This is a genomic window from Streptomyces sp. NPDC007189 (assembly GCF_040703635.1).
GTDB lineage: Bacteria > Actinomycetota > Actinomycetes > Streptomycetales > Streptomycetaceae > Streptomyces.
On sequence record NZ_JBEYEY010000001.1, the window covers coordinates 1 to 56,394 of the forward strand.

Consider the following 56,394-nt stretch of genomic DNA (forward strand, 5'->3'; position numbering starts at 1 on the left):
GCTTCAGTACCGCCACGACGTCCTCGACGGCTGCCTCACCGGCACCGGTCTCCGACGCCAGCCACCATGACGACATCACGCATTCAAGGTCAATAGTCGTACCCGAACCCCAGATCATGACGGCCACGAATAGGTCACGCAGCGCGTCGGGTTCGTCACCGACGTGCTCACGGAGACGGGCCAGGTCGCCTCGGCTGATGAGACGGTCACCGCTCGGCCCGTGCGCAGTTCTGACGCCGATATCAAGTACGTGCGCCGCTCCGTGCGACGTCAACCGCCAGCGCCACGTTTCTGGACGGAAGCGCACGGGCTTCTGTTGGCATTCGCCGTAGCGGACGACGAGCTTCTGAAGCTGCTTCATTGGGCTCCCCCTGGCCATGACAATGGCGTGCCGTGGGCCACAGCGTATGTGAGGACATGCCAAGAGGACACGCCTCTCGGCGGTGACAGACGTACCAGCCCGTAGGCAGCACGATCAGGACCCCATGGCGAGGTGAGGGTAGTAACCTCCGTCTACTAACTCTCCGCACTCTGAGGGGTGCGGGCTGTGAAGACAGTATCGGTCTGTGGGGACGGACCGGGTTGGGGGTCTAGTGATCACGTATCGGTTCAATCCGCCGCCAGGCTGGCCGGCGCCGCCTCCTGGGTGGATGCCGCCTCCCGGCTGGCATCCCGACCCCTCCTGGCCACCGCCGCCGCCAGGTTGGCAGCTTTGGATTCCTGACGCCCCAAGTAGCGTCAGTACTGTGGACGTCGACGCCGGCACCGCAGAGTTGTCAGGTCAAGCCACCAGTGCCCTCGCGGCACCAACCCCACCATCAGGCCCTACGCACGACAACCCGGTAGTCGATGCAGGGCCGCAACACCCTCGCGGTCTGCCGTCCCCACGGCACGCCGCGCTGGTTTGTTCGGCAGGCGTCGTCGCGACGAAAGCCAAGAGATCGAACAGTTGCGCGCGTGGATAACCAGCACGCAGGGCATGAACGCCGTCCAGGTCCTCGATGCCCTGCGTGCGGCGCGTGAGGAAGCCGCGGCTGTGCGGGAAGCTGCAGAAGGTGAGGCGGAGCAGATCCGCCAAAGGGCCCGGGACGAGGTGAAGACGGAGAAGGCGGAGGCGAAAAAGGTCGCCGAAGAAGCTGACCGCGTCCGGAAGGAGGTGGAGAGGGTAAGGCAGGAAACCTACAAGGCCGGCAGCCGACTTGCCGAACTCAAGGCCCAAGTCGTGACCACTGACGAAACGGCGATGCTCCAGCAGGTCGGGATCTACGCCTACCGGCACCAACTGCAGGATGCCATTGCCTACCGGACTCAATTGGATTCGCTGAAAGCCGAGATCAAGAGGCTTGTGCGTACCGACCAAGCGGTCCTCGCAGTGCAGCACTGGACGGTCAACGGGTCGGCCAGCGCCGGACGGAAGATGGTCCGGGACTTCTGGAAACTCATGCTCAGGGCATACAACGCCGAGGCGGAGTACGCGGTGCGCTCCATGCGCCCCCACCGTCTGAACTCGCTCATTGACCGCCTCTACAAGAGTCGGGAGACCATCGCGAAGCTCGGTGCGACGATGAACATCCGCATCTCCGATGCCTACCACAATGCCCGTGTGCGTGAACCGGAGCTGACTGCGGACTTCCTGCAGAAGAAGGAAGAGGAGAAGGAAGCTCAGCGAGAGATCCGGGCGCGGGAGAAGGAAGAAGCCGCCGCCCAACGGGAGTTGGAGCGGGAGCGAGAGAAGCTTCAGAAGGAGTTGGGCCACTACCAAGTAGCTTTGGAGCGACTTCGGGATCGTGGGGACGCCGACGCCGTGGCGGAGATGGAAGCCAAACTTACGGAAATCGAAGAGGCCCTCAGCTCCGTCGAGGCCCGTGCCGCGAATGTCCGCGCAGGTTACGTGTACGTGATCTCCAACATTGGCGCCTTCGGTGAGCGGATGGTCAAGATCGGGATGACGCGGCGGCTGGAGCCACTGGAGCGTGTCTACGAGCTGAGCGGTGCATCAGTGCCGTTCCGGTTCGACGTCCATGCCCTGATTTTCAGCAAGGACGCGGTGGGTCTGGAGTCACAACTGCACCAGGAATTCGCAGAGCACCGAGTCAACCGTGTCAACGCCCGAAAGGAGTTCTTCCGCGTCACCCCGGCCCAGGTGCGCGATGCCCTCCAACGGTACGCCGGCCAGCATCTTGTCGAGTTCACGGAAGAGCCTCAGGCCCTGGAATGGCGCGCCAGCCAAGCGAGCTGATCCGGGATACCGCTCCGCTGCAGTCAGGGGGCGCGGCGGTGAGCCATCGCCGGCCGCGCCCACAGCGCCTTCCGCAACCACTGCCCCTCTGTCTTCCTCCCGGTGCACGTAGCTGTGATCTTCATGGTTGCCGGGATGTCCGCCACTGCCGGTGATACGGCCAGGCGTAGTGGTGTCGTCCGGTCGAGCGTCCATTAGTCGTTGTCGTCCTGCTTGGTGCGGTCCCGCTCCGCTCCGCTCGGCGTGGATGACGGCGCCGTTGCTGCAGCAAGCAGCCCCGTGGGTCGCGCGGCGTCTGGTTTGCGGTGCTCGCAGCCCGACACCCAGGGGCTAGCGCGCGGACGGATCGAAACGGAACCGCCTGCCTGCCGTCGGCAGTGAAAGGGCTGCCAAGACTGCGTGGTCCTGGTAGCGATTCGGCAGTCTTGCTTTGGAACGATCTCGCTGCCCGACCGTTCCTTGGATATGACCTAGGTGGTGCACTTCGTGAGACTGACCCGTGTAACCCTCGCCGTGGCCGGTGGCGCCCTCGTCCCGGTGCTGCTGCTCGCCACTCCGTCCTACGCCGGCGCCACGACGACCTCCGGCGGTGCCACGACGTCCTCGGCCACCGCCAGTACGTCCTCGGCGGCCACCACCGCGTCGCAGACCGGCTCGCCCTACGACGAGATGGATGTGGACGACCTGCGCATCGCGATACTCCGCATCCTCGCCGATCCCGACAGCGGCAGGCGCGTGACCCTGGAGGGCAACGGCCTGCTCGAGAGCGGCACCGCGGAGGAGATGCGGGCCTGGCTCGAGAGCGGGTACCGGCTCGCTCAGGCCGAGGACGACCGCGTCGCCATCTTCAGGATCCTCGCCGATCCCGGCAGCAGCGACGCCCTGCGTGCGGCGGCGGGCGCGGCGCTGGACGACGGCACTCCGGAAACGCTGCGTTACTTCCTCGAGGTCGGCCAGTACGAGGTGGACGGCTAGTCGGCTCCCGGTCCTCACGCCGTCCGTTTGCGGGACGCCGTTTTCTTCGTCGCCGTCTTCTCCGCCGACGTCTTCTTCGCCGTCGCCGTACTCTTCGCCGCCGTACTCTTCGTCGCCGTACTCTTCGTCGCCCTGCTCTTCGTCGTCGTGCTCTTCGAAGCCGCCGTCTTCTTCGTGCCCTGAGCCGTCTTGGACGTCGACTTCCGGGCCGGTTCCGGCTTCTTCTCGGTGGTCGTCTTCTTGGCCGTGGAGGTTGATTTCTTGCCGCCGGCCGCTTTCGGCGCCGCCCTGCGAGGCAGGGGTCTGACCTCGGCCTCCGTTGCGGTGGGGGGCTCGCCGCGGGACTCTCGTGCCGCGCGGACGCTGCTTTCCAGGGCGGCCATGAGGTCCAGGACCTTTCCCCCGGCGGCCGGCTCGGGGGCCTCCGGTGGGGCCTCACCGGAGGCCTTCGCGGCGATGACCTCCTCCAGGGCCTCGCGGTACTCGTCGTGGAGGTCATCGAGGTCGACCTCGCCGAGGGTGTCCATCAGGGCGTCCGCGAGGTCGAGTTCCTTGTCGCGGACGGTGACGGAGGTGTCGGGGGCCACGCCCTCGGGCGCGCGGACCTCGTCCGGCCACAGCAGGCCGTGCATGGCGATCGCGTCGCCGACCACGCGGAGCATGCCGAGGCGTTCGCGGCCGCGCAGGGCGTACTTGGCGATGGCGACCTTGTTGCTGCGCTTGAGGGCCTCGCGGAGCAGGACGTACGGCTTGGCGGCGGGGGCTCCGCCGGCGGCGAGGTAGTACGCCGCGCCCATCTGGAGCGGGTCGATCCGTTCGGCCGGCACGAAGGCCACGATCTCGATGGTGCGGGCGGTCGGGATGGGGAGGTGGGAGAGGTCGTCGTCGGTGATCGGGATGATCGTGCCGTCCGCGTCCTCATAGCCCTTGCCGATCTCCGACTGGCTGACCTCGCGGTCCTCCAGTTCGCACACCTTGCGGTAGCGGATGCGGCCGTTGTCCTCGGTGTGGATCTGGCGGAAGGAGATCGCGTGGCTCTCCGTGGCGTTCACCAGCTTGATCGGGATGCTGACGAGCCCGAAGGAGATGGCGCCGTTCCATATCGATCGCACGAGCCGCACCCTTCCTACGCCGATGGCCGATCGTGGAGATCAAGCGGTTACGGCGATTTCGCTGGTTTGCACAAGATTGTCTGCGATTGTCATCGTATGACGCCTATCACAGAGGTGGAGGGGCGGCGGGTCGCGCTCAGCAACCTGGAGAAGGTGCTGTATCCGGAGACCGGCTTCACCAAGGCGGAGCTGGTGCACTACTACGCGACCAGCGCCGGTGCGCTGCTGCCGCATCTGCGCGACCGGGCCGTGTCCTTCCTGCGCTATCCGGACGGCCCGGACGGGCAGCTGTTCTTCACCAAGAACGTCCCGCCGGGTACCCCCGACTGGGTCACGACCGCCGAGGTGCCGCGGTCGTCGGCCGACAGCCCCGCCCGGATGGTCGTCGTACAGGACCTGCCGAGCCTGGTCTGGGCGGCGAATCTCGTCACCGAGTTCCACACCCACCAGTGGCTCGTGCAGTCGCCGGACCTCGCCGACCGGCTGGTCTTCGACCTCGACCCGGGCCCGCCAGCGACCCTCCTCCACTGCTGCGAGGTCGCCCTGTGGCTGCGGGACCGGCTCGCGGCGGACGGGATCGAGGCGTACCCGAAGACGGCCGGGTCGAAGGGGCTGCATCTGCTGGCCTCGGTGCGGGGGGCGTCCTCCGAGCGGACCAGCGAGTACGCGAAGGCGCTGGCCGTGGAGGCCGAGCGGGCGATGCCGCGGCTGGTGGTGCACCGGATGACGAAGAGCCTGAGACCGGGGAAGGTGTTCGTCGACTGGAGCCAGAACGCGGCCCGCAAGACCACGGCCACGCCCTATACGCTGCGCGCCCGCCGGGTTCCGCTGGTGTCCGCGCCGGTGACCTGGGAGGAGGTCGCGCAGTGCCGCAGCCCGGGGCAGCTGGAGTTCCAGGCCGGCGACATCGCGCCCCGGCTCCAGGACCTCGGGGACCTGATGGCGCCGCTGCTGGACGCGGACTCGACCGCGCCGCTGCCCTGACGAGCGCCGGTCCACACCGGTCGCCTTCCACGCCCGACAAGGGTCCTCGCCGACCGTGGCCTCGGACAGCGGACTCCGCCGCCCTTCAGCCCCGACGAGGGCCCCCGACCACACCGGTCACCTTCCACGCCCCACGAGGGACCTCACCGACCGCCGCACGGACAACGGACTCCACCGCGCCACTGCCCCGACGAGCACCGCCCCGCACCGGCGCCTCCCACGCCCGACAAGGGACCCCCCGACCGACGCTCGGACAACGGACTCCACCGCCCCTCAGCCCCGACGAGCACCGATCCCCACCGGTCACCTCCCACGCCCGACAAGGGACCCCCCGACCGACGCTCGGACAACGGACTCCACCGCCCCTCAGCCCCGACGAGCACCGCCCCGCACCGGCCGCCTCCCACGCCCCACGAGGGACCCCCCGACCGACGCTCAGACAACGGACTCCACCGCCCCTCAGCCCCGACGAGCGCCGATCCCCACCGGTCACCTCCCACGCCCGACAAGGGACCCCCCGACCGACGCTCGGACAACGGACTCCACCGCCCCTCAGCCCCGACGAGCACCGCCCCGCACCGACGCCTCCCACGCCCCACGAGGGACCCCCCGACCGACGCTCAGACAACGGACTCCACCGCCCCTCAGCCCGGACGAGCGCCGATCCTCACCAGTCGCCTTCCACACCCCACGAGGCACCCCCCGACCGACGCTCGGACACGGACCCCACCGCCCCTCAGCCCCGACGAGCACCGCTCCTCACCAGTCGCCTCCCACGCCCCACGAGGCCCCCCGACCGCCGCCTCGGACAGCGGAGTCGCTACACCCTCCCCCAAGTCCTCCGGTCCCGTGCCATCGCGTGCAGTGCCTCGACGTCCGCCGGCTTCAGGACCCCTCCCAGTCGGCCCAGGCCGGGCAGCTCGGTGTCCTGGAGGATGCGTACCGTTCTCGGCTGGACCGTGATCGTCAGGTCGGCCGGGCCGGCCAGGGCCAGGAGCGGGTGGACCTCGGCGGTCAGGGCGTAGGAGGCCCGGTCGGCGGCGGCGCGCAGCCGGCGCAGCAGGGGCTCGGGCTCGCGGCGGCCCACGGTGACCATCGGGTCGGCGACCCGCACCCGCGCCTTGCGGGCGTACAGGGCGTGCACGGCGAACAGGCCGCCGGGGCCGAGCAGGAGGTGGTGGATGCGGTCGCCGCCGGGCAGGGCTATGGAGTGCAGGGTGTGCCAGCCGGCGCCCTCCAGGCCGTCCAGGGCGGTACCGACGGTTTCCTCGGCGGTCAGGGCGCGCCGGCGCGGGTCGGGGCGCAGCCGGTGGGCGGGGTCGCGGTCGAGGGCGACGAGGAGGGCCTCGCCGGGGCGGTTGGGCGCCAGGTCGTCGTCGGGGTGCAGGGTGAGCCGGGCGAGTTCCGCGGGGGTCGGGACCGGCGGCGGGCCCACGGTGACCGGGCCGGTCAGGAACGGTTTCAGGGCCTGCAGTACGGCGTCCCTGCTGTCCTCGCCGAGCAGGTTGACCCGGCCGGTCTCACGGTCGTACCAGGCGACGTTGGATCCGTCCGGGCGGCAGACGTACAGCCGTTCCCGGCCGTGCCGATTGGCCGGCACCACGCGCAGTGCGCTCATGCGCCATCACCCCTCGACCATGGGAACAGGCGGGGTGCTCCTGGGGCAAGACCGGTTACCGTGGAGGGCGGCCCCGCGAGGGGGAGTTGGGGAGGCGCCGTTGCGGATCCGCGGAAAGCAGCCCGACGTACCGGCTCCGGAGAGCCCGTGGAACGAGATCGTGCCCGGCCTGTGGATGGGCGGGCACGAGTTCCGGGGCCGCTCGGGAGGGCCGGAGCTCGCCGTCGTCCATGACGAGTTCGATGTGGTGCAGACGCTGTTGCGGCTGCCGGGGTACGGCCCCGATCCGGGCGTCGAGCACCATGTGTGGCCGATCCCGGACGGCCCGCTGGACGGGACCCAGCTGGCCGGGGTGATCCGGCTGGCGCGCGCGGCGAACGAGGCGCTGGACGCCGGCCGCCGGGTGCTCGTGCGCTGCTATCACGGGTACAACCGTTCCGGTCTGGTCGTCGCGCACGCCCTGCTGCAGCGCGGGCAGGGCTCGCCCGACGAGGTGATCCAGCTGATCCGGTCCCGCCGCTCGGCGTGGGCGCTGCACAACGAGCTGTTCGTGGAGTACCTGCGCGCGGGCCTGTCGACCGTGCGGCTGCTGGAGGAACTGGCCGAGTAGCCTCTCCTCCGGCCTCATGCCGGCGGACGCGCAAGCGTCACGTGCACACGCGCCCGGGCGTCACCCCGACGGCCCCGACGGCCGCACAGGCGTCACCCTCACGGGTGCGGAAAGTACGTACATCGGAACTTACCCGTCTACGCGTAAGGTGTACCGGCCCCGACCGGCCCCGACACCCCAGGAGCACCGTGCCAGCCCGCCGTCCCGCGCGCACCGCCGCCACCGCGGCCGCCGTCGTGCTGCTCGCGGCGACCGCGGTGGCCTGCGGGGACGCCGGGGGGCTGCGGAGCGCGGGCGCGACGCCGCCCGCGGTCAGCCCCGCCAAGCTGTGGCCCGGCCTACGCCCGGCGTCCAGCCCCGCCTACCCCTACGACGTGGCGACCCGGGAGGTCGTCAAGGGCGTCGCGGTCCCCGGCGACGACATCCGCGAGGTGGACCCGGTGGACGTGGTCGAGGCCGAGGTCAGGGCCCATCCGGACGACTACGGGTCGAAGGGGCCGTACCACGCGACCGTGGACCGGCTCGGGGACTGCCGGCCCGGCGGCGACCGGGCGCGCTGCCCGCTGCTGACGCCGTACTACCGGGACCTCACGGGCGACGGCCGGGACGACATGACGCTCGGTTTCCGGCTCTTCCCCACCAACCAGACGGCCGTACGGGTCTACACCGTCGAGAAGCACCGGCTGGTGCAGGTGCTGTCCGACAACGACGCGATCATCGGCGTGGAGCTGGCCGGCCGGACGCTGATCGAGCGCTCGCCCGCCGACATCTCCGGTTACGAGTACCGCACGACCTGGGTGTGGGACCCGGGGCAGCGCGCGATGGTCTTCTCCCGCGACGAGTACCTGCACACCGGTGACGGCCGGCACGCCAAGAAGCCCTCGCCGTCCCCCTCTCCGTCCGGCTCCCCCTCCGCCTCGGCGAGCGCGCCATGAGGTTCGCTCTCCCCCGCTGGGCCGGGCCGCTCGCCGTGAAGGCCGCCGCCTTCATCACGGTGATGTGCTGTGCGCTGGCCGCGCTGCTCGGCGTCCTGGTGCACGTCTCGGTGACCAACCAGACCGTCGGCCAGGCCCGCGGCCGGGCGCTGTCCCGCCTCGCGGACGCCACCGCGGCGTACGAGGCCGGGGACGCGCTGCCGCCGAACGCCGGCGTGGACCCCCGGGGGCTGCCCGCGCGGCTGCGGCGGCTCGCGGCGGCCGGCCGGCGCGGCACCATGGTCTCCTCGCACGACGGGCGGCCCACCATGTGGGCGGCGGGCCCGGTGGCCGGGCGCCGGGCGCTCGCCGTGGCCGTCGACTACTCGCAGCAGTCCCGCACCATCGCCGGGCTCGACAACTCCATCCTGTGGTCGTCGGGGCTGGCGATCGGGGCGACGGTGCTGGTCGGCGTGTTCGCGGTGACGCGGGTGACGCGGCGGCTGCACGGCACCGCGCAGGTCGCCCGGCGGATCAGCGCGGGCGACCTGGACGCGCGCGTGCACGACCCGCGCACGAGGGACCCGTCCCGCCCGCAGGACGAGGTGGCCGCGGTGGCGGCGGCCCTGGACACCATGGCCGCCACGCTGCAGAGCAAGCTGCTGAGCGAGCAGCGGTTCACCGCGGACGTGGCGCACGAGCTGCGCACCCCGCTGACCGGTCTGCACGCGGCGGCCGAGCTGCTGCCGCCGGGCCGGCCGACGGAGCTGGTGCGCGACCGGGTGGCGGCGCTGCGCACCCTCACCGAGGACCTGCTGGAGATCTCCCGGCTGGACACCGGGCGGGAGAAGCCTGCCGTGGACACCGAGGAGCTGGGCGCGCTGGCCCGGCGGGTGGTACGGGCCTCGGGCACCGACACCGAGGTGCGGGTCCTCGCCGACGCGCGGGTGGAGACCGACCGGCGGCGCCTGGAGCGGGTACTGGGGAACCTCGTCGCCAACGCGCACAAGCACGGAGCGCCGCCGGTGGTGCTGACGGTGGACGGCGCCGTGGTGACCGTCAGGGACCACGGGGCCGGATATCCGGAGTACCTGGTGGCCCACGGTCCGCAGCGGTTCCGTACGGAGGGCGGGGCCACTGGGCACGGACTCGGGCTGACCATCGCGGTGGGGCAGGCGGAGGTGCTGGGGGCGCGGCTGTCCTTCGCGAACTCCGTGGACGGCGGGGCGGTCGCCACGCTTGTCCTGCCGGACGGTGACGGGCAGCGGTAGAGGGCTCCGGTCCCACTGGTGGGTTGCCGGGTGCGGGCTGTCTGTGGTTTCTCGCGCCGTTCCCCGCGCCCCTTCGGGGCGCGCCCAAGCAAAGAAAAAATCCCCCTTGGGTAGGTTCCGGACATGACCAAGGCCGGAACCACCGTGGCGGCGCAGGCTTCCCCGCCCGTCGTACGCCTTCCCCGGCGCCGCGGCATCGAACTCGCGCTGATCATGCTGGCCGTCCTGCTGTCCGTGTACGGCTACTGCGCGGTGGGGCTGGCCCGGGCCGGCACCGTCCCGCCCGGCGCCGTCGGCTACGGCGCCGGGCTCGGCGTGCTCGCGCTGTGCGCGCACGTGGCGGTGCGGATCCGGGCGCCGTACGCCGATCCGCTCTTCCTTCCGATCGCCGTGCTGCTCAACGGGCTGGGGCTGGTCCTGATCTACCGGCTGGACCTGGAGACCCCGGGCCACGAGGCCGCCCCCGCCCAGCTCGTGTGGTCCACGCTCGGGGTGGGGCTGTTCATCGGCGTGGTGCTGGTGCTGCGCGACCACCGGGTGCTCCAGCGGTACGCGTACGTCTGCGTCGCCGTCGCGCTCGGGCTGATGGCGCTGCCGATCCTGTTCCCCGCGGTCAACGGCGCCCGGATCTGGATCCGGATCGCCGGGTTCTCCATCCAGCCGGGCGAGTTCGCGAAGGTGATGCTCGCGGTGTTCTTCGCCGCCTATCTGGCCGCCAACCGCAACGCGCTCGCCTACACGGGCCGGCGGCTGTGGCTGCTGCAGTTCCCCACCGGGCGGGTGCTCGGGCCGATCGTGACGATCTGGCTGCTGAGCGTCGGCGTCCTGGTCCTGGAGCGGGACCTGGGCACCTCGCTGCTGTTCTTCGCGCTGTTCGTGGTGCTGCTGTACGTCGCCACGGGCCGGACCGGCTGGATCGCGGTCGGGCTGCTGCTCGCGGTCGTCGGCGCGGTGGCCGTGGGGCGGACCGAACCGCATGTGCACCAGCGGATCACGGACTGGCTGCACCCCTTCGCCACCATCGAGGCCGGGCAGGGCCCGAACCAGCTCTCGCAGTCGCTGTTCGCCTTCGCGGCGGGCGGAGTCCTCGGCAGCGGGCTCGGGCTCGGCCACTCCGTCCTGATCGGCTTCGCCGCCAAGTCGGACTTCATCCTGGCCACGGCGGGCGAGGAACTGGGGCTCGCGGGGCTCGCGGCGGTCATCCTGCTCTACGCGCTGCTGGTGGAGCGCGGCTACCGGGCCGGCCTCGCCCTGCGCGAGCCCTTCGGCCGGCTGCTCGCGGTCGGTCTGGCCTCGATCCTGGCGCTGCAGGTGTTCGTGATCGCGGGCGGGGTCACCGGGCTGATCCCGCTGACCGGCATGGCGATGCCGTTCCTCGCCCAGGGCGGCTCCTCGGTGGTCACCAACTGGGTGATGGTGGCGCTGCTGATCCGGGTGAGCGACTCGGCGCGCCACCAGTACGACGGGCGGGAGGCGCGGTGACCGGGTACGGCGGCTTCCACGAGGGCGAGCGGCCGATGGGCCGGTACATCCGGCACGCCTGCGCGTTCTGCACGCTGCTGCTGGCGGCGCTGCTGGCCAACGCGGCCCGGGTGCAGGTGGTGCAGTCGGGGGTGTACGACGGCAACCCGTACAACCGGCGCGCCGAGATCGCCCGTTACGGCCAGCCGCGCGGCGACATCCTGGTCGGCGGCGAGCCGGTCACCGGCTCCGTGGACACCGGCGAGCAGCTGCGCTACGAACGCACCTACAAGAACGGCCCCTTGTTCGCGCCGGTCACCGGCTTCTCCTCGCAGTCGTACGGCTCGACGTTCCTGGAGCAGGCCGGGGACGGGGTGCTCTCCGGCACGGACCCGATGCTGTCGCCGCTGCCGCTGTGGAAGGACGTGACGCGCGGCGCGAGCCCGGCCGGGGACGTCGTCACGACGCTGAACCGGGCCGCGCAGGAGGCGGCGTACCGGGGACTTGCCGGGCGCAAGGGCGCGGTGGCCGCGATCGAGCCGGCGACGGGCCGCGTGCTGGCCCTGGTGTCGAGTCCGTCGTACGACCCCGGGGAGCTGTCCGGCAACGGCGAGGCGGTGGCGTCGGCGTGGGCGCGGCTCACCCACGACCCGGAGAAGCCGATGCTCAACCGGGCGGTGCGGCAGACCTATCCGCCGGGTTCGACGTTCAAGGTGGTCACCGCGGCGGCGGCGCTGGACGCGGGTGTGGTCACCGACGTGGACGCGCGCACCGACTCCCCCGACCCCTACCGGCTGCCGGGCACCAGGACCCGGCTGACCAACGAGGCCGACGACTGCGGGGACGCCTCGCTGCGGTCGGCCTTCGAGTGGTCCTGCAACACGGTGTTCGCCAAGCTCGGCGTGGACGTCGGGGTGAAGGACATGCTGGCCACGGCGGAGGCGTTCGGGTTCAACGACGCCCGGCTGCGCATCCCCTTCTGGGTGGCGCGGAGCACCTTCGACCCGCGGGTGGACCAGGCGCAGCTGGCGCTGTCGTCGATCGGGCAGTACAACACGCGGGCCACGCCCCTGCAGATGGCGATGGTGGCGGCCGCCGTCGCCGACCGGGGGCAGCTGCGGACGCCGTACCTGGTGGAGCGGACGACCCGGAGGAACGGCGAGACGGTCGCCGGGAGCGGGTCGCATCCGGTGCGGCAGGTGATGAACCCCTCGACGGCGGAGCGGCTGAAGGAGCTGATGGCCGACGTGGTCCGGGAGGGCACCGGCACCCGGGCGGCCATCCGCGGCGCCCTGGTCGGCGGGAAGACCGGCACCGCGCAGCACGGGGTCGGCAACTCCGGTGTGCCGTACGCCTGGTTCGTCTCCTGGGCGCAGGCCGACGACAGTCTGGAGCCGCAGGTGGCGGTCGCGGTGGTGGTGGAGGACGCGTCGGCGAACCGGGGCGAGATCAGCGGCGGCGGCGACGCGGCGCCGATCGCGCGGGACGTGATGCGGGCGGTCCTGGGCCGGTGAGCACCGGAAGCACCGGCCCAGGGGAGCCGTGCGGTCAGTCGACCGGCTCGAGCATCTCCGAGCGGACCGTGAGCGTGTGCCGGGCGGCCGCGTCGAGGTCGACGTCGGACGGGTCGGGCGCCGGCAGGGCGGCCTCGCCGATGATGGCCGCCGTGTTGCCGTCCGCCCAGGCGCACACCGGGTAGGTGATCGTCACCAGGGACGCCTTCTGGGTGAGCACCTCGCAGCTGATCGTGACGTCGGAACCGGACGGGGTGACGTCCTGCGGCGCGCGGTCCACGGTCACGCTGTCGGCGTCGGTGGCGCCCTTGAGCATGTTGCGCCGCACCGCGTCCTTGTTCTTGAACCGGCCGTACATGCCCGACACCAGCAGCATGCCCTTGCTGCTGTCGCCGCCGGGGCTGTAGCGGGCGGTGACGGCGTGGATGTCCTTGGCGTCCCAGGCTCCGTCGGCCTCCTTCTCGACCTTCTTGCCCTCGGTGTCGGACAGGTCCTCGGCGAGCTGGTACTTGTCCTCGAGCAGGGTCTTGGGCAGCGTCAGCTTGTTCTTCGCCTCGGGGAAGCCGCTCTCGGCCGCCACCCCGATCAGCGCGAGCACCACGACGATCGCCACGACGGCGCCGCCCACGATCCCGAGGATCAGCCCGACCCGCCGCTTCTTCGGCAGCGGGGCCATGGGCGGCACGCCCCAACCGCCGTACGGCTGCTGGCCGTACGGCTGGGGCGGGTAGGGCTGCTGCGGCGGGTACGGCGAGCCGTAGGGGCCGGGGGCGGCCGGCGGGGGCTGCTGGCCGTAGGGGCCCGGGGCGGCAGCCTGCGGGGGCGGCCCGTACGGGTTCGGCTGCTGCTGGGGGCCGTTGGGATACGGCCGGCCGCTGGGATACGGCTGCGGTGGCGGAGGCATGGACACGTCGGAACGCTACTGCACCCGGGTGAACGACCCGACGGCCGCCTCGGAACCCACGGTCGGGGTCTCCGCAGCCCCGGACCCCGCCTCAGCTCTCCGCCGCGCCCGCCTCGATGGCCTCCTGCACCTCCGCCATCCGTTCCCGCTCCTCCGTGGCGAAGCGCTGGGCGTCCAGCTGGTCGGCCAGTTCCTCGTCCTGGGCCATGAGCAGGTCCAGGTCGGAGTCGCCGAGTTCGAGGACGCCCATGTCGACATAGGCCTGCTGCAGCCGCTTGCCCCACAGGCCGATGTCCTTCACGCAGGGCACGATCCGGCTGAACAGCAGCTTGCGGAACAGCTGGAGGAACTCGGAGCGCTCGCTGAGGGCCTCCGCCTCGGCCTTGGGGATGCCGAAGTTCTCCAGGACCTCCACGCCCCGCAGCCGGTCGCGCATCAGATAGCAGCCCTCGATGACGAAGTCCTCGCGCTCGCGCAGTTCGGCGTCGGTGAGCTGCTTGTAGTAGTCCCTGAGGGCCAGCCGGCCGAAGGCCACGTGCCGGGCCTCGTCCTGCATGACGTAGGTGAGGATCTGCTTGGGCAGCGGCTTGTTCGTGGTGTCCCGGATCATCCCGAAGGCCGCCAGCGCCAGCCCCTCGATGAGGACCTGCATGCCGAGGTACGGCATGTCCCAGCGGCTGTCCCTGAGCGTGTCGCCGAGCAGGGACTGCAGGTTGTCGTTGATCGGGTAGACGAGCCCGATCTTCTCGTGCAGGAAGCGGCCGTAGATCTCGGCGTGCCGGGCCTCGTCCATGGTCTGGGTCGCGGAGTAGAACTTGGCGTCCAGGTCGGGCACCGACTCCACGATCCGGGCGGCGCAGATCATCGCGCCCTGCTCGCCGTGCAGGAACTGGCTGAACTGCCAGGAGGCGTAGTGCCGGCGCAGTTCGCCCTTGTCCTTCTCGGTCAGCTTGTCCCAGTACGGGGTGCCGTACAGGCTCATGGCCTCCTCGGGCGTGCCGAGCGCGTCGTACGGGTCGACCTCCAGGTCCCAGTCGATGCGCTGCTGCCCGTCCCACTGCTTGTCCTTGCCCTTCTGGTACAGGGCGAGCAGGCGTTCGCGGCCGTCGTCGTACTCCCAGCTGAAGCGGGCGGCGCCGCTGGCGGGCACCTGCCAGCGGGAGTCCGAGGGGGCGTTGGCGTACAGGTCATGGGTCGGCATACCTCGCAGGCTCACACGTAGACGCGAAGTCAACAAGTCATGCGCAAGGGATTGACGCCCTTGCTGACAGGCAGTCTCATAAGAGGGAGGAACACTACCCCCGGGTAACGAGGTGACGGAGCCATGACGACCCTGACGGAAGCGGACGCGCTGGACGGCCTGCGCGATGCGCTCGGCCTGCTCAAGGACCGGGAGCAGGTGGCCGAACGGCTGCTGGTCTCCTCCGCCAAGCACTCCTTCGACCCGGACGAGGAGCTGGACTGGGACGCGCCCTTCGAGGAGGGCAAGTGGTTCTGGCCGCCGGAGCTGGTGTCGCTGTACGACACGCCGATGTGGAAGCGGATGAGCGAGGAGCAGCGGATCCTGCTCTCCCAGCACGAGGCGGCGGCGCTGGCGTCGCTCGGCATCTGGTTCGAGATCATCCTGATGCAGCTGCTCGTCCGGCACATCTACGACAAGGCGGCGACGAGCGCGCACGTCCGCTACGCCCTCACCGAGATCGAGGACGAGTGCCGGCACTCGAAGATGTTCGCCCGGCTGATCTCGCACGGCGGCACGCCCTGGTACCCGGTGAGCAAGGTCCACCAGAACCTCGGCCGCCTGTTCAAGACCATCTCCACCACGCCCGGTTCCTTCACCGCCACGCTGCTCGGCGAGGAGGTGCTGGACTGGATGCAGCGGCTGACGTTCCCGGACGAGCGCATCCAGCCGCTGATCCGGGGTGTGACGCGCATCCACGTGGTCGAGGAGGCCCGGCACGTCCGGTACGCCCGTGAGGAGCTGCGGCGCCAGATGGTGACGGCGCCGAAGTGGTCCCAGGAGTTCACCCGGATCACCTCCGGCGAGTTCGCCCGCGTCTTCTCGGTCGCGTTCGTGAACCCCGAGGTCTACACGAACGTGGGCCTGGACAAGCGGGAGGCCATGGCCCAGGTGAAGGCGAGCGGGCACCGCCGTGAGGTCATGCAGACGGGCGCGAAGCGGCTGACGGACTTCCTGGACGACATCGGGGTGCTCAGGGGGGTCGGCCGGCGACTGTGGAGGTCGTCCGGGCTGCTGGCGTAGGTCCGCTACGGGCGCCCCGAAGGGGCGCGGGGCTGTGTCGATATGCGCCTTCGCCGTGGGCGCGACCGGCCACGACGGACCCGCGGCCGCCGACGTCGCCGCACCCCCGCGGCGATTAGGCTGACGGCCATGACCCCGCCCGCCGCCACCCCCGCCTACCGCCGCCTGAGCGTCGAAGAGCGGCGAAGCCAGCTCCTCGCCGCCGCCCTGGGCCTCTTCGCCCACCGCGCCCCGGAGGACGTGTCGCTGGACGACGTGGCGGAGGCGGCCGGCGTGTCGCGCCCTTTGGTGTACCGGTACTTCCCGGGCGGCAAGCAGCAGCTGTACGAGGCCGCGCTGCGGTCGGCCGCCGAGGAACTGCAGCTGTGCTTCGACGAGCCCCGCGAGGGCCCGCCGCTGCCCCGGCTGTCGCGGGCGCTGGACCGCTATCTGAGCTTCGTCGACGAGCACGACACCGGCTTCAGCGCGCTGCTCCAGGGCGGCAGCGTGGTGGAGACCTCGCGGACCACGGCCATCGTCGACGGGGTGCGCCGGGCCGCCGCCGAGCACATCTACCGCCACCTCGACGTCGCCGAGCCCGGCCCGCGGCTGCGCATGAGCGTGCGGACCTGGATCACGGCCGTGGAGGCGGCCTCCCTGATCTGGCTGGACGAGGGCAAGCAGCCCCCGGTGGAGGAGCTGCGCGACTGGCTGGTGGACCAGTTCGTGGCCATCCTCACGGTCACCGCCGCCCGGGACCCGCAGACGGCCGCGGTCGTCGGCGAGCTCGGCGCGGATGGCGGAAACTGAAGCGGTGAAGAGCCAGGACACCCCCTTCGAGGGCGGCCCCATGGACGGGCGCGTGCTGCCGGTGCTGGTCGGCCCCACCGGGCACCCCCCGAAGACGTACCGCATCCCCGTCCCGGACCCGGACGGCGGCGAGCCCACGGTGCTCGTCTACCGCCGGGTGCCGCGCGGGCACAGCAGGAGGCTGGGGCTGATCCAGGGGTGGAAGTACCAGTACGACCCGGAGGACGCCTCCGGCGGAAAGCCGCGGTGGCCCTGGTCGAGGCCGGGCGCCACGCCGCCGGGCCGGGCGGATGACACCAACGGGTGACACGCGTGCGCCGAACCGCGCACACCGGGCGCGCGCCCCGCACGCATACATCTGATTATCGCGGTGCGATAGGAGGCGACCAGCCCGCTCGCCGGGATTCTCCCCCCGCACCCGAGGTGATGACGTGTCAGGAACGTTTCTGCGCCTGGCCTGTACGGCCACGGTGGCAACCCAGGCCGTCCTCGTGCCCGCACCGGCCGCGGCCGCACCGCAGCCCCAGCGGTCCGTCTCCCAGCTGCTGACGGACCTTCAGACCCTGTACCGGCAGACCGAGCAGGCCACCGAGACCTACAACGCCACCGCGGTCAAGCTGCAACGCCAGCGCGCCGAGGTGTCCCGTCTCGACGGCGAACTGGCCCGCGCCCGCCTCACCCTGCTGGACAGCCGGTCCGACGCCGGCCGGCTGGCCCGCCGGCAGTACCAGAGCGCCGACGGCCTCGGCCCGTACGTCCGCGTGCTCCTCGCCCCCGATCCGCAGACCGCGCTGGACGAGGGCCATGTCGTCGGCGAGCTGGCGCGCGCGCAGGCCCGCGCCGTGAACCGGCTGAGCGCCACGGAGAGGACCAAGGACACCGTGGCCCGCGCCGCCCGCAGGGCCCTGGACGCCCAGCTCACCCTCGCCGAGCAGCAGAAGAAGCAGCAGGACGCGGTGCGGACCAAGCTCGCCGCGGTGGAACGCCTGCTGGCCGGTCTCACCCCGGCCCAGCTGGCCGCCATCGCCGCGCTCGAACAGCGGGGCGTCGCCGAGGCCCAGCACAAGCTCACCACCGCGGGCTCCCCGCCCGCGAACCGGCAGGCCTCCCCCGAGGGCGCCCGCGCGGTCCGCTACGCCCTGGACCAGCTCGGCAAGCCGTACGCGTGGGGCGCCCAGGGCCCCCGCTCCTACGACTGCTCGGGCCTCACCACGCAGGCCTGGCGGCACGCGGGCCGGTCGATTCCGCGCACCAGCCAGGAGCAGTGGCAGCGGCTGCGGCGCATCCCGCTCGGCCAACTGCGCCCCGGGGACCTGGTGGTGTACTTCCCGGACGCGACGCACGTGGCGATGTACGTCGGGAACGGGAAGGTCGTCCAGGCGCCGAGACCCGGAGCGAGGATCCAGGTGTCACCCCTGGCGTCGTATCCGGTGCTCGGCGCCGTACGACCGGACGGTCAGGCTCCCGTCACCGAGGCCAGGTAGGCCTCGGTCTTCTCCGGCTCGTAGAAGAAGTTCTCGAAGTCGGCCGGGTCGTTGAAGGCGTTGGCGAAGCGGTCCGCCACCGGCTGCAGCTGTCCGGCCGCGCCGATGAGGTTCAGGACGTGCTCCGGCGGCGGGGCCAGCATCGCGTTCGTCCACTTGGTGACGTGCTGGGCCGTCTGCCAGTAGCGGTCGAAGGTGGCCCGCATCCACTCCTCGTCGAACGGCTTGTCACCGTGCTCGAGGATGGACGCCAGGTACGCGGCCGCGCACTTGGCGGCCGAGTTGGAGCCCTGGCCGGTGATCGGGTCGTTGGCCACGACGACGTCCGCGACGCCCAGGACCAGGCCGCCGCCGGGGAGGCGGCCGATGGGGTTGCGGACGGTCGGGGCGTAGCGGCCGGCCAGGGTGCCGCCGGCGTCCGTCAGTTCCACCTTGGTGGCCCGCGCGTACTCCCAGGGCGTGAACTTCTCCATGAGTTCCAGGGTCAGGGAGAGGTGCTCCGCCGGGTCCTTGACGCCGTTGAAGACGTCGAGCGGGCCGCCGGGTATGCCCTCCCAGAACAGGATGTCGGCCGGGCCGGAGGTGGTGAGGGTCGGCATGACGAACAGCTCGCCGACGCCGGGGACCAGGTTGCAGCGGACGGCCAGGAAGTCCGGGTGCTCCGGGCGCGGGCCGAGCCCGTGGACGTACGCCACCGCCAGCGCCCGCTGCGGCTCGCTGTACGGCGAGCGGGAGGCGTCGCGGCCGAACATCTGGACGAGTTCGCCCTTGCCGGCGGCGACCAGGACGAGGTCGTACGTACGGGAGAAGTAGTCGAGGTCGCCGACGGCCGCGCCGTGGATGACCAGCTGGCCGCCGCGCTGGGCGAAGGTCTCCATCCAGCCGGCCATCTTCACGCGCTGGTCGACCGACTGCGCGTACCCGTCCAGCTTGCCGACCCAGTCGATCGCCCGCTGGGTGGGGCCCGGGTCGTGCGAGCCGGGGGCCGCGACCGAGACGCCGAGTCCTTCGATCTTCGGGGCCTGGGACTCCCAGAAGTTCACCTTCAGATCGCGCTCGTGCTGCAGCGCCGTGTGGAACATGCACTGCGTCGACATGACCCGGCCGCTGCGGATCTCGTCCGCGGTCCGGTTCGACATCAGGGTGACCTCGTAGCCGTGCGACTGCAGGCCGAGGGCGAGCTGGAGGCCGGACTGGCCGGCTCCGACGACGAGTATCTTCCGCATGCGGGTCGGGACTCCTTACGGGAACTGCTCGGGGACTGCACTGGGGACCGCGCGGCGGCCGCCGGGCCGGACTACTCGGGGGTTTCGTCCAGCGCGTGGCCGACCAGGGCCAGCAGTGTCTCGATGACCGAGATCCTGCGCCGCGCGTCCATGATCATGACAGGGACGTGCACGGGTATCGTCAGCGCCTCCCGTACGTCCTCCGGCTCGAAGAGCTCGCTGCCGTCGAAGTGGTTGACCGCGACGACGTACGGCAGGCCGCAGCTCTCGAAGTAGTCCAGTGCCGGGAAGCAGTCCTTCAGCCGGCGGGTGTCGGCCATGACCACCGCGCCGATCGCGCCGCGCACCAGGTCGTCCCACATGAACCAGAACCGCTGCTGGCCCGGCGTGCCGAACAGGTAGAGCACCAGGTCGTCGTCGAGCGTGATGCGGCCGAAGTCCATGGCCACGGTGGTGGTGAGCTTGCCCGGCGTGGCGGTGAGGTCGTCGGTCTCCTCGCTCGCCTCGGTCATCAGCGCCTCGGTCTGCAGCGGCGTGATCTCCGAGACGGAGGTGACCAGCGTGGTCTTGCCGACGCCGAAGCCCCCCGCCACCACGATCTTCGTGGCGATGGGGGCCCGGGTACGGTCCGTCTGCCAGGACTTCAGGTCCTCGTCGGGCTCGGTGAATCCGGCGACGAGGGGGGCGCCTCCGACGGCGGAGGCGGCGGCGTCAGAGACGACGGAGTCCATGCAGCACCCTTTCCAGCAGAGCGCGGTCCGGGCGGCCGGTGCCGTGACCGGTTCCGGTGCCGTACACACGGATCTTTCCCTGGTCCGCGAGGTCGCTCAGGAGGACGCGGACCACGCCGAGCGGCATCTTCAGCAGCGCGGCGATCTCGGCCACCGTGCGCATACGGCGGCACAGTTCGACGATGGCCCGCATCTCCGGCATGACACCGGTGGCGAGGGAGCCGTTCGTCAGTTCCTTGCGCTCCTCCGGGGCCTCCAGCGCGGCGACGAAGGTCTCCACGAGGAGGACGTGGCCGAAGCGGGTACGGCCGCCGGTGAGCGAGTAGGGGCGGACGCGGGCGGGTTTGCGCTCGCCGCCGCGCACGGGGAGATTCTTCGATGTGCCGCTCATCAGGCGCTCCCCGCCGAATCGGCCTCCATGGACTTCCGCAGCTCGCTGCGGAGTTCCGGGGTGAGGACGTGTCCGGCGCGGCCGACGAACAGCGCCATGTGGTACGCCACCACGCTCATGTCGCACTCGGCGCTGCCGTGCACGCCGAGCAGCGAGCCGTCGCTGATCGACATCACGAACAGGCTGCCCTCCTCCATCGCGATCATCGTGTGCTTGACGCCGCCGAAGTCCATCAGCTTCGCGGCGCCGACGGTGAGGCTGCCGATGCCGGAGACGATGGTGGCCAGATCGGCGGCGGAGCCGCGGGGGCCTTTCGCGGGGCGGTTCTGACGGGACTGCTCGGTGTGGGACGGGTCGGACGACAGCAGCAGCAGTCCGTCCGAGGAGACCACGGCGACGGACTGGATGCCGGGGACTTCCTCGACCAGGTTGGTCAGCAGCCAGTGCAGGTTGCGGGCTTCGCTGCTCAGTCCGTAAGTACTCGGCGCGGTCAACTGCTTGCCTCCTCGGCTGTGCCCCCCGTGACGTTTTCGGTACGTTCCGCGATCTCTGCCTCTACGTCGCGGTAGCCGGCCTGGGCGCCCTGGCGGAAGCCGCCGAGCCTGCGGCGAAGGGCTTCGGCGTCCACAGAGCGGGACCGCTGGCGCGGGGCCTGGTTCGGTACGGTGATCTTGGGTGTGCGCTTGGGGAGACCCTTGGCGGTGACCCGCTCCTGCTCCTCGGCCTCCGCCTCGGCTTCACCTTCGGCGCGGGCGTGGCTCCCGCTGTCGTCGTCGACCGCGGGCGCCCCCTGCGGGGCACCTCCGCCCCCGTCACCCTGCGGGTCGGTCGGCTCCCGCGTCAGATCCGGGAGCAGCAGCTCCATCGTCGACTCGGCGAAGGTCTCCACCGGCGCCTTCGGCCGCGTCTCCGCATCCCGGCCCCCCACCCCGGCCTGCTCATGAACCGCACGCTCAGCGGCGTCACCCGCCGACCCACCGAAGACGTCCCGCACCGCGTCACCGGCCGACCCGCGCAGACCGACACCGGCACCCCGACCCGCCGGGCTACCGGAACCGTCCCAAGCCGCTTGCTCGTCCGCCGGCCCGCCAAAGGCCTCCCGCACCGCGTCGCTGGCCGGCCCGCGGAAGGCGCCACCGGCGCCCTGGTCCGCCGAAGTCCCGGAACCGTCCCGAGCCGCCCACTCGTCCGCCGGGCCGCCGAGGGCCCCCTCGGACTCGCTGCTCGCCCGGCCGGAACCGGTCTCGCCCGACAGACCACGGGAGCCGCCCGCAGGCCCGCCGGCCGCATCGCCGGAGGCGGTCGCGGACTCACCGGCCGGCTCCCCGAAGGTGCCGGCCGGCCGCTCGGCCGCCGGGTTGCCGAAGGCCTCCCGCACCGCGTCCTCGGCCGGCTCGCGGACCGCAGCACCGTGCCCCTCGGCACCCGACCGGCCGAAGGCTTCCTCGCCCTCGGCGACGGTAGGGTCGAAGGCCCTCCCGGACTCGTCGCTCGCCCGGCCGGAACCGGTCTCGCCCGACAGACCACGGGAGCCGCCCGCAGGCCCGCCGGCCGCATCGCCGGAGGCGGTCGCGGACTCACCGGCCGGCTCCCCGAAGGTGCCGGCCGGCCGCTCGGCCTGGTTGCCGGAGGCGGTCGTACCGCCGGCCCGATCGCCGAAGGCCGCCGCAGAGCCCTCGGCGGCATCCCCGAAGGCACCGCCGGGCCGCCCGCTCACATCGCCGGAGGCAGTCGTGTCGCCCCCTGCCCGGTCGTCGAAGGCCATCTCAGGCCCGGCCGCCGCATCGCCGAAGGCGGTCGTATCGCCCCCTGTCCGATCGCCGAAGGCCGCCGCAGACCGCTCGGCGGCATCGCCGAAGACACCGCCGGGCCGCCCGCTCACATCGCCGGAGGCAGTCGTGTCGCCCCCTGTCCGATCGTCGGAGGCCATCGCAGGCCCGGCCGTCGCCTCGCCGAAGGCACTCGCAGGTCCCTCCGCCGAGTCACCGGAGATCGTCGTCGGCTCTTCCGCTCGGTACGGCGAGTTGGTAGTCGCCTGGCGGACTGCCTCTTCCGCCAGGGTGACCAGGAGGTCCTGGTGCTTGGGGCGGGCGTGCAGGACGTTGGAGTTGACCTCGGCGTCGGCGCCCGGCAGGGAGAAGGTGCCGGTGGCGCCGGGGGACGCGGCGTGCGGGGGCAGCGCGGTGGACGGCGGGTCGGTGACGAGGGCGGCCGGGAGGACCACCACCGCCGCGACACCGCCCTGCTTCTGCTCGCGCAGCTGCACCCGCACCCCGTGCCGGTGCGCGAGGCGGGCGACGACGTACAGGCCGAGCCCGAGGCCGTCGTCGCTGTCGTCGTCGTAGCCGGACTCGGGGTCGAAGTCGGCCAGCCGGGCGTTGAGCCGGTCCAGGCGGTCGGCCGCCATGCCGATGCCCTCGTCCTGCACAGAGAGCATCACCTCGCCGGACTCCAGGAGCCAGCCTGAGATCTCCACCGGCAGGTCCGGCGGGGAGAACGAGGTGGCGTTCTCCATGAGTTCGGCCAGGAGGTGGGAGAGGTCGTCCGCCGCGAAGCCCGCCACATGCGCGTGCGGGGGCAGCGCCGCGATACGGACCCGTTCGTAGCGCTCGATCTCGCTGACGCCCGCCCGCACCACGTCGACCAGCGGCACCGGCGCGTGATGCTGCTGCACATGCTCGGCACCGGCCAGGACCAGCAGGTTCTCGCTGTGCCGGCGCATGACCGTGGCGAAGTGGTCCAGCTTGAAGAGCGTGGCGAGGCGGTCGGGGTCCTGCTCGCGCTCCTCCAGGCCCTCGATGACCCCCAGCTGGCGTTCGACCAGCCCGAGGGTGCGCAGGGCCAGGTTGACGAACGTGCCGCCGATGCTGGTGCGCATCCGCTCCAGCCGGGCGGCGGACTCGGCGAGTTCGGCGCGCAGTCCCTCGCGGGCGTCGGCCATCTGCTGGCGCTGGCCGACCAGGTGCTTGCGGTCGGTCTCCAGGGTCGCCACGCGCTCCTGCAGGGCCGCCGCCCGCTCGCGCAGCGCCACCGCGTGCCCGTGCAGGGCGTTGACCGAGCGCACGACCTGGGCGAACTCGTCGTTGCGGCCGGTGAAGGCGATGGGTTCCTGGGCCGTCGGGTCCTCGGACTCGGCGAGCCGGGCCGTGCCGCGACGCAGCACCGACAGCGGGCGGGTCAGGGTGCGGGCCATGGCGGTGGCGAGACCCACGGCGACCAGCATCAGCGCGCCGAGGACGGCGATGCGGATCTCCAGGGCCGTGACATCGTCGTCGCGGAGTTTCGCCAGCTCCTTGGTGCGGTGGTCGTAGAGGGCCGATTCCGCGCCGCGCATCAGGTCGACGCGGGCGGACAGGGCCGCGTCCAGCTTCTTGGTGCTGGTGGTCAGCTCGCTGTCGGCCAGCGTGGGCTGGTCGGTGAGCGTGGCGAGGTACTTTTCGGCCGAGTTGACCTCGGGTCCGGTGACCGTGGAGTCGTACGACTCGACGGCCGACCTGGGCGCGTCGGCGCGGAAGTCGGCGAGGGCCGCGTCCGCGCGCAGCCGGGCCTGCTGGGCGGCGGCGGCCAGCTGGTCGCGCTGCTTGCGGTCGGCCGCGGAGCTGCTGGAGGTCGTGGTGGGCAGGCCGGTGACGGGGTTGATCACCGTCCGGGTGGTGGACGGCACGTTCAGCGCGGCGAGCAGCAGGCCGCGGGCGGCGGCGGACTGCTGGACGGCGGTGTCCAGTTCGGCGAGCGCGTGGGCGCCGGAGCCGGCCCGCGGGGGCGTTTGGTCGGCGAGCTGCTCGGCGAGCCGGTGCAGTTCGGCGATCGTGTCCGAGTAGGCCTGCTGGGTCTGCAGGGCCGTGGTCTTGCCGGTGAGCGCGGCCCGGCGGACGGCGGCGATGCCGTCGAGGTCGCCGCGCAGGCTCGCCGGGGTGTCGTCCTCGGCGCGCAGGTCCTCGACCTGCCGGTCGACGCGGGCGCTGCGGTCCTCGTCGGGCGCCTTGGACTTGTCACGCCCGGACGCGATGTAGGAGGTCACCTCGTCGCGCTCGTCGGCGAGGGAGTTCGCGAGGGCGAGGGCGTCCTGCGTGCGGGAGGCCAGCGTCACCAGGTCCTGGGAGTCGCCGACGTCCTGGGAGGCGGTGAGCAGGGAGGGCGCGCCGGCTCCCGCGACGGCGGCGGCCACCACGGCGACCGCGACGATGAGCCGGGTGCGCACATGCGTGGGGCGGCCGGTGCCCACGGGGGTCTGCGGGGCGGTCCCCGTGGGGGCCGTCTGCCTGCCTGTGCGCCGAGGCCGCTTCATCTGCACCGGTGCTCGCAATCCTGAACTCGTCTACCCATGGGCCCGGGTGGCGTCCTGTCATGTCCGGTGCCCCGGCAGGGCCCGGCCATATCGGTTGCCAAGTGGTGCCTACACCCGGTTCGTACGGTTCCCGACCCTCCCAGCGCCGGTGGGCAGTGGCCGCGCATCACCTGACCCGCCACCCGAAGGAGTGAACATCGGAGGGGAGTTGGCGGGCAAGTTCCTCCGGCGTGTGCGAGGCGGTTCGGCGGCACGCCGGTTGGACGCACGCGGCTGGCTTTGGCAGTATTCGCCACCACGCCTTCCCGGAGTACACCATTCCACCCCAAACCAGACGGCTGACCTGCATGGACGCGTCAATTCGGCGGCGGTTGCCAGCCTTTGGGGCATCCTGTGAAGACCTCGTGCAGACTGGCTGAATGCGAACCGATCTCGTTTCGGAACCCGGCGACGCCGACCGCCCCAACGAGGACTTCGCCGGTGTCGGACTACCCGCCTGCGGACAGGGAGGTTGCGTGGTCGTCCTGGACGGAGTGACTCCCCCGCGGGGCGAGACGGGGTGTCTGCATTCCGTCCCCTGGTTCACCGCGCGACTGGGCGGCGCGCTGACCGAACTGACCGTTTCGGCCACAGATCTGACGCTCCCGGAGATTCTGGCGCGGGCGATCGCCCGGACCGCCGAGGCGCACGCGGAAACCTGTGAGCTTTCTCACCCGCGAACCCCCCAGGCAACCGTGGCCGTGGCCCGCTGGTCCGCCGAGACCGTCGAGTACCTGGTGCTGTCCGACTCCGCGCTGCTGCTGCAGGATCCGGACGGCACGGTCACGGCGGTCCTGGACGACCGGCTGGCCCGGCTCCCGCGCTCCGCGCTCGCCTCCGACGCCCTGGTGGACGCCACCCTGCGCAACCGGGAGGGCGGCTTCTTCACGGCCGCCGCCGATCCCTCGGTGGCGGCCCGCGCGGTCGCCGGCACGCTGCCGCGCCGGGAGGTGAGGGCGCTGGCCGCGCTGACGGACGGCGCGGCCCGCTGGACGGACGTGTTCCGCGAGGGCGACTGGCAGGCCCTGTTCGAGCTGGTCGCCAAGGAGGGCGCCCGGTCGCTGGTGGAGCGGGTGCGGGAGCTGGAGGCGGCGGACCGGCAGGAGCGGGCGTTCCTGCGGCGCGGCAAGACGCACGACGACGCGACGGTGGTCTACGCGGAGCTGTGAGCGCCCGCCGGCCCGCTTCCGTGCGGCCCTGAGGCGGGCCTACTTCTCCATGACGCCGTTCAACTGGTGCAGCAGCCGGGCCAGTTCCGCGACCTCCCGGCGATCCCAGTGGGCGAGCTGGCGGACGTAACGGGCGCGGCGCGCCTCGCGGACCTTGCCGACCCGGCGGCGCCCCTCGTCGGTGAGGGTGACGAGCCAGGCGCGCCCGTCGGCCGGGTCGGGTTCGCGGGCGATCAGGCCCAGCTCCTCCAGGGCGCGCAGCTGGCGGGACATGGTGGCCTTGCCGACGCCGATGTAGGCGGCGAGTTCGGTGGCGCGCCGGCCGCCGCACTCGTCCAGGCGGATGAGCAGGCCGTACGCGGAGGACTCCAGGTCGGGATGGACCTCGCGGGCCATCTCCCCCTGGTTGGCCCTGGCCCGCCTCAGCAGCACGGTCAACTCCCGTTCCAGCGCCAGGAATTCCCGGTCCGCACCACTGGGTGTCATCTGATCGGCGCCGCGCTGTGCGTCGCCGTTTCCGTCCTCGTGCACGTCAGCACCCCTGCTCGGTTTCGCGTCCTGAAAGTTTCTGCCAAAAGTCGTCATTGCCGCAGCTCCGTCAGTATTTCGCAGGGCTAGACCAACGGCGGTGTCCGGACCCTCTTCCCACGCCGTTGTCTACGTGCGTAGCTTCTTCAGCAGGCAAGGAAATGGCATGCCCACGCCAGTGCGGCATCCGGTACACGGTCACGGTCACGTTCTCCCCACCCCACTCCCCGGAGGCACGTCATGCCCGTGCACAGACCCGGCTCCATCCGTCCGCGTCCCCTCGCCGTCCTGGTCACGGCCCTGCTCGCGGCGCTGTCCCTCACCCTGCCCCTGACCTCCGCGCACGCCGCGACGACGCCCACCCGCGGCTCCGCCTACATGGGCATGGGCGTCCTCGCGCACGACGGCAAGGCCGGCACCCCCACATCCGGTGACGCCACCCAGACCGAGGGCGTGGACGTCTCCGGCTACCAGGGCAACGTCGCCTGGTCCACCCTGTGGAACAGCGGTGTGCGCTGGGCGTACACGAAGGCGACGGAAGGCACGTACTACACGAACCCGTACTTCGCCCAGCAGTACAACGGCTCGTACAACGTGGGCATGATCCGCGGCGCCTACCACTTCGCGACCCCGGACACCACCAGCGGCGCCACCCAGGCGAGCTACTTCGTCAGCCACGGCGGCGGCTGGTCCAGGGACGGCAAGACGCTGCCCGGCGCGCTCGACATCGAGTGGAACCCGTACGGCGCCGAGTGCTACGGCAAGTCGGCGAGCGCGATGGTCAGCTGGATCGCCGACTTCCTGAACACCTACAAGTCCCTGACCGGCCGGGACGCGGTGATCTACACGGCGACCAGCTGGTGGAGCGACTGCACCGGCAACTACGGCGGCTTCGCCGCGAACAACCCGCTGTGGATCGCCCGCTACGCGTCGGACCCGGGCACCCTGCCGGCCGGCTGGTCGTACTACACGATGTGGCAGTACACCTCCTCCGGCCCGACGGTCGGCGACCACGACAAGTTCAACGGAGCGCTCGACCGGGTCCAGGCCCTGGCCAACGGCTAACGCCACGCCCTCCCGGCCGGGGGCCCGGGGGTCGCCCCCGGACAAGCACAGCAACGCAGCGCTCGACCGGGTCCAGGCCCTGGCCAACGGCTGACGCTCCCGTGGTGGCCCCTGCCCGGTGCGGGCAGGGGCCGCCGCGTTGCGTTGGTGCTCCGCGCCGCCCGGGATCATGCTGGTCAGGAGAGCCTGCCGAGCGAGGGCGGATGAGCGGCGATGGAGCGACAGGAGCGGCAGTCGACGTACACGGCCACGGCCACCATCGATGAGCGAGGCGTCCTCACCGGCTGGAGCGACGGCGCCGAGCAGCTGCTCGGCTACGACGCACCGGCCGTCCTCGGCCGCCCCGCGACCGCGCTCCTCGCCACCGACGGGACGGCGGCCCGCCGGATCCTCGCCGGCCGGGACCGCTGGAACGGCACCGTGCCGCTCAGGCACCGCGACGGCCGGCTGGTGGAGCTGGGCGTGCTCGCCCACCGCAGGACCTCCGGCACCGGCGCCCCCGAGTGGCTCGTGGTGAGCGCGGTGACCGCCCGCACGCAGCCGCCCCGGGGCGAGCCGCTGGAGGAGTGGACCTTCCTGCAGTCCCCCTTCCCGCTGGCCATCTTCGACGCCGACCTGCGGCTCGTGCGCGCCAACCGCCGGATGGAGCACGCCCTCGCCCTGCCCGAGGCCGCGATGCGCGGGCTGCGGCTGCCGCACATCGTGCCCGGCACGGCGAGCGAGGAGGCCGCCCGGTCGATGCGGGTCGCGCTGGAGACCGGCCGCCCGCAGGAGGCCCGGCTCGGCGCGGAACTCGGCTCCGGCGCCGTGCTCACCCCGCTGAAGGACGCCGGCGGCCAGGTGCGCGCCGTCTGCCTGTCCACGCAGGCGCCCGCCCAGGACTCCGGCGCCGGGCAGCGCCCGCCGGCCGAGCAGGGCACGCCGGTCGGCCCGGCCGCCGACCAGGCGCGCGCCGCGCAGGAACTCGGCGAGGTCACCGTCCCCCGGCTCGCCGACGTGATGGCGGTCGACCTGCTCGACTCCCCGCGCGAGGCCGGCGCGGAACCCCTCCCGCCCCCCGGTCCCCTCGTGCTGCGCCGCGCCGCCCTGCGCGCCGTGCCGGACAGCGTCCCGCCCGGCCACGGCTCCGGCGTCGGCGAGGCGGTCGTCTGCCCGGCGGACTCGCCGCCGGCCCAGTGCCTGGCGACGGGCCGGCCGCTGCTGTACGACACGGCGGACCCGCGCGTCGCCGAGTGGGCGGCGACGGACCCGGGCGCGGCCTGGCTGCGCGCGTCCGGGGCGCGTTCGCTGCTGGTGATGCCGCTGGTCGCCCAGGACAGCACGCTCGGGGTCGCGCTGTTCGGCCGGTGCCCGGGCCGTGAGTGGTTCGGCGCGGAGGATCTGCGGCTGGCCGACGAGTTCACGGGGAAGGCGGCCGCCGGCATCCGGCAGACCCGCGCCGGCGCGCGCGACCGCACCACGACGATGACGCTGCAGCAGAGCCTGCTCCCGCACACGCTGCCCGAGCAGGCGGCCCTGGAGATCGCCACCCGCTATCTGCCCGCCGCGACCCGGGCCGGGGTGGGCGGCGACTGGTTCGACGTGATCCCGCTGTCCGGGGCGCGGGTGGCGCTCGTGGTGGGCGACGTGGTGGGCCACGGCATCCGCGCCTCGGCCACCATGGGCCGGCTGCGCACCGCCGTACGCACCCTGGCCGACGTCGACCTTCCGGCCGACGAGCTGCTCACCCACCTCGACGACCTGGTGCTGCGGCTCGCCGCCGACGAGGGCAGCACGGACCCGGCCGCGGAGACCGCCGGCGGCATCGGCACCACCTGCCTGTACGCGGTCTACGACCCCGTCTCGCGCCGGTGCACGGCGGCCCGGGCCGGCCATCCGCCGCCCGCCGTGGTCATGCCGGACGGCGCCGTGCGCTTCCTGGACGTGCCGGCGGGGCCGCCGCTCGGGCTCGGCGGGCTGCCGTTCGAGGCCGTCGAGACCGAGCTGCCCGAGGGCAGCCTGCTCGCCCTCTACACCGACGGGCTGTTCGAGGCCCGCGATCACGACATCGACGAGGCGCTGGACAAGCTGTTCGCCGCGCTGGTCCGCCCCGCGGGGTCGCTGGACGCCGTCTGCGACCACGTGCTCACCGAGCTGCTGACCCATCGCCCGGACGACGACATCGCCCTGCTCGTCGCCCGCACCCGGGGGCTGCACGAGGACCGGGTCGCCGCCTGGGAGCTGGCGGACGACCCCGAGGACGTCTCCCGCGCCCGCCACCTCGCCTGCGGCCAGCTGTCCGCGTGGGGCCTGGGCGAGGCCGCCTTCCCCACCGAGCTGATGGTCAGCGAGCTGGTCACCAACGCCATCCGGTACGGCCGCCCGCCCATCCGGCTCCGGCTGATCCACCAGGACTCGACGCTGATCAGCGAGGTGTACGACGCCAGCGGCACCACTCCGCACATGCGCCGCGCCCGGATCTTCGACGAGGGCGGCCGGGGCCTGCTGCTGGTCGCCCAGCTGGCCGACCGCTGGGGCACCCGGCACGACCGGGTCGGCAAGACGGTCTGGGCGGAGCAGTCGCTGTCCGCGGCCGGGTGAGTCAGCCGCCCGTGGGCCCCCGTCGGGGCTCACCGCCGAGGAACGGCCGGGCCCGGGCAGGCGGCTGCGGGGGCCGTGCGCGGTCCACCACGGTCGGCGTGCGGACGGGCGGGGCGGTGCGGTGATCCCCTCATGGGCATGCGGCGGGCATGGCGGAGGCCCGGGTCTCCCTCACGGAACCCGGGCCCCGCCCCTCCCGCGGCGTCCGTCACGCCGCCACGGGAACCTCCGGCGCCGCACCGCTCGTCGCGGGCGCGAGCGCCAGCTCCAGGACCTGGCGGACGTCGGTCACGGTGTGGACGTCGAGCTTGTCCAGCACCTCCGCCGGGACGTCGTCCAGGTCGGGCTCGTTGCGCTTGGGGATGATCACGGTGGTCACCCCGGCGCGGTGGGCGGCGAGCAGCTTCTGCTTCACGCCGCCGATGGGCAGCACCCGGCCGGTCAGCGAGACCTCGCCGGTCATCGCCACGTCCGTGCGGACCAGCCGGCCGGACAGGAGCGAGGCGAGGGCCGTCGTCATCGTGATGCCCGCGCTCGGGCCGTCCTTGGGCACCGCGCCCGCCGGGAAGTGGATGTGCACGCCCCGGTCCTTCAAGTCGCCGACCGGCAGCTCCAGTTCGGCGCCGTGGCTGCGCAGGAAGCTCAGCGCGATCTGCGCCGACTCCTTCATCACGTCGCCGAGCTGACCGGTCAGGGTCAGGCCCGCCGCGCCCGTCTCCGGGTCGGCAAGGGACGCCTCGACGAAGAGCACGTCGCCGCCCGCGCCGGTGACCGCGAGGCCGGTCGCCACGCCGGGGACGGCCGTACGGCGCTCGGCCGGGTCCTGGGCGGACTCGGGCACGTGGTGCGGGCGCCCGATCAGGCCGCGCAGCTCGTCCTGCGTCACCGTGAACGGCAGCTCCCGCTCGCCGAGTTCGTGCTGGGCGGCGATCTTGCGCAGCAGGCGGGCGATGGAGCGCTCCAGGGTGCGCACGCCCGCCTCGCGGGTGTACTCGCCCGCCAGCTTCCGCAGCGCGCCCTCGTCGATGGTGACCTCGTCCTTGCTCAGGCCGGCCCGCTCCAGCTGGCGCGGGAGCAGGTGGTCACGGGCGATGACGATCTTCTCGTCCTCGGTGTAGCCGTCCAGGCGGACGATCTCCATCCGGTCGGCCAGCGCCTCGGGAATGGCCTCCAGGACGTTGGCGGTGGCGAGGAAGACCACGTCGGACAGGTCGAGTTCGACTTCCAGGTAGTGGTCCCGGAAGGTGTGGTTCTGCGCCGGGTCCAGGACCTCGAGCAGGGCCGCGGCCGGGTCGCCGCGGAAGTCGGAGCCCACCTTGTCGATCTCGTCGAGCAGCACCACCGGGTTCATCGACCCGGCCTCCTTGATCGCCCGCACGATCCGGCCGGGCAGCGCGCCGACGTACGTACGGCGGTGACCGCGGATCTCGGCCTCGTCGCGGACGCCGCCGAGGGCGACGCGGACGAACTTGCGGCCCATGGCGTGGGCGACGGACTCGCCGAGCGAGGTCTTGCCGACGCCGGGCGGGCCGACGAGGGCCAGGACGGCGCCGCCGCGCCGGCCGCCGATGACGCCCAGGCCGCGTTCGCCGCGCCGCTTGCGGACGGCCAGGTACTCGGTGATGCGCGCCTTCACGTCGTCCAGGCCGGCGTGCTCGGCGTCCAGGATCTCCTTGGCGCCCTGGATGTCGTACGCGTCCTCGGTCCGTTCGTTCCAGGGCATCTCCAGGACGGTGTCCAGCCAGGTGCGGATCCAGGAGCCCTCCGGGGACTGGTCGCTGGCCCGCTCCAGCTTGTCGACCTCCTTGAGGGCGGCCTCGCGGACCTTCTCCGGCAGGTCGGCGGACTCGACGCGGGCGCGGTAGTCGTCGGACTCCTCGCCGTCCTTCTCGCCGTTCAGCTCGCGCAGTTCCTTGCGGACGGCCTCCAGCTGGCGGCGGAGCAGGAACTCGCGCTGCTGCTTGTCCACGCCCTCCTGGACGTCCTTGGCGATGGTCTCGGCCACCTCCTGCTCGGCGAGGTGGTCGCGGAGCGCCTGCGTGGCGAGCTTCAGCCGGGCCACCGGGTCGGCGGTCTCCAGCAGTTCGACCTTCTGGTCGGTGGTCAGGAACGGCGAGTAGCCGGAGTTGTCGGCGAGCGCGGAGACGTCGTCGATGGCCTGGACACGGTCCACGACCTGCCAGGCGCCGCGCTTCTTCAGCCACTCGGTGGCGAGCGCCTTGTACTCCTTGACGAGTTCGGTGACCTGTCCGGGCAGCGGATCCGGCACGGTCTCCTCGATGCGCGCGCCCTCCACCCACAGGGCCGCGCCGGGACCGGTGGTGCCGGCGCCGATCCGCACCCGGCTCCGGCCGCGGATCAGAGCCCCCGGGTCGCCGTCGGCCAGCCGGCCGACCTGCTCGACCGTGCCCAGCACACCCGTCTTCGCGTACGTGCCGTCGATCCGGGGCACCAGCAGCACCTTGGGCTTGCCCGGTTCCGACCGGGCGGCGGCCTGCGCGGCCTCCACCGCGGCCCGCACCTCGGCGTCGCTCAGGTCCAGCGGAACCACCATGCCGGGCAGCACGACCTCGTCGTCCAAGGGCAGCACGGGCAGGACGAGCGTGAACTCCGGTGACTCAGCAGCCATGATCTCCCCTTCGGCAGTCAAGTTGAGCTGTACCGACTCAACCGTTGGGGGGCGCGCTGGTGTTCCCCGCCTTTGTTCGCTGTGAGCGATCAGATGCGCCCAAGGGGGGTGCCGTGGAAGGCGCGTTCCCGGGTGCGGGTGCGGTGGAGTTGTTCGCACTGTTCCCCGCGCCCCTATCGGGACGCCTGCGCCCACCGGCGTACGAGAGGCCGGCTCGCCACTCCTATCGTGAGCGCGATCAGGTGGCCCCAGTTCGTCATCGGGTCCTCGAAGGCGACCAGGTCGCTCACCAGCTCGGCGGCCGTCAGGGCGAGCAGGGGCAGGCCGAGCCAGGGGCGCAGGAGGCCGGACACGGCACCGATGCAGGCGGCGACGCCGAAACTGATGCCGTAGTCGAGGCGGTGCAGCGAGGTGGCCGGCAGATGGCCGGCCAGGACGGCCAGACCCACGGGGACCTCGGTGGCGAGCGTGGCCAGGACGTGCCCGGCGAGGAAGACGCAGGCGGCTCTCGCACCGCCTATCCGCCGCTCCAGCGCCGTGAGGACCAGCACGAACGCGAGCGCGAACGGCGACAGCACGCCGCCGGCGATCCACAGCGCGCTCGCCAGCAGCACCACGGCCGGCGAGCGCACCAGGTGGGCCACGTCCGTGCTGGAGGCCTGGTAGAGGGCCTGCACCACGGTGGGGTCGGCGACGGCGGCGACGACGGAGGTGAGGGCCAGCAGGGCCGCGTAGGCGAAGGTGAACGGGGTGCCGACGGGGGTGGGCAGCAGGCGCCACAGCCGGGGGAACGGGAACCGGAGCGGTACGGCGGGGGCCGGGGCGGTGGGGCGGGGAGCGGGAGCCGGGGCGTCCCGCTGGCGCGGCATGCCGTCCAGGAGGTCCGCGATCACGGGGACCGAGGCGGCCGAGCCGTCCTGGAGGGGCGGGGACGCGGCCGTCGCGGGGCCCGTCGCGGTCCGTTCCACGTTCGCGGCACTCCTTCCGTCCGGGTCAACCCTCGGCGCCCTCAAGGCCGCTGTCTATGACCGACGCCACGCGAGAGCCGATTCACAGCAACCTCCTACGTCCCGGCCGCGTCCGCGCTCCCACTCCCCTGCGGGCACATCAGTGCGCCCCCGTAATTCCCGTGCCGGCCAAGGCGCGTTCGAGCAGGATGGGGGTCATGACTGCCGTGTACGACTCCCCCGTGGTCCTCGACCGGCGCGACGGCCCCTACGGCGAGGTGGTGCTGCGCCGGCACGGAGGGCTGCTGCAGATCATCGCCAACGGCTGCTTCCTCATGGACACCTCCGACGGGCGCTCGGAGCGGCTGCTGGTCGACGCCGCGTACGAGGCGCTGGACGGCCGCCCGGAACCGAGCGTGCTGATCGGAGGGCTGGGCGTGGGGTTCTCGCTCGCCCATGCCGCGGCGGACCCGCGGTGGGGCCGGATCACCGTCGTCGAGCGGGAGCCCGCCGTCGTCGACTGGCACCGCGACGGGCCGCTGGCCGAGGTGTCCGCCGACGCGCTCCGCGATCCGCGCGCCGAGATCGTGCAGGACGATCTCGTGGCGTTCGTCAATGAGACATCCGACACGTTCGACGCGCTCTGCCTGGACATCGACAACGGCCCCGGCTGGACTGTCACCGACGACAACCACACGCTCTATTCACCGGCCGGACTCGCCTCCTGCACAAGGGTGTTGAACCCCGGCGGAGTGCTGGCCGTATGGGCCGCCGAACCCTCTCCGGAATTTGAAGGAACCTTGCGGAATGCCGGGTTCCGTCAGGTGCGTACCGAAGAGGTGCCCGTTGCCCGGGGCGTTCCGGACGCCGTGCACATCGCCGTCCGACCTGGATAGCGACAGCGCGGTGGATCCCCGTAATGTGCTGCCCTGACGCGGATCATTCAAGCGTCAATCGCAGACATGGGATCACCCCACGGGTTCCGGAAAGCAACAAGCAGGGGCGGGCGATGGAGCAGACACACACCTCCCAGAGCGGCGCGGCGACGACCACCCCGGGCGCACAGCGCCGGGTGCTGGTCGTCGAGGACGACCCCACGATCGTCGACGCCATCGCGGCCCGGCTGCGCGCCGAGGGATTTCTCGTGCAGACGGCGTCCGACGGCCCCGCCGCGGTCGACACGGCCGAGGCCTGGCAGCCCGATCTGCTGATCCTCGACATCATGCTGCCGGGCTTCGACGGCCTCGAGGTCTGCCGGCGGGTGCAGGCGCAGCGCCCGGTTCCGGTGCTGATGCTGACCGCGCGGGACGACGAGACGGACATGCTGGTCGGTCTCGGGGTCGGCGCCGACGACTACATGACCAAGCCGTTCTCGATGCGGGAGCTGGCGGCACGCGTGCACGTGCTGCTGCGCCGCGTGGAGCGGGCGGCCCTCGCCGCCGCCACCCCGCGTTCCGGCATCCTCAGGCTCGGCGAGCTGGAGATCGACCACGCCCAGCGCAGGGTGCGGGTGAAGTCGGAGGACGTCCATCTGACGCCCACCGAGTTCGACCTGCTCGTGTGCCTGGCGAACACCCCGCGCGCGGTGCTCTCCCGGGAGCAGCTGCTGGCCGAGGTGTGGGACTGGGCGGACGCCTCCGGCACCCGCACGGTCGACAGCCACATCAAGGCGCTGCGCCGGAAGATCGGCGCGGAGCGGATCCGCACGGTGCACGGCGTCGGGTACGCCCTGGAGACGCCCACCCCATGAGCGGTGACGGGCGCCAGGCCGCACGGAGGAGCCCCGGGAGCCTCACCGAGGACAACCCCTGGGGCGGCGTACGCCCGTTCTCGATCAAGACCAAGCTGGGCGCGCTGGTCGTCATCGCGGTGCTGATCACCACCGGTCTCTCGGTGATCGCGGTGCACACCAAGACGGAGCTGCGCTTCATCACGGTCTTCTCGATGATCGCCACGCTGCTGATCACGCAGTTCGTGGCGCATTCGCTGACCATGCCGCTGGACGAGATGAACACGGTGGCGCGGTCGATCTCGGAGGGCGACTACACCCGCCGGGTGAGCGAGGGCCGCCGGGACGAGCTGGGCGACCTGGCCCGCACGATCAACGTCATGGCGGACGAGCTGGAGGCCCAGGACCGCCAGCGCAAGGAACTTGTGGCAAATGTCTCCCATGAGCTGCGCACCCCCATCGCCGGGCTGCGCGCGGTGCTGGAGAACATCGTCGACGGGGTCACCGAGGCCGACCCGGAGACCATGCGGACGGCCCTGAAGCAGACCGAGCGGCTCGGCCGGCTGGTGGAGACCCTGCTGGACCTGTCCCGGCTGGACAACGGCGTCGTCCCGCTGAAGATGCGCCGCTTCGAGGTGTGGCCGTACCTCTCGGGCGTGCTGAAGGAGGCCAACATGGTGGCCTCGGCGCGCGCGGGCATCGCCTCCGGCTCCGGCAGCCACACCCGTACCGACGTGCATCTGCACCTCGACGTCTCGCCGCCGGAGCTGACCGCGCACGCGGACCCCGAGCGCATCCACCAGGTCGTGGCCAACCTGATCGACAACGCGGTCAAGCACAGCCCGCCGCACGGCCGGGTCACCGTGCGGGCGCGGCGTGGGCCGCGGCCGGAGTCGCTGGAGCTGGAGGTCCTGGACGAGGGCCCCGGCATCCCCCGGTCGGAGTGGCACCGGGTGTTCGAGCGGTTCAACCGGGGCGCCGTGACCCGGCCGCACGGGCCGGGCAGCGACGGCGGCACGGGGCTCGGGCTGGCGATCGCCCGCTGGGCGGTGGATCTCCACGGCGGCCGGATCGGTGTGGCCGAATCCGAGCGCGGCTGCCGGATCATCGTCACCCTTCCGGGACTTCCCTCCGCTTCAAGTTGACGTAAAGTTCGAACCGGAAGCACAAGATCAACGAACGTCCGCGCCGACGTCGCGCAGCTGGACACGTGTGATCAGGGGCAGGCCCGCGCGATCGGTCGAACGCACAAGCGCCGGGTTCGGGCCGGTGCACCCTCTGCGCACCCTCTCATCTGCGGAACCACGCTTGTTTCCCGCCATATCAAGCCCTGAAACAAGATTTCTGGTGTGACTTACGCGACGATGACCTTGCCCGACCTGACCTTCACCGCCGGGGAGGCGTAGCCTTTATTCCCGCTGTCCATCACCTTGTGAAGCGGAAGAGGGCGGTTGCCGCCGTGTCGCCACAGTCCCCCAGTAACCCGAGTGTCTCCACCGACGACCAAGCCGGGAAGAACCCCGCAGCCGCGTTCGGTCCGAACGAGTGGCTCGTCGACGAGATCTATCAGCAGTACCTCCAGGACCCGAATTCGGTAGACCGCGCCTGGTGGGACTTCTTCGCCGATTACAAGCCGGGTGCTCCTGCCACCCCGGCTCCGGCGGGTGCTGCGGCCACGGGGGCCGCAGAGACCCCCACCTCGGCCCCGCAGCCCCAGCAGGCCGCCCCCGCACCGGCTGCCCCGAAGCCCGCCGCAGCCCCTGCACCGGCCCCCGCCCCCGCGGCGAAGGCCGCGGCCCCCGCCCCGGCCAAGCCGGCGACGCCCGCACAGGCGCCGGCCCAGCCGAAGCCGAAGGCCGCCGCTCCCGCCGCGAAGGCCCCCGAGGCCCCCGAGGGCCCGGAGCTGATCACGCTGCGCGGCCCGGCCGCCGCCGTCGCCAAGAACATGAACGCCTCCCTGGAGCTGCCGACCGCCACGTCGGTCCGCGCGGTCCCGGTGAAGCTGCTGTTCGACAACCGGATCGTCATCAACAACCACCTCAAGCGCGCCCGGGGCGGGAAGATCTCCTTCACCCACCTCATCGGGTACGCGATGGTGCAGGCCATCAAGGCCATGCCGTCGATGAACTGGTCGTTCGGCGAGAAGGACGGCAAGCCGACCCTCGTCAAGCCGCCGCACGTCAACCTCGGCCTGGCCATCGACCTGGTGAAGCCCAACGGCGACCGCCAGCTCGTCGTGGCCGCCATCAAGAAGGCCGAGACGCTGAACTTCTTCGAGTTCTGGCAGGCCTACGAGGACATCGTCCGCCGCGCCCGCGACGGCAAGCTGACGATGGACGACTTCACCGGCGTCACGGTCTCCCTGACCAACCCCGGCGGCCTCGGCACCGTCCACTCCGTGCCGCGTCTGATGCCCGGCCAGTCCGTGATCATGGGCGTCGGCTCCATGGACTACCCGGCGGAGTTCCAGGGCACCAGCCAGGACACCCTGAACAAGCTCGGCATCTCGAAGGTCATGACGCTCACGTCGACCTACGACCACCGGGTGATCCAGGGCGCCGCCTCCGGCGAGTTCCTGCGCCAGGTCGCCAACCTGCTGCTGGGCGAGAACGGCTTCTACGACGACATCTTCGAGGCCCTGCGCATCCCGTACGAGCCGGTCCGCTGGCTCCGCGACATCGACGCCAGCCACGACGACGACGTCACCAAGGCCGCCCGCGTCTTCGAGCTGATCCACTCCTACCGGGTCCGCGGTCACGTCATGGCCGACACCGACCCGCTGGAGTACAAGCAGCGCAAGCACCCCGACCTGGACATCGTCGAGCACGGCCTCACCCTGTGGGACCTGGAGCGCGAGTTCGCCGTCGGCGGCTTCGCCGGCAAGTCGATGATGAAGCTGCGCGACATCCTCGGCGTGCTGCGCGACTCGTACTGCCGCACCACCGGCATCGAGTTCATGCACATCCAGGACCCCAAGCAGCGCAAGTGGATCCAGGACCGCGTGGAGCGCCCGCACTCCAAGATGGAGCGCGAGGAGCAGCTGCGGATCCTGCGCCGGCTGAACGCGGCGGAGGCCTTCGAGACCTTCCTGCAGACCAAGTACGTCGGCCAGAAGCGCTTCTCCCTGGAGGGCGGCGAGTCCGTCATCCCGCTGCTCGACGCGGTCATCGACTCCGCCGCCGAGTCGCGCCTGGACGAGGTCGTCATCGGCATGGCCCACCGTGGCCGCCTGAACGTGCTGGCCAACATCGTCGGCAAGTCGTACGCGCAGATCTTCCGCGAGTTCGAGGGCAACCTCGACCCGAAGTCGATGCACGGCTCCGGCGACGTGAAGTACCACCTGGGCGCCGAGGGCACCTTCACCGGCCTGGACGGCGAGCAGATCAAGGTCTCCCTGGTCGCGAACCCCTCCCACCTGGAGGCGGTCGACCCCGTCCTCGAGGGCGTGTCGCGCGCCAAGCAGGACATCATCAACAAGGGCGGCACGGACTTCACGGTCCTGCCGGTGGCGATCCACGGCGACGCGGCCTTCGCGGGCCAGGGCGTGGTGGCCGAGACCCTGAACATGTCCCAGCTGCGCGGCTACCGCACCGGCGGCACGGTCCACATCGTCATCAACAACCAGGTCGGCTTCACGGCCGCTCCCGAGTCCTCGCGTTCCTCCATGTACGCGACGGACGTGGCGAGGATGATCGAGGCCCCGATCTTCCACGTGAACGGCGACGACCCGGAGGCCGTGGTCCGCGTGGCCCGTCTGGCCTTCGAGTTCCGCCAGGCGTTCAACAAGGACGTGGTGATCGACCTCATCTGCTACCGCCGCCGCGGTCACAACGAGTCGGACAACCCGGCCTTCACCCAGCCGCTGATGTACGACCTGATCGACAAGAAGCGCTCGGTGCGCAAGCTCTACACCGAGTCCCTGATCGGTCGCGGCGACATCACCCTGGAAGAGGCCGAGCAGGCGCTGCAGGACTACCAGGGCCAGCTGGAGAAGGTCTTCACCGAGGTCCGCGAGGCCACCTCGCAGCCGCCCTCCGTGGACGCCCAGGCGCCGCAGGACGGCTTCCCGGTCGCGGTCCCGACCGCGGTCTCCGCCGAGGTCGTCAAGCGGATCGCCGAGTCCCAGGTCAACATCCCCGACGGCATCAGCGTCCACCCGCGTCTGCAGCCTCAGCTGCAGCGCCGTGCGGCGATGGTCGAGGACGGCACCATCGACTGGGGCATGGGCGAGACCCTGGCCATCGGCTCCCTGCTGCTGGAGGGCACCCCGGTCCGGCTCGCCGGCCAGGACTCCCAGCGCGGCACCTTCGGCCAGCGCCACGCGGTGCTGATCGACCGGGAGACCGGCGAGGAGTACACCCCGCTGCAGTACCTCTCCGACGACCAGGCCCGCCTGAACGTCTACAACTCCCTGCTCTCCGAGTACGCGGCCATGGGCTTCGAGTACGGCTACTCGCTGGCCCGCCCGGACGCGCTCGTGATGTGGGAGGCGCAGTTCGGTGACTTCACCAACGGCGCGCAGACGGTCGTCGACGAGTTCATCTCCTCGGCCGAGCAGAAGTGGGGCCAGACCAGCGGTGTGGTCCTGCTCCTCCCGCACGGCTACGAGGGCCAGGGCCCGGACCACTCCTCGGCCCGCCCGGAGCGGTTCCTCCAGCTCTGCGCCCAGAACAACATGACGGTCGCGATGCCGACGCTGCCGTCGAACTACTTCCACCTCCTGCGGTGGCAGGTGCACAACCCGCACCACAAGCCGCTGATCGTCTTCACCCCGAAGTCGATGCTGCGTCTGAAGGCCGCGGCCTCGAAGGCGGAGGAGTTCACCAGCGGCGAGTTCCGCCCGGTCATCGGCGACGCGTCGATCACCGACCCGGCCGCCGTCCGCAAGGTCGTCTTCTGCGCCGGCAAGGTCTACTACGACCTTGAGGCCGAGCGCCAGAAGCGCGGCGCGACGGACACCGCGATCATCCGCATCGAGCGGCTGTACCCGCTGCCGGGTGCCGAGCTCCAGGCGGAGATCAAGAAGTACCCGAACGCCGAGAAGTACCTGTGGGCGCAGGAGGAGCCGGCGAACCAGGGTGCCTGGCCGTTCATCGCGCTCAACCTGATCGACCACCTGGACCTGGCGGTCGGCGCGGACGTCCCGCACGGCGAGCGGCTGCGGCGCATCTCGCGCCCGCACTCCTCGTCGCCGGCGGTCGGCTCCGCGAAGCGCCACCAGGCCGAGCAGGAGCAGCTCGTGCGCGAGGTCTTCGAGGCGTAGGCCCCGACAGACCGCCAGAGGCAGCCAAGGGCCCGGTACCGAGTTCTCGCTCGGTACCGGGCCCTTGGGCTTGTTCTGGGCGCGGTTGGGGGCGTTTGGGGGGCGGGCGCGGGTAGGGCTACTCGTCGTCCTCGTCGTCGAGCCGGGCGAGCCAGGTGGCCAGCCGCTCTACGGGCACCTCGAAGTCGGGGTTCAGATCGACGAACGTGCGCAGCTGCTCGGCCAGCCACTCAAAGCTGACCTCTTCCTCGCCGCGCCGCTTCTCCAACTCCTCGATACCGCGGTCGGTGAAGTACATGGGGTGCGTCTCCTGCGTGAACATGCCGGTGGTGGCTATAGGGACAGCGTATGCAACGGTCGGGGGTGGACCGGTGGGGGTCTGAGCGGGGGGCCGGGGGCTGGTGGCCTGTTGCCGAGTGCGGGGGCGCTGTGGCTGGTCGCGCAGTTCCCCGCGGCCCTTTGGGGCGCTGCAGCGCACCGGGCGCCTCCGCAGCTCCCAGCCCTGGGTACACCGTCATCCGCGCCCGCGCGCGCCCTCGTACGCCATCGCCAGCACCCCGTGCGCCAGCAGCAGCGCCCCCGCCGCCACCCATCCCCCGCTCCGCCGCCGGATCCCCCACAGGGTCACCGGCAGCCCCACCCCGACCTGCGCCATTCCGAGCCACCGGGCCCACGGATCCCTGGACCCCGGCGCCCACACGCCGAGCCCCGTGCCGCCGCCGCGCTTCTCCCCGGCCACCGGCTCCGGCTCCGGCTCCGCCCGTACCGCCGCCTCTCCCCAGTCGGCCTTCTGTACCCACCGCACCCCGCCCGGTGCCTCCGTCACGGCGTGCAGCAGCCGGTCGGCGCTTTCTCCCGGTGTCAGGCCCGTCGGCAGTTCGACTCCCGCGTGTGTCAGGACCGCGATCAGGCCACGCAGCCGTGCCGGGCCGTCCGCGTCGGAGTCCGGGGCCGTCAGAGCGTCCAGGGCCGGCGCGTCCCGCGCGGGATCCAGGCCCAGCCGTGCCGCGAAGGTGTGCATCGCCTCGTGCTCCCCGGCCGGCGTGCCGTTGGCCAGCCAGACGTACCCCACTGGACGGCGGAAGCCGGAGGCGAGGGTGTAACCGACCCGGTCGGCGTCCCACCACAGCGCGAGCACGGGCCAGGACGATCCGACGGCGAGCGCGGAGGCCCACCCGGTGAGCACCCGGTCGACGGGCTCGCTCCCGGCGCCGTCCGCGCGCCACGGACTGCCCTCCGGCACCAGTACGCTCCACCGCTCGCCCGCGCGGGTGAGCGCCATCCGCTCGCACAGCAGCGGTGCGAGAAGGCCGACGGAGTCCGGTTCGGCCCGGCAAAGGAGCAGCGCACCGGAGGCGGAGGCGGCATGCGAGCCGCGGTGGAACGCACGCGTCGACATGCCAACACGCTAGGCACCCGGTCCCGATCACGCCCGATATGAGCCGTACGCGCTCACACGAAAGAGTGCCTTGACTTCCGAGGACCACGATATATCGTGTTTTCCAGAGGACGCGATATGGCGTGTCGCGCACCGTGCCCGACCGAGGAGGTCCCCATGCCCGAGTGGTCCGTCAGCGAGCCCCAGAAGCTCACCTTCGACACCCGCGTGAGCGACCTCAAGGTCCGCATCGTCAACGGCACGGTGAACGTGGTGGGCACGGACGAGGGTTCCGCGCGCCTGGAGATCTCGGAGATCGAGGGACCACCCCTGATGGTGACCCAGATGGGCGACACCCTCACGGTGGCCTACGAGGACCTGCCCTGGAAGGGCTTCCTGAAGTGGCTCGACCGTAAAGGCTGGCGGCGCAGCGCGGTCGTCTCCCTGGCGGTCCCCGCCGACACCCGCGTGGAGGTGGGCGTGATCGGCGCCGGCGCCGTCGTCTCCGGCATACGGGGGCCGGCCGTGGTCAAGGGGGTCACCGGCGACACGACCCTGGTGGGCGTCTCGGGCCAGGTCCGCGCGGACACCGTGTCCGGGAATCTGGAGGCCCAGGCGGTCACCGGCGACCTGCGGTTCAACTCGGTCTCGGGGGACCTGACGGTGGTCGACGGCTCCGGCCGCTCCGTCCGCGCCGACTCCGTCAGCGGGTCCATGATCCTCGACCTGGACCCGGACGGCCCGACCGACGTCACCCTGACCAGCGTCTCCGGTGAGATCGCCATCCGCCTGCCGCATCCGGCGGACGCCGAGGTGGAGGCGAACACCGCGAGCGGCACGATCTCCAACGCCTTCGACGGGCTGCGGGTGCACGGCCAGTGGGGCGCCCACAAGATCACCGGCCGCCTGGGCGCCGGCACCGGCAGACTGAAGGCCACGACGGTCTCCGGCTCGATCGCGTTGCTGCGCCGCCCGCCGCGCGAGGACGAGCCCGACACCCCGTGGGAGTCCGAGCCCTCGGGCCCCTCCCGCCCCGCAGACCCCTCCGAGTCCGCGCAGCCCCCCGGCCCCGGCGTCGGCGCCCCGTCCGCCTCGGGGGACAATTCCGTCTCCGACCAGGGCGCCGGCGGGACCGACGCCCCGGCCGACGGCACGACCGACAAGAAGGTGCTCTGACATGCCTCCCGTCTTCGCCCACGGGCGCCTGCGCCTGTACCTGCTCAAGCTGCTCGACGAGGCCCCGCGCCACGGCTACGAGGTCATCAGGCTCCTCGAGGAGCGCTTCCAGGGGCTGTACGCCCCGTCGGCGGGCACGGTCTACCCCCGGCTGGCCAAGCTGGAGGCCGAGGGCCTGGTCAGGCACACCACCGAGGGCGGCCGCAAGGTGTACGCCATCACGGACGCGGGCCGCGCCGAACTGGCCGACCGGAGTGGTGAGTTGGCCGACCTGGAGCTGGAGATCCGCGAGTCGGTCGCCGAACTGGCCGCCGAGATACAGGCCGACGTGCGCGGCGCGGCCGGTGATCTGCGCCGCGAGGTGCGCGCCGCGGCCTCCGAGGCCCGCCGGGCCAGGACCGGCGCACCGGGTCCCTTCGGGGAGTACGGCGACCTCACCGACAAGGAGGCCTGGAAGGCCGCCAAGGAGGAGATGCGCCGGGTCAAGCAGGAGTGGAAGGAGCAGGCGCGCCGCGCCAAGGACGAGAGCCGCCGGGCCCGCGAGGAGGCCCAGCGGGCCCGCCGTCAGGCCCAGGAGGCGCAGGCGCGGGCGCGGGCCCAGGCGCAGGAGGAGATGCAGCGCATCGCCCGCCAGGTCCAGGACCGCGTCCAGGACCACTTCGCCCAGGGCGACTGGCCCACGGGCCTGCGCGAGGGCCTGTCCGAACTGGCCAAGGAGCTGGGCGACTTCGGCAAGTACTGGGGCTCCTCCCGCACCTCGGGGGAACCGGCCCCGAAGCACACCGGCCCCCTGCCGACCCCGCACGACGTCGCATCGGCCCCGTACTTCCCGGCCGAGGACTTCCCCGCCGAGTACGAACCCTCCTGGGCGCACGAGGAGTTCACCGGCGACCCGGCCCGCGACCTGGACCGCCTGCTGGACCGCTTCCGCGACGACATCCGCGACGCGGCCCGCGACCACGGGGTCACCTCGGACCAACTCCGCGACACCCGGCGCCACCTGTCCACGGCGGCGGCCCACATCGCCGCAGTCCTGCACGGCCCGAAGACCTGACCGGGAGGGTCAGGGCGACCTGGACGTCGCCGGAGGTGGCCGAGCCCGGCCGTCATGCCGTTGGCGCAGGCTGGCCGACGTCTCAACCGGCCAGGGCGCCGGCGCCGCCAGGCACGTCGTGGGCGCGGGCCGGCCGACGTCTCCAACGGCCAGGGCGTCTCCAGAGGCGGCCAGGGCGCCGGCAGCCATGCCATCGGAGCCGCAGTCACGCCGTTGACCCAGCCCGGACGGCGTCTCAGCCGGCCTGTGCCTCTTCCGGGCCGTACAGGACGCGGTTCAGCGAGGCGTATGTCACCCCGTGGTCCGCCAGGACCTCGCCCGTCGGACCGGGGAGGGCGGTCAGGGCCAGCAGGAGGTGCTCGTCGCCGATGTGCCGGTCGCGTCGGCCGACGGCGACGCGCAGCGCCTTCTCCAGGGCGGCCTTGGCGTCCCGGCCGAAGCCCGGCCGGCGGGCCGACTGCCGGCGCCGGTTCTCCGGGGCACCGGACAGCGCGCCGACGCCGTGCGCCTCCTCGACCCGGGCGACGATTTCGGACACGTCGATCCCCAGCCCCGCCAGCGCGTCCGCGTCGGCCCGGGACAGCCCGCCGCGCCGCCGCGCCTCGTCCAGCGCTTCCCGTACGGACGCCCGGCGGCCGGAGAGCCCGAGCGCGCCCAGGGCGAAGGAGGCACGGCTGCCCTCGCGGTCGAGCAGAGCGAGCAGCAGGTGCTCCGCGCCGACGGTCTGCTCGCCCGTGTTCTCGCAGTGGAGGAACGCGCCTTTCACGACCTCACGGGCGTCCTTGGTGAAGCGTTCGAACATCACTGCCTCCCGTATTTCTTGTGCACGGCCTGCCTGCTGACGCCGAGCTCCGCGGCGATCTCCTGCCACGACCAGCCCTGATTGCGCGCGCTGCGCACCTGTACCGCCTCCAGCTGCTCCAGCAGCCTGCGCAGCGCGGCCACGGCCCGCAGTCCCACCCGCGGATCACGGTCGCCGGCGCGCTCGGCGAGATCGGTTGCCTCGGTCATGATGTCAACCTACGTTGACAGTCGGCGCATGTCAATCAAAGTTGACACGCAGGACGTGGAAAAGGCGGGCCGGGAACACCCGGCCCGCCTGGCACCCCGACAGCAGTCAGGAGTGGGTGAGCACGATCTTTCCGAACTGCTCGCCGGACGCGAGGCGTTCGAAGCCCTCGCGGGCCCGGTCCAGCGGCAGTTCCTCGTCGATGACGGGCCGGACACCGGTCGCCGCGCAGAAGGAGAGCAGGTCCTCCAGCTCGTCCTTGGTGCCCATGGTGGAGCCGACGACCTTCAGTTCGAGGAAGAAGATCCGGGTCAGCTCGGCGTGCGAGGGCCGGTCGCCGCTGGTGGCGCCCGAGATGACGATCGTGCCGCCGGGCCGCAGCGACTTCACCGAGTGGGACCAGGTGGCGGCGCCCACGGTCTCGATCACCGCGTCCACCCGCTGCGGCAGCCGTGCCCCCGGCTCCACCACCTCCACGGCCCCCAGCTCCAGGGCCCGCTTCCGCTTGGCCTCGTCGCGGCTGGTGGCGAAGACACGCAGGCCCGCCGCCTTGCCGAGCACGATCGCGGCCGTGGCGACACCGCCGCCCGCGCCCTGCACGAGCACCGAGTCACCGGGCCGTACCCCGGCGTTGGTGAACAGCATCCGATAGGCCGTCAGCCAGGCCGTCGGCAGACAGGCGGCCTCGGCGAAGGACAGCTCCTTGGGCTTGGGCAGCACGTTCCAGGTCGGGACGGCGACCTGCTCGGCGAAGGTGCCCTGGTAGCGCTCGGTGAGGATGGAGCGCGGCTCGTTCGGGCCGACGCCGTGGCCGGTCTGGCCGATGACGGAGTGCAGGACGACCTCGTTGCCGTCCTCGTCGATTCCGGCGGCGTCACAGCCGAGGATCATCGGCAGCCGGTCCTCCGACAGGCCGACGCCCTTGAGGGACCAGAGGTCGTGGTGGTTGAGGGAGGCGGCGCGCACATCGATCGTGCTCCAGCCGGGCCGTGCCTCGGGGGCCGGACGCTCCCCCAACTCCAGGCCGGTGAGCGGCTGGTCGCGGTCGATTCGGGCGGCGTAGACAGCGAACATGCAGCCGACGATAGGTCCGCCGATCAGCCAGCGGAACCGCAGGGGCCTGTGACACATGCCCTCTTGCGCAAGGGCACCCATGCGGCGCAGCCCCGCACCAGTACCGCCAAAGGGTGCCTCTCGTGACACCCGAGACGGGCGGACGGGTGGGAAAGAAGTGGCCCCGCTCAAACGAACGGGGCCACTTCGCGTTACCGGCGCGCAACTCCCTCGGCCCGCGCGGCAGCCGCGACCGCCGCCGTGACCGCCGGAGCGACCCGATCATCGAACGGCGAGGGAATCACATAGTCGGCGGCGAGGTCGTCACCGACCACCGCGGCCAGCGCCTCGGCCGCAGCGATCTTCATCCCCTCGGTGATCCGAGTGGCCCGCACCTGCAGCGCACCGGCGAAGATGCCCGGGAACGCCAGCACGTTGTTGATCTGGTTCGGGAAGTCGGACCGCCCGGTCGCGACGACCGCCGCGTACTTGTGGGCGACGTCCGGGTGCACCTCGGGGTTCGGGTTGGCCATCGCGAACACGAAGGCGCCCTTGGCCATCGAGGCGACGGCCTCCTCCGCGACCGTACCGCCGGAGACGCCGATGAAGACGTCGGCGCCCGCGAGGGCGTCCTCCAGCGAGCCGGTGATGCCGGCCTTGTTGGTGAACCCGGCGAGCTCGCGCTTGACCGGGGTGAGGTCCTCCCGGTCCGCGGACACGACGCCCTTGCGGTCCGCCACCGCCACGTCCCCGATGCCGGCCTCGACCAGCATCTTGGCGATGGCGACACCGGCCGCGCCGGCGCCCGAGATGACGGCCCGCAGCTGACCGATCTCCCGGCCGCTGAGCCGCGCCGCGTTCCGCAGCGCGGCGAGCGTCACGACGGCCGTACCGTGCTGGTCGTCGTGGAAGACCGGGATGTCCAGGCGCTCCTGCAGCCGGCGCTCGATCTCGAAGCACCGGGGCGCCGAGATGTCCTCCAGGTTCACTCCGCCGAAGGACGGGGCGAGCCGGACGACGGTCTCGACGATGTCGTCCACGTCGGTGCAGTCGAGCGCGATCGGCACCGCGTCGACGCCGCCGAACTGCTTGAACAGGATGGCCTTGCCCTCCATCACCGGGAGGGAGGCCTCGGGACCGATGTCGCCGAGTCCGAGCACGGCCGTGCCGTCGGTGACGACGGCGACCACGGAGGACTTCCATGTGTAGTCGTTGACAAGCTCCGGCTGCTCCGCGATCGCGGTGCACACGCGCGCGACGCCGGGCGTGTACGCGAGGGAAAGGTCGTCCTTGTCACGGACCGGCACGGTGGCCTGCACGGCCATCTTGCCGCCGCGGTGCAGCGCGAACGCCGGATCGAAGGAATCGAGGGGCTCGGCCCCGCCGTCCTGGTCCGTTTTGCTGTCGCTGCGAGGATTGACGATCTCCGCTGCCACTTCGTTGTACCCCTTAGGTATGCATGGTTTGAGGGTCGACCACTCCTGGTGAGGGGTGGGCGGGCACCGCGCACCGCCCGAATTGCTGATACGTACGGGCCGTACGCGACGGGCGCGCCGCACACGCGCCCTGAGCCCCGGATGAGGGGTGTAAAGAACCTTCTTACCGGACGGACGGCGCCCACGACGAGTCCATTAGGTGCAAGGTCACATCTCGGGACCAGAAAGCCACACGGAGATGACGCGCGGCTGACGACCGCGACAAGCACACGCAGGACACCGGTATGCGGACGCTCACGCTGACCACATCGTGAGATGCGCCGAAGATTTTCCGGCCGGAGGGCTGGAGTTCCGCAGATGGTTCGGTGGTGAACGACCAAGGATGTACCGAACTGATGCGGTTCGGGGGTGACCCGTTATCCGATTTTGACATAGGGACGCACCTGGATGGCGTAGTCCGAATGGCAAGATGCCGTAAACCCACGAGGTCGCGACACCCGAAGGTGTGTGTTCTCACCGACCCATCGCACGTCTTCCCATCCGCCGGAGGAACCACGATGACCGCAAGCTCCACCCGTCGTACGACCGCCGCACGCTCCCGTCTGGCAGCGGCCGGTGCGATCGCGGTCGCGGGCGCCCTGCTGCTCACCGGCTGCGGTGACCAGACCAAGGACAAGGGCTCCGGCAGCGCGTCGACGGCCTCCGCCCCGCTGGCCGGCAAGCTCCCCAAGGAGATCCGGGACAAGGGCACGATCGAGGTCGGCTCGGACATCGCGTACGCGCCCGTGGAGTTCAAGGACTCCTCCGGCAAGGCCGTCGGCCTGGACCCGGACCTGGCCGCGGCCATGGGCAAGCAGCTCGGTGTGAAGCTGGAGTTCCGGAACGGCACGTTCGACGCCCTGCTCACCGGTCTGCGCTCCGGCCGCTACGACATCGCTATGTCGGCGATGACGGACAACAAGAACCGCCAGGAGGGCATCGACCCCGACACGGGCAAGAAGGTCGGCGAGGGCGTCGACTTCGTCGACTACCTGACCGCCGGCGTCTCCATCTACACCCGCAAGGGCGACACCCAGGGCATCACCGGCTGGTCGGACCTGTGCGGCAAGAAGATCGCCGTCGAGCGCGGCACCGTCTCGGAGGACCTGGCCAAGCAGGAGGCCAAGAAGTGTCCGGGCGGCAAGAAGCTCACCATCGAGCCCTTCGACGACGACCAGCAGTCCCAGACCCGGCTGCGCTCGGGCGGTGTGGACGCCGCCTCCTCCGACTTCCCGGTCGCCGCGTACGCGGTGAAGACCTCCGGCGGCGGCAAGGACTTCCAGACCGTCGGCCAGCAGGTCGAGGCGGCCCCGTACGGCATCGCCGTGGCGAAGAAGGACACCCAGCTGCGCGACGCGCTCCAGGCCGCGATGAACGCCATCATCAAGAACGGCGAGTACGCGAAGATCCTCCAGAAGTGGGGCGCCCAGGACGGCGCCGTCAAGGAGTCCGTGATCAACGGCGGCAAGTGACCCGCGTCGGCGGCCACTGAGAGGCAACACCCGTGACTGACACCGAGAAGACGGCCGGGCAGGAGAGTGCTCCCCCGGCCGGCGGCCCGGAGGCCATCAAGGCGATCCCGGTCCGCCACTACGGGCGATACGTTTCCGCCCTCATAGCCATCGCGCTCCTCGTCGCGATCATCTACGCCTTCGGCCAGGGCAAGATCAACTGGCACGCGGTGCCGGACTACTTCTTCGACCACCGGATCATGACCGGTGTCTCCAAGACGCTGCTGCTGACGGTCCTGTCGATGCTGATCGGCATCGTCGGCGGCGTCGTCCTCGCCGTCATGCGGCTGTCGAAGAACCCGGTGACCTCGTCGATCGCGTGGTTCTACATCTGGTTCTTCCGCGGCACCCCGGTCCTGGTCCAGCTGTTCCTGTGGTTCAACCTGGGCCTGGTCTTCGAGTACATCAACCTGATGCCTTTCTACAAGGACTACTGGTCGAACTTCATGACGCCGCTGCTGACGGCGCTGCTCGGCCTGGGTCTGAACGAGGCGGCGTACATGGCCGAGATCTGCCGGGCGGGCCTGCTCGCGGTGGACGAGGGCCAGACCGAGGCGGCCCACGCGCTCGGCATGAGCCACGGCAGGACCCTGCGCCGGGTGATCATCCCGCAGGCGATGCGCGTGATCGTGCCGCCGACGGGCAACGAGGTCATCAACATGCTGAAGACGACCTCGCTCGTGGCGGCCGTCCAGTATCCCGAGCTGTTCCGCTACGCCCAGGACATCGGCCAGAACTCCGGCGCCCCGGTGGAGATGTACTTCCTCGCCGCGGCCTGGTACCTGATCATGACCTCCGTCCTGAGCGTCGGCCAGTACTACATCGAGCGCTACTACGCCCGCGGTTCCAGCCGCAGCCTCCCGCCCACCCCGTGGCAGAAGGTCAGGTCCCATCTGACGACCTTCTCGAGCAGGAAGGTGACGGCATGACCGACAAGCCGAGCAAGACGCAGGACACCGTGCCGGCCAAGGGCTCCGTCCCCATGGTCAAGGCGCAGGGCGTGCACAAGTCCTTCGGCCATGTCGAGGTGCTGAAGGGCATCGACCTGGAGGTGAAGCCGGGCGAGGTGTTCTGCCTGATCGGCCCCTCCGGTTCCGGCAAGTCGACCTTCCTGCGGTGCATCAACCACCTGGAGAAGATCAACGCGGGCCGGCTGTACGTCGACGGCGAGCTGGTCGGCTACCGCCAGCAGGGCGACAAGCTGTACGAGCTGCGCGACCGCGAGGTCGCCATGAAGCGCCGGGACATCGGCATGGTCTTCCAGCGCTTCAACCTGTTCCCGCACATGACGGCGCTGGAGAACGTCATGGAGGCGCCGGTGCAGGTCAAGGGCCAGAGCAAGGCCGAGGCGCGGGAGCGGGCGATGGCCCTGCTGGAGCGCGTGGGGCTGGCCGACCGGGCCGGGCACTACCCCTCGCAGCTCTCCGGCGGCCAGCAGCAGCGGGTGGCGATCGCCCGTGCGCTCGCGATGGACCCGAAGCTGATGCTGTTCGACGAGCCGACCTCGGCCCTCGACCCGGAGCTGGTCGGTGACGTCCTGGACGTCATGCGCGACCTCGCCGAGTCCGGTATGACGATGGTCGTCGTCACCCACGAGATGGGCTTCGCCCGCGAGGTGGGCGACAGCCTGGTGTTCATGGACGAGGGCGTGGTGGTCGAGTCGGGCCGTCCCCGCGACGTCCTGACGGACCCGCAGCACGAGCGGACGCAGTCCTTCCTGTCCAAGGTGCTGTAGCGGGCAGGCGCGGCAAGGGGCGGCACGCGATCGTGCCGCCCCTTCTCGTGTCCCCGGGCCGGCCGCTACTTGAGGGCGAGCAGCAGCGTGTCGGAGGGCGAGCACCACACCGGCCGGGCCTCCGCGAAGCCCTTCTCCCGCAGCACGCGCGCGTGCCAGGCCGCGCTCGGCGTATCCCCGTCGGCGTGCTCGCCGTAGATCTCGAAGCGGCGGGCGGTGGGCTCGGCGAGGACCGGGTCCTCGGCCGCGACCTGCCACCACTCGGTCCAGTCCAGGGCGCCGTCCCGCTTGGCCTGATCCATGCGGGCGCGGCGCTGGGCGCGCTCCGCCGCGTTGATCCGGGGCGTGCTGTCGTCGATCATGTGGTCCGCGTTCATGAAGACACCGCCGTCGCGGACCAGCCCCGCGACCTGGCCGTAGAGGGTCGCGAGGGGTTCGCTGTGCAGCCAGTGCAGGGCCGTGGCGGTCAGGACGGCGTCGTACGAGTCGTACGGCAGCCGCTGCGTCCAGCCGGGGTCCTTGAGGTCGGCGGTGACGAGCGAGACCCGCTCGTCGCCCTCGAAGGTGCCGCGCGCGATGGCGAGCAGGGCCGGGTCGAGGTCGACGCCGGTGCTCGTGGCCTGCGGGAAGCGGCTGAGCAGCCGGGCGGTGATGCTGCCGGTGCCGCAGGCGAGGTCGAGGACGCGGGGAGCCGTGCCCACCAGCGCCTCGACCATGTCGAGCATGATCCGGAAGCGTTCCTCGCGGTCCGGCATGTACCACTCCTGCTGCCGGTCCCAGCTCTCCTGCCACGCGGCCCAGTCCGTGCCCGTAGTCGTCGTCATGAAGCCTGTCCCCCTCGTCTGCGTAATACCCTGGAAGCACGACCGGCTGTTACCCGACCGCAGACACGACCATAAAGCGCCCTCGTAAGGACTACAAGTGGAACTGGCCTATTACTCGGATTACGCGGTCCGCCTCGTCAACAGCGAGGAACCGGCCCGGGGCAAGGACTCGCTGACCTCGGTCGAGGCCGTCCGCGACCTCTTCGGGGCCAACGCGTCGGCGGCCCGCCGCGCCACCGACGCCGATGTCACCCGCTTCCGCTCGGTGCGGGCGCGGCTGCGCGCGGTCTTCGAGGCGGCCGACAAGGGCGACGAGACCCTCGCGGTGGACCTGCTGAACTCCCTGCTGCTGGAGTTCCCGGTCTCGCCGCAGATCTCCGGCCACGACCACCGGGACGAGGACGGCCGCCCCCTGTGGCACATGCACCTGGCCGACCACCCGTCGAACGCGACCGCGGGCTACGCGGCGATCGCCGCGATGGGCCTGGCCTTCCACCTCACCGAGTACGGCGTGGACCGCCTGGGCCTGTGCGAGGCGGCCCCCTGCCGCAACGCCTTCCTGGACACGTCCACCAACCGCTCCCGGCGCTACTGCTCCGACCGCTGCGCGACCCGCGCCAACGTGGCCGCCTACCGGGCCCGCAAGCGCCTGGAGGCCGACCGGTCCGGCAGCAGCGGCCTCGCCGCGGAGAGCGCCCAGCGCACCAGCGCGAGCGGCGAGCGCTGACCGTCCGGCAGCGGCCGGTACCGGAAGCGCGCGCGCCCGAGGATCAGCTCGTCGGGCACGACCCCGTAGTCCGTGCTGTCCCCGCCCGCGTACGGGTTGTCCCCGAGCACCCACCAGCCGCCGTCGCGGCGCTCCACCGCCCGCTTGACGACGAGCAGGTCCTGCTGGAACGGATGACGCAGGACGACGACGTCTCCCGGCCTGACCAGGGCGCCGTACCGCACCAGCAGCCGGTCCCCGTGACGGAGCGTGGGCACCATGGACGGACCCGTCACCTCGGCCAGTCCGAACGGCGCAACGGCCCTCCCCCGCTCCGTCTCCTGCGACAGCTCCGGCATGCCCGGCACCTCCCCGGTCCGTTCCTCCACCAGTCTCAGTCTGACCCTGGACTTTTGTCCTAAGCCCTAGGGGGCACCCGAGAAATCGCCTTCCCCAGGGAGTAATGTCGCACCTGAGAAGACGATCACGAGGAAGGAATGCTCCATGCTTTCCCGCCTGTTTGCCCCCAAGGTCAAGGTCAGCGCCCACTGCGACCTGCCCTGCGGCGTGTACGACCCGGCCCAGGCCCGCATCGAGGCGGAGTCGGTGAAGGCCATCCAGGAGAAGATGGCCGGCAACGACGACCCCCACTACCAGGCGCGTGCCACCGTCATCAAGGAGCAGCGCGCGGAGCTGGCCAAGCACCACGTCTCCGTCCTGTGGAGCGACTACTTCAAGGCCCCGCACTTCGAGAAGTACCCGGAGCTGCACCAGCTGGTCAACGACACCCTGAAGGCCCTCTCGGCCGCCAAGGCGTCCACCGACCCGGCGACGGGCCAGAAGGCTCTGGACTACATCGCCCAGATCGACAAGATCTTCTGGGAGACCAAGAAGGCCTGAGCCTTCCCCTCCCCGCGCGCAAAGGGGCCCGGCCGGTTCGCCCGGCCGGGCCCCTGCCCGTACGGGCCCGCTCCCGGTTCCTTGCGGGCCGGGCCGTACGGCGGTACGTCTCACCATCCGGGCCTCGCTGACCCGCACCCCAACGGCCGGGAAGAATCGGCCCGTTGGGAGCGCCGGGGAGCCGGCGGGGTCGACGGACGGGGAGGATGGACGGGGAGATGGCCGTGAGCGCGGGCACGGGGAAGCGGTTCGGTGAAGACATTCTGATCGTCGGGGCCGGAGTGGTGGGGGCGTCGGTCGCCCATCACCTCGCGCGGCTGGGGCACGACCGGGTGACCGTGCTGGACGCGCGAGACCGTGGCACGCTGCCGGGGTCCACGGGGCTCGCGCCGGGTTTCGTGGGCCGGCTCAGCGCCTCCCCGGAGCTGACGGCGCTGGCCCAGGACAGCGTCGGCACCTACCTCGCGCTCTCGCAGGCCGCGCCCGCGCCCGCGTTCTGGCAGGTCGGATGCCTGGAGGTGGCCACCACGCCGGCGCGGCTCGAGCAGGCCCACCGCGATGTCGAGCAGGGCCGGCAGGCCGGCATCGAGGCCCGCGTGGTCGACGCCGCCGAGGCCGTGGCCCTGGCCCCCGCGCTGGTCGACCCCGAACGCGCCCTGGGCGGCCTGTACCTGCCCGGCGACGGCGCCGCAGACCCGGCCGCGCTCACCCACGCCCTGGTCGAGGCCGCGGAGAAGGACGGGGCGCGCTTCCGCTTCGGTACACCGGTCCACGCGCTCCAGACCGAGGACGGGCGGGTCGTGGGGGTACGGGCCGGTGCGGACGGCGAGCTGGTACGGGCCGGGCGGGTCGTCCTGGCCACCGGGATCTGGGGGCCGGTGCTGGCGGCGGGCGCCGGAGTCCGGCTGCCCATGGTGGACGTCCAGCACCCCTACCAGTTCACCGCCGAACTGCCCGGACTCGACGACACCCCCATCGACGCGCCGATCGTCCGCTACCCCGACCACACCGTCTACACCCGCCGCCACGGCCGCCGCTACGGCCTGGGCAGCTACGCCCACACCCCGCTCCCGCTGACCCCGACCACCACACTCACCTCCGCAGAACTCCCTTTCCGTGAGGCCGACTTCGGCACCGCCCTGCGCGAAGCCGCCGCCCTGGTACCGGCGTTCCGGTCGGCGCCGTCCGGTCCCCGGCTCAACGGGGTGTTCGCCCTGACCCCGGACGAGCTTCCGCTGGTCGGCCCGACCGGGGTGGAGGGCCTGTGGTGCGCCGAGGCCTCCTGGGTGACGCACGCGGCCGGCGTCGGCCGCCAGCTCGCCCACATGCTCCTGGAGACCGGCGACCCGCTCGTGGACCCCGCACGACTCGCCCCCGACCGGTTCTCCTCGTGGAGCGACCAGAGGATCCGCGAGACCGCGCTCGGCCACTACCGGGGCATCTACGACGCACACTGACGCGCGCCGCGAGAGCCGCTGCTGCGCGGGCGAGGCCGCCTGCCCGCCTGTCGCGGCGGGCGGGGCACGCCTGGAGATCAGTGCGTTCCTGTGCGAAATCGTTCTGTACCGCGCTGTCGGTGCCGTGTGCCAAGCTGTGGACGTGACCCTGGAGGACCTCAGACGGCTGCGGCGTGTGCGCGACCGCATGGACCGTGAGTACGCCGAGCCGCTCGACATGACCGAGCTGGCCCGCGGCGCCCACATGTCCCCGGGCCACTTCCAGCGCAGCTTCCGCAAGGCCTTCGGGGAGACGCCGTACAGCTATCTGATGACCCGCAGGATCGAGCGGGCCAAGGCGCTGCTGCGGCGGGGCGACCTCACGGTCACCGAGGTCTGCCTGGCCGTGGGCTGTACGTCGCTCGGCTCCTTCAGCTCCCGCTTCACCGAGCTGGTCGGTCAGACGCCGAGCGCCTACCGGGCCCGCGACCACCAGGAGAGCGCGGTGATCCCGTCCTGCGTGGCCCGTACGTTCACCCGCCCCCGCCGCAGACCCTACTGACTCACCCGTCCTGCCCCGTCCACTCGCGCGCGCAGCGGCGCGGATGGGCCTAGCGTGTGGCCATGGACGTGAAACTCAAGCAGTGCTTCATCGCGGTGGACGACCATGACAAGGCGCTCGCCTTCTACCGTGACGTGCTCGGCCTGGAGGTCCGCAACGACGTGGGCTTCGAGGGCATGCGCTGGGTGACGCTGGGCTCGCCGCTCCAGCCGGACGTCGAGATCGTGCTGGAGCCGCCCGGCGCGAACCCGGACGCCTCCCCCGCCGACCGGCAGGCGCTCGCGGAACTGCTGGCCAAGGGCATGCTGAGGGGTGTCATCTTCACGACCGAGGACTGCGACGCGCTCTTCGAGCGGGTGCGGGAGTCCGGCGCCGATGTGCTCCAGGAGCCGACGGACCAGCCGTACGGGGTGCGCGACTGCGCCTTCCGGGACCCGGCGGGCAACCAGCTGCGCTTCCTCCAGCGCCCCGCGGACTGAAACTCCCGGAGGGTAGAGGGAGTTCGCGCCCGCACCCCGAGCCGTGAGGCGGCGCCTCGCCGGTCACCCCCAGGGCTCCACCTCCACCACGGCGTCCGCCGGCACCGGCCCGTAGACGTGCGGGAACTCCTCCCCGCCCGGTTCCGCGGCCTCGTACTTCACCGGCGCCCCGACCAGCGCGGGATCCACGACCAGGACCACCAGCTCGTCCGGGCCGTCATAGCCGCCGTAGAGCGACTCGGCGATGCGCGGCAGCTGCTCGCGGGTGGAGAAGTGGACGAAGCCCTCCTGCTGCAGGGTGCGGCCACGGGTCGACACCTCGTAGGCGCCGCGCTCACGGGCCGCTTCCCACAGGGAGCGCTCGGTGATGTGG

The 56,394-nt window shown here is 71.7% G+C and carries 50 protein-coding genes and 1 pseudogene (1 of these 51 only partly in view); 29 read left to right on the plus strand and 22 right to left on the minus strand.

Features of this window, described 5'->3' with window-relative positions; translation table 11 throughout:
• Window positions 1-361: pseudogene (locus AB0950_RS00005) on the minus strand (hypothetical protein); the annotation flags it as partial.
• A gap of 618 nt (window positions 362-979) precedes the next feature.
• On the opposite strand from AB0950_RS00005, the gene AB0950_RS00010 reads away from it, so the two are divergent.
• Together AB0950_RS00010 and AB0950_RS00015 are read left to right on the plus strand one after the other, a co-directional pair.
• Window positions 980-2,239 carry a DUF4041 domain-containing protein gene (locus AB0950_RS00010; protein WP_366777450.1) on the plus strand — a complete coding sequence of 420 codons (1,260 nt, stop codon included), beginning with the start codon at window positions 980-982 and terminating at the stop codon, window positions 2,237-2,239.
• A 486-nt stretch (window positions 2,240-2,725) separates the two neighbouring features.
• Window positions 2,726-3,214 carry a hypothetical protein gene (locus AB0950_RS00015; RefSeq protein ID WP_360154959.1) on the plus strand — a complete coding sequence of 163 codons (489 nt, stop codon included), beginning with the start codon at window positions 2,726-2,728 and terminating at the stop codon, window positions 3,212-3,214.
• A 14-nt stretch (window positions 3,215-3,228) separates the two neighbouring features.
• Here the strand turns inward: AB0950_RS00015 and AB0950_RS00020 are convergent, their stop codons facing one another.
• Window positions 3,229-4,326: a Ku protein gene (locus tag AB0950_RS00020; protein ID WP_366777451.1), complete on the minus strand. Its 1,098-nt coding sequence runs from the start codon at window positions 4,324-4,326 to the stop codon at window positions 3,229-3,231.
• A gap of 96 nt (window positions 4,327-4,422) precedes the next feature.
• Between AB0950_RS00020 and ligD the strand changes: the two genes are divergently transcribed.
• Window positions 4,423-5,310 (plus strand): non-homologous end-joining DNA ligase, encoded by an 888-nt coding sequence (ligD, locus tag AB0950_RS00025; protein ID WP_366777452.1) that lies wholly within the window; start codon window positions 4,423-4,425, stop codon window positions 5,308-5,310.
• Between the two features lie 820 nt (window positions 5,311-6,130).
• Here the strand turns inward: ligD and AB0950_RS00030 are convergent.
• On the minus strand, window positions 6,131-6,928 hold the full coding sequence (locus AB0950_RS00030) for an NERD domain-containing protein (protein ID WP_366777453.1): 798 nt from the start codon (window positions 6,926-6,928) through the stop codon (window positions 6,131-6,133).
• Window positions 6,929-7,028: 100 nt separating this feature from the next.
• Between AB0950_RS00030 and AB0950_RS00035 the strand changes: the two genes are divergently transcribed.
• The 5 genes from AB0950_RS00035 (at window position 7,029) to AB0950_RS00055 (ending at window position 12,698) form a co-directional block, all read left to right on the plus strand.
• Window positions 7,029-7,538 carry a protein phosphatase gene (locus AB0950_RS00035; RefSeq protein WP_360154947.1) on the plus strand — a complete coding sequence of 170 codons (510 nt, stop codon included), beginning with the start codon at window positions 7,029-7,031 and terminating at the stop codon, window positions 7,536-7,538.
• A gap of 188 nt (window positions 7,539-7,726) precedes the next feature.
• Window positions 7,727-8,473, plus strand: a complete 747-nt coding sequence (locus AB0950_RS00040; protein ID WP_366777454.1) for a hypothetical protein — start codon at window positions 7,727-7,729, stop codon at window positions 8,471-8,473.
• On the plus strand, window positions 8,470-9,723 hold the full coding sequence (locus AB0950_RS00045; RefSeq protein WP_360574789.1) for a HAMP domain-containing sensor histidine kinase: 1,254 nt from the start codon (window positions 8,470-8,472) through the stop codon (window positions 9,721-9,723). The genes AB0950_RS00040 and AB0950_RS00045 overlap by 4 nt, the downstream gene beginning before the upstream one ends.
• Window positions 9,724-9,846: 123 nt before the next feature.
• Entirely contained in the window at window positions 9,847-11,205 is a 1,359-nt protein-coding gene (locus AB0950_RS00050) for an FtsW/RodA/SpoVE family cell cycle protein (RefSeq protein ID WP_360154938.1), read from the plus strand.
• A gap of 35 nt (window positions 11,206-11,240) precedes the next feature.
• Window positions 11,241-12,698, plus strand: a complete 1,458-nt coding sequence (locus AB0950_RS00055; protein WP_366777657.1) for a penicillin-binding transpeptidase domain-containing protein — start codon at window positions 11,241-11,243, stop codon at window positions 12,696-12,698.
• Between the two features lie 34 nt (window positions 12,699-12,732).
• On the opposite strand, the gene AB0950_RS00060 is transcribed toward AB0950_RS00055, so the two are convergent.
• Window positions 12,733-13,602 carry a hypothetical protein gene (locus AB0950_RS00060; RefSeq protein ID WP_366777659.1) on the minus strand — a complete coding sequence of 290 codons (870 nt, stop codon included), beginning with the start codon at window positions 13,600-13,602 and terminating at the stop codon, window positions 12,733-12,735.
• A gap of 91 nt (window positions 13,603-13,693) precedes the next feature.
• Window positions 13,694-14,803 (minus strand): ferritin-like domain-containing protein, encoded by a 1,110-nt coding sequence (locus AB0950_RS00065; protein WP_360154935.1) that lies wholly within the window; start codon window positions 14,801-14,803, stop codon window positions 13,694-13,696.
• A gap of 123 nt (window positions 14,804-14,926) precedes the next feature.
• Here AB0950_RS00065 and AB0950_RS00070 point away from each other — a divergent pair, with 123 nt between their 5' ends.
• The 4 genes from AB0950_RS00070 to AB0950_RS00085 all read left to right on the plus strand — a co-directional run bounded on the left by AB0950_RS00070 (window position 14,927) and on the right by AB0950_RS00085 (window position 18,138).
• The gene (locus AB0950_RS00070) at window positions 14,927-15,865 is read left to right on the plus strand and encodes a diiron oxygenase (protein ID WP_366777456.1); all 939 of its coding nucleotides are present in this window, start codon (window positions 14,927-14,929) and stop codon (window positions 15,863-15,865) included.
• A 129-nt stretch (window positions 15,866-15,994) separates the two neighbouring features.
• Complete coding sequence (locus AB0950_RS00075; RefSeq protein WP_360154929.1) at window positions 15,995-16,654, plus strand: TetR/AcrR family transcriptional regulator; 660 nt, start codon at window positions 15,995-15,997, stop codon at window positions 16,652-16,654.
• Window positions 16,641-16,961: a hypothetical protein gene (locus tag AB0950_RS00080; RefSeq protein ID WP_360154926.1), complete on the plus strand. Its 321-nt coding sequence runs from the start codon at window positions 16,641-16,643 to the stop codon at window positions 16,959-16,961. The genes AB0950_RS00075 and AB0950_RS00080 overlap by 14 nt, the downstream gene beginning before the upstream one ends.
• A gap of 124 nt (window positions 16,962-17,085) precedes the next feature.
• Window positions 17,086-18,138 (plus strand): C40 family peptidase, encoded by a 1,053-nt coding sequence (locus tag AB0950_RS00085; protein WP_360574786.1) that lies wholly within the window; start codon window positions 17,086-17,088, stop codon window positions 18,136-18,138.
• Here the strand turns inward: AB0950_RS00085 and AB0950_RS00090 are convergent.
• The 5 genes from AB0950_RS00090 to AB0950_RS00110 all read right to left on the minus strand — a co-directional run bounded on the left by AB0950_RS00090 (window position 18,111) and on the right by AB0950_RS00110 (window position 24,711).
• A complete protein-coding gene (locus AB0950_RS00090; protein WP_360154920.1) occupies window positions 18,111-19,364 on the minus strand; it encodes a styrene monooxygenase/indole monooxygenase family protein in 1,254 nt (417 codons plus the stop codon). The two genes, AB0950_RS00085 and AB0950_RS00090, sit on opposite strands and share 28 nt — an antisense overlap.
• A 71-nt stretch (window positions 19,365-19,435) precedes the next feature.
• A complete protein-coding gene (locus AB0950_RS00095; RefSeq protein WP_360154917.1) occupies window positions 19,436-20,095 on the minus strand; it encodes an ATP/GTP-binding protein in 660 nt (219 codons plus the stop codon).
• On the minus strand, window positions 20,076-20,486 hold the full coding sequence (locus tag AB0950_RS00100; RefSeq protein WP_360154914.1) for a DUF742 domain-containing protein: 411 nt from the start codon (window positions 20,484-20,486) through the stop codon (window positions 20,076-20,078). The genes AB0950_RS00095 and AB0950_RS00100 overlap by 20 nt, the downstream gene beginning before the upstream one ends.
• Window positions 20,486-20,980 (minus strand): roadblock/LC7 domain-containing protein, encoded by a 495-nt coding sequence (locus tag AB0950_RS00105; RefSeq protein ID WP_360154911.1) that lies wholly within the window; start codon window positions 20,978-20,980, stop codon window positions 20,486-20,488. Before AB0950_RS00105 ends, AB0950_RS00100 begins: the two co-directional genes overlap by 1 nt.
• A complete protein-coding gene (locus AB0950_RS00110; RefSeq protein WP_366777457.1) occupies window positions 20,977-24,711 on the minus strand; it encodes a nitrate- and nitrite sensing domain-containing protein in 3,735 nt (1,244 codons plus the stop codon). The genes AB0950_RS00105 and AB0950_RS00110 overlap by 4 nt, the downstream gene beginning before the upstream one ends.
• 482 nt (window positions 24,712-25,193) lie before the next feature.
• Here AB0950_RS00110 and AB0950_RS00115 point away from each other — a divergent pair, with 482 nt between their 5' ends.
• Complete coding sequence (locus AB0950_RS00115) at window positions 25,194-25,982, plus strand: protein phosphatase 2C domain-containing protein (protein ID WP_360154905.1); 789 nt, start codon at window positions 25,194-25,196, stop codon at window positions 25,980-25,982.
• 39 nt (window positions 25,983-26,021) lie between these two features.
• Here AB0950_RS00115 and AB0950_RS00120 read toward each other — a convergent pair whose 3' ends face one another.
• Window positions 26,022-26,468 carry a MarR family transcriptional regulator gene (locus AB0950_RS00120; RefSeq protein WP_330342807.1) on the minus strand — a complete coding sequence of 149 codons (447 nt, stop codon included), beginning with the start codon at window positions 26,466-26,468 and terminating at the stop codon, window positions 26,022-26,024.
• A gap of 282 nt (window positions 26,469-26,750) precedes the next feature.
• On the opposite strand from AB0950_RS00120, the gene AB0950_RS00125 reads away from it, so the two are divergent.
• Together AB0950_RS00125 and AB0950_RS00130 are read left to right on the plus strand one after the other, a co-directional pair.
• Window positions 26,751-27,575, plus strand: a complete 825-nt coding sequence (locus AB0950_RS00125; RefSeq protein ID WP_360154902.1) for a lysozyme — start codon at window positions 26,751-26,753, stop codon at window positions 27,573-27,575.
• Between the two features lie 213 nt (window positions 27,576-27,788).
• Window positions 27,789-30,155, plus strand: a complete 2,367-nt coding sequence (locus tag AB0950_RS00130; protein WP_366777458.1) for a SpoIIE family protein phosphatase — start codon at window positions 27,789-27,791, stop codon at window positions 30,153-30,155.
• 208 nt (window positions 30,156-30,363) lie between these two features.
• Here AB0950_RS00130 and lon read toward each other — a convergent pair whose 3' ends face one another.
• Entirely contained in the window at window positions 30,364-32,784 is a 2,421-nt protein-coding gene (gene lon, locus AB0950_RS00135; protein WP_360154896.1) for an endopeptidase La, read from the minus strand.
• Window positions 32,785-32,957: 173 nt separating this feature from the next.
• On the minus strand, window positions 32,958-33,752 hold the full coding sequence (locus AB0950_RS00140; RefSeq protein WP_360154893.1) for a rhomboid-like protein: 795 nt from the start codon (window positions 33,750-33,752) through the stop codon (window positions 32,958-32,960).
• Window positions 33,753-33,949: 197 nt separating this feature from the next.
• On the opposite strand from AB0950_RS00140, the gene AB0950_RS00145 reads away from it, so the two are divergent.
• The 4 genes from AB0950_RS00145 (at window position 33,950) to AB0950_RS00160 (ending at window position 40,723) form a co-directional block, all read left to right on the plus strand.
• Entirely contained in the window at window positions 33,950-34,627 is a 678-nt protein-coding gene (locus AB0950_RS00145; protein ID WP_360154890.1) for a spermidine synthase, read from the plus strand.
• 113 nt (window positions 34,628-34,740) lie between these two features.
• Window positions 34,741-35,481, plus strand: a complete 741-nt coding sequence (locus AB0950_RS00150) for a response regulator transcription factor (RefSeq protein ID WP_031163266.1) — start codon at window positions 34,741-34,743, stop codon at window positions 35,479-35,481.
• Entirely contained in the window at window positions 35,478-36,605 is a 1,128-nt protein-coding gene (locus AB0950_RS00155; RefSeq protein WP_360154887.1) for a HAMP domain-containing sensor histidine kinase, read from the plus strand. The genes AB0950_RS00150 and AB0950_RS00155 overlap by 4 nt, the downstream gene beginning before the upstream one ends.
• A gap of 314 nt (window positions 36,606-36,919) precedes the next feature.
• Window positions 36,920-40,723, plus strand: a complete 3,804-nt coding sequence (locus tag AB0950_RS00160; RefSeq protein WP_366777459.1) for a multifunctional oxoglutarate decarboxylase/oxoglutarate dehydrogenase thiamine pyrophosphate-binding subunit/dihydrolipoyllysine-residue succinyltransferase subunit — start codon at window positions 36,920-36,922, stop codon at window positions 40,721-40,723.
• Window positions 40,724-40,841: 118 nt separating this feature from the next.
• On the opposite strand, the gene AB0950_RS00165 is transcribed toward AB0950_RS00160, so the two are convergent.
• Entirely contained in the window at window positions 40,842-41,021 is a 180-nt protein-coding gene (locus tag AB0950_RS00165) for a DUF6104 family protein (RefSeq protein WP_018544467.1), read from the minus strand.
• Window positions 41,022-41,237: 216 nt separating this feature from the next.
• Window positions 41,238-42,122 carry a hypothetical protein gene (locus AB0950_RS00170; RefSeq protein WP_366777461.1) on the minus strand — a complete coding sequence of 295 codons (885 nt, stop codon included), beginning with the start codon at window positions 42,120-42,122 and terminating at the stop codon, window positions 41,238-41,240.
• A 156-nt stretch (window positions 42,123-42,278) separates the two neighbouring features.
• On the opposite strand from AB0950_RS00170, the gene AB0950_RS00175 reads away from it, so the two are divergent.
• Both AB0950_RS00175 and AB0950_RS00180 read left to right on the plus strand, forming a co-directional pair.
• Complete coding sequence (locus AB0950_RS00175; RefSeq protein WP_366777462.1) at window positions 42,279-43,277, plus strand: DUF4097 family beta strand repeat-containing protein; 999 nt, start codon at window positions 42,279-42,281, stop codon at window positions 43,275-43,277.
• Between the two features lies 1 nt (window position 43,278).
• The gene (locus AB0950_RS00180; protein WP_366777463.1) at window positions 43,279-44,331 is read left to right on the plus strand and encodes a PadR family transcriptional regulator; all 1,053 of its coding nucleotides are present in this window, start codon (window positions 43,279-43,281) and stop codon (window positions 44,329-44,331) included.
• 235 nt (window positions 44,332-44,566) lie between these two features.
• Here the strand turns inward: AB0950_RS00180 and AB0950_RS00185 are convergent, their stop codons facing one another.
• The 4 genes from AB0950_RS00185 to AB0950_RS00200 form a co-directional block, all read right to left on the minus strand.
• Window positions 44,567-45,133, minus strand: coding sequence for a Clp protease N-terminal domain-containing protein (locus AB0950_RS00185; RefSeq protein WP_360154875.1), 567 nt, complete (start codon window positions 45,131-45,133; stop codon window positions 44,567-44,569).
• The gene (locus AB0950_RS00190) at window positions 45,133-45,342 is read right to left on the minus strand and encodes an HTH domain-containing protein (protein WP_018571396.1); all 210 of its coding nucleotides are present in this window, start codon (window positions 45,340-45,342) and stop codon (window positions 45,133-45,135) included. The genes AB0950_RS00185 and AB0950_RS00190 overlap by 1 nt, the downstream gene beginning before the upstream one ends.
• Window positions 45,343-45,448: 106 nt before the next feature.
• A complete protein-coding gene (locus AB0950_RS00195) occupies window positions 45,449-46,414 on the minus strand; it encodes a zinc-binding dehydrogenase (RefSeq protein WP_366777464.1) in 966 nt (321 codons plus the stop codon).
• 191 nt (window positions 46,415-46,605) lie between these two features.
• Window positions 46,606-47,829, minus strand: coding sequence for an NADP-dependent malic enzyme (locus tag AB0950_RS00200; protein WP_366777465.1), 1,224 nt, complete (start codon window positions 47,827-47,829; stop codon window positions 46,606-46,608).
• Between the two features lie 557 nt (window positions 47,830-48,386).
• On the opposite strand from AB0950_RS00200, the gene AB0950_RS00205 reads away from it, so the two are divergent.
• The 3 genes from AB0950_RS00205 to AB0950_RS00215 are packed head-to-tail and all read left to right on the plus strand — an operon-like array spanning window position 48,387 to window position 51,114.
• On the plus strand, window positions 48,387-49,340 hold the full coding sequence (locus tag AB0950_RS00205) for an ABC transporter substrate-binding protein (protein WP_360154867.1): 954 nt from the start codon (window positions 48,387-48,389) through the stop codon (window positions 49,338-49,340).
• A 32-nt stretch (window positions 49,341-49,372) separates the two neighbouring features.
• Window positions 49,373-50,308, plus strand: coding sequence for an amino acid ABC transporter permease (locus AB0950_RS00210; protein ID WP_360154864.1), 936 nt, complete (start codon window positions 49,373-49,375; stop codon window positions 50,306-50,308).
• Window positions 50,309-50,361: 53 nt separating this feature from the next.
• Window positions 50,362-51,114, plus strand: coding sequence for an amino acid ABC transporter ATP-binding protein (locus AB0950_RS00215; RefSeq protein ID WP_360155284.1), 753 nt, complete (start codon window positions 50,362-50,364; stop codon window positions 51,112-51,114).
• A 65-nt stretch (window positions 51,115-51,179) separates the two neighbouring features.
• On the opposite strand, the gene AB0950_RS00220 is transcribed toward AB0950_RS00215, so the two are convergent.
• Entirely contained in the window at window positions 51,180-51,938 is a 759-nt protein-coding gene (locus tag AB0950_RS00220; RefSeq protein ID WP_360154861.1) for a class I SAM-dependent methyltransferase, read from the minus strand.
• A 97-nt stretch (window positions 51,939-52,035) separates the two neighbouring features.
• On the opposite strand from AB0950_RS00220, the gene AB0950_RS00225 reads away from it, so the two are divergent.
• Complete coding sequence (locus AB0950_RS00225) at window positions 52,036-52,665, plus strand: CGNR zinc finger domain-containing protein (protein ID WP_360154858.1); 630 nt, start codon at window positions 52,036-52,038, stop codon at window positions 52,663-52,665.
• On the opposite strand, the gene sodX is transcribed toward AB0950_RS00225, so the two are convergent.
• A complete protein-coding gene (gene sodX / locus AB0950_RS00230) occupies window positions 52,569-53,003 on the minus strand; it encodes a nickel-type superoxide dismutase maturation protease (protein ID WP_360155281.1) in 435 nt (144 codons plus the stop codon). The two genes, AB0950_RS00225 and sodX, sit on opposite strands and share 97 nt — an antisense overlap.
• A gap of 145 nt (window positions 53,004-53,148) precedes the next feature.
• On the opposite strand from sodX, the gene sodN reads away from it, so the two are divergent.
• The 4 genes from sodN to AB0950_RS00250 all read left to right on the plus strand — a co-directional run bounded on the left by sodN (window position 53,149) and on the right by AB0950_RS00250 (window position 56,021).
• A complete protein-coding gene (sodN, locus tag AB0950_RS00235) occupies window positions 53,149-53,544 on the plus strand; it encodes a superoxide dismutase, Ni (RefSeq protein WP_330337855.1) in 396 nt (131 codons plus the stop codon).
• A gap of 218 nt (window positions 53,545-53,762) precedes the next feature.
• Entirely contained in the window at window positions 53,763-55,001 is a 1,239-nt protein-coding gene (locus tag AB0950_RS00240) for an FAD-dependent oxidoreductase (protein WP_360155278.1), read from the plus strand.
• A 142-nt stretch (window positions 55,002-55,143) separates the two neighbouring features.
• Window positions 55,144-55,542 carry a helix-turn-helix transcriptional regulator gene (locus AB0950_RS00245; protein WP_360154854.1) on the plus strand — a complete coding sequence of 133 codons (399 nt, stop codon included), beginning with the start codon at window positions 55,144-55,146 and terminating at the stop codon, window positions 55,540-55,542.
• Window positions 55,543-55,604: 62 nt separating this feature from the next.
• Window positions 55,605-56,021: a VOC family protein gene (locus tag AB0950_RS00250; RefSeq protein ID WP_360154851.1), complete on the plus strand. Its 417-nt coding sequence runs from the start codon at window positions 55,605-55,607 to the stop codon at window positions 56,019-56,021.
• Between the two features lie 63 nt (window positions 56,022-56,084).
• Here the strand turns inward: AB0950_RS00250 and AB0950_RS00255 are convergent, their stop codons facing one another.
• Window positions 56,085-56,394, minus strand: partial view of a DUF952 domain-containing protein gene (locus AB0950_RS00255; protein ID WP_360154848.1) — the 3' portion only. The gene runs 23 nt beyond the window's last position; only the last 310 of its 333 coding nucleotides appear in the window; its start codon lies off the right edge, out of view; it ends in the stop codon at window positions 56,085-56,087.

What these genes read in the sequence shown, in the direction of transcription:
- AB0950_RS00045 (WP_360574789.1), top strand. Translation starts at nt 8,470, where the DNA reads ATGAGGTTCGCTCTCCCCCGCTGGGCCGGGCCGCTCGCCGTGAAGGCC.
- sodN (WP_330337855.1), top strand. Translation starts at nt 53,149, where the DNA reads ATGCTTTCCCGCCTGTTTGCCCCCAAGGTCAAGGTCAGCGCCCACTGC.
- AB0950_RS00205 (WP_360154867.1), top strand. Translation starts at nt 48,387, where the DNA reads ATGACCGCAAGCTCCACCCGTCGTACGACCGCCGCACGCTCCCGTCTG.
- AB0950_RS00080 (WP_360154926.1), top strand. Translation starts at nt 16,641, where the DNA reads ATGGCGGAAACTGAAGCGGTGAAGAGCCAGGACACCCCCTTCGAGGGC.
- AB0950_RS00165 (WP_018544467.1), bottom strand. Translation starts at nt 41,021, where the DNA reads ATGTACTTCACCGACCGCGGTATCGAGGAGTTGGAGAAGCGGCGCGGC.
- AB0950_RS00145 (WP_360154890.1), top strand. Translation starts at nt 33,950, where the DNA reads ATGACTGCCGTGTACGACTCCCCCGTGGTCCTCGACCGGCGCGACGGC.
- lon (WP_360154896.1), bottom strand. Translation starts at nt 32,784, where the DNA reads ATGGCTGCTGAGTCACCGGAGTTCACGCTCGTCCTGCCCGTGCTGCCC.
- AB0950_RS00215 (WP_360155284.1), top strand. Translation starts at nt 50,362, where the DNA reads ATGGTCAAGGCGCAGGGCGTGCACAAGTCCTTCGGCCATGTCGAGGTG.
- AB0950_RS00130 (WP_366777458.1), top strand. Translation starts at nt 27,789, where the DNA reads ATGGAGCGACAGGAGCGGCAGTCGACGTACACGGCCACGGCCACCATC.
- AB0950_RS00195 (WP_366777464.1), bottom strand. Translation starts at nt 46,414, where the DNA reads ATGTTCGCTGTCTACGCCGCCCGAATCGACCGCGACCAGCCGCTCACC.
- ligD (WP_366777452.1), top strand. Translation starts at nt 4,423, where the DNA reads ATGACGCCTATCACAGAGGTGGAGGGGCGGCGGGTCGCGCTCAGCAAC.
- AB0950_RS00050 (WP_360154938.1), top strand. Translation starts at nt 9,847, where the DNA reads ATGACCAAGGCCGGAACCACCGTGGCGGCGCAGGCTTCCCCGCCCGTC.
- AB0950_RS00030 (WP_366777453.1), bottom strand. Translation starts at nt 6,928, where the DNA reads ATGAGCGCACTGCGCGTGGTGCCGGCCAATCGGCACGGCCGGGAACGG.
- AB0950_RS00180 (WP_366777463.1), top strand. Translation starts at nt 43,279, where the DNA reads ATGCCTCCCGTCTTCGCCCACGGGCGCCTGCGCCTGTACCTGCTCAAG.
- AB0950_RS00100 (WP_360154914.1), bottom strand. Translation starts at nt 20,486, where the DNA reads ATGAGCGGCACATCGAAGAATCTCCCCGTGCGCGGCGGCGAGCGCAAA.
- AB0950_RS00075 (WP_360154929.1), top strand. Translation starts at nt 15,995, where the DNA reads ATGACCCCGCCCGCCGCCACCCCCGCCTACCGCCGCCTGAGCGTCGAA.
- AB0950_RS00065 (WP_360154935.1), bottom strand. Translation starts at nt 14,803, where the DNA reads ATGCCGACCCATGACCTGTACGCCAACGCCCCCTCGGACTCCCGCTGG.
- AB0950_RS00055 (WP_366777657.1), top strand. Translation starts at nt 11,241, where the DNA reads ATGGGCCGGTACATCCGGCACGCCTGCGCGTTCTGCACGCTGCTGCTG.
- AB0950_RS00120 (WP_330342807.1), bottom strand. Translation starts at nt 26,468, where the DNA reads ATGACACCCAGTGGTGCGGACCGGGAATTCCTGGCGCTGGAACGGGAG.
- AB0950_RS00250 (WP_360154851.1), top strand. Translation starts at nt 55,605, where the DNA reads ATGGACGTGAAACTCAAGCAGTGCTTCATCGCGGTGGACGACCATGAC.
- AB0950_RS00060 (WP_366777659.1), bottom strand. Translation starts at nt 13,602, where the DNA reads ATGCCTCCGCCACCGCAGCCGTATCCCAGCGGCCGGCCGTATCCCAAC.
- AB0950_RS00150 (WP_031163266.1), top strand. Translation starts at nt 34,741, where the DNA reads ATGGAGCAGACACACACCTCCCAGAGCGGCGCGGCGACGACCACCCCG.
- AB0950_RS00010 (WP_366777450.1), top strand. Translation starts at nt 980, where the DNA reads ATGAACGCCGTCCAGGTCCTCGATGCCCTGCGTGCGGCGCGTGAGGAA.
- AB0950_RS00115 (WP_360154905.1), top strand. Translation starts at nt 25,194, where the DNA reads ATGCGAACCGATCTCGTTTCGGAACCCGGCGACGCCGACCGCCCCAAC.
- AB0950_RS00070 (WP_366777456.1), top strand. Translation starts at nt 14,927, where the DNA reads ATGACGACCCTGACGGAAGCGGACGCGCTGGACGGCCTGCGCGATGCG.
- AB0950_RS00190 (WP_018571396.1), bottom strand. Translation starts at nt 45,342, where the DNA reads ATGACCGAGGCAACCGATCTCGCCGAGCGCGCCGGCGACCGTGATCCG.
- AB0950_RS00240 (WP_360155278.1), top strand. Translation starts at nt 53,763, where the DNA reads ATGGCCGTGAGCGCGGGCACGGGGAAGCGGTTCGGTGAAGACATTCTG.
- AB0950_RS00155 (WP_360154887.1), top strand. Translation starts at nt 35,478, where the DNA reads ATGAGCGGTGACGGGCGCCAGGCCGCACGGAGGAGCCCCGGGAGCCTC.
- AB0950_RS00220 (WP_360154861.1), bottom strand. Translation starts at nt 51,938, where the DNA reads ATGACGACGACTACGGGCACGGACTGGGCCGCGTGGCAGGAGAGCTGG.
- sodX (WP_360155281.1), bottom strand. Translation starts at nt 53,003, where the DNA reads ATGCCGGAGCTGTCGCAGGAGACGGAGCGGGGGAGGGCCGTTGCGCCG.
- AB0950_RS00090 (WP_360154920.1), bottom strand. Translation starts at nt 19,364, where the DNA reads ATGCGGAAGATACTCGTCGTCGGAGCCGGCCAGTCCGGCCTCCAGCTC.
- AB0950_RS00175 (WP_366777462.1), top strand. Translation starts at nt 42,279, where the DNA reads ATGCCCGAGTGGTCCGTCAGCGAGCCCCAGAAGCTCACCTTCGACACC.
- AB0950_RS00125 (WP_360154902.1), top strand. Translation starts at nt 26,751, where the DNA reads ATGCCCGTGCACAGACCCGGCTCCATCCGTCCGCGTCCCCTCGCCGTC.
- AB0950_RS00170 (WP_366777461.1), bottom strand. Translation starts at nt 42,122, where the DNA reads ATGTCGACGCGTGCGTTCCACCGCGGCTCGCATGCCGCCTCCGCCTCC.
- AB0950_RS00095 (WP_360154917.1), bottom strand. Translation starts at nt 20,095, where the DNA reads ATGGACTCCGTCGTCTCTGACGCCGCCGCCTCCGCCGTCGGAGGCGCC.
- AB0950_RS00185 (WP_360154875.1), bottom strand. Translation starts at nt 45,133, where the DNA reads ATGTTCGAACGCTTCACCAAGGACGCCCGTGAGGTCGTGAAAGGCGCG.